We start from the raw sequence: 57,671 nt of genomic DNA on the forward strand, positions 1-57,671 counted from the left end.
TTTGGAAAGTTCAGTTGCCAATTTTACCCGCTGTGCTTCTCCTCCTGATAAAGTAGTGGCATGCTGTCCAAGAGTGATATATCCGAGCCCTACTTCATTTAGGGTTTTTATTTTGCGAAGTATTTTTGGCTGAAACTCAAAGAAATCCACTGCTTGCTCCACAGTCATATCCAAGACATCGGATATTGATTTGCCTTTGAATCGCACTTCAAGTGTCTCTCGATTATATCTTTTTCCTTTGCATGTTTCGCAAGGTATGTGCACATCTGGTAAAAAGTCCATCTCTATAAGCTTCATCCCTGCTCCCTCACAGTCTTCACATCTTCCTCCTTTCACATTGAAGCTGAATCTTCCAGGCTTATATCCTCTGATTTTTGCCTCGGGCAATTCAGTAAACAAAGCTCGAATATCAGTGAAAACGCCCGTATATGTAGCTGGATTGGATCTAGGTGTTCTTCCGATTGGAGACTGGTCTACTTCGATCACTTTATCCAACAAATCCAAACCAACAATTTCTTTGTGCTCTAATGGCTCTTTTTTGGAATTGTAGAAATGTCTGTTGAGTAATGGAAACAATGTCTCGTGTATCAATGAACTTTTGCCGGATCCTGACACTCCAGTCACGCAAATCATACTTCCTAAAGGAAGCTTTAGGTCTATATTTTTTAGATTGTTTCCTTTTGCTCCCTTGAGCACCAAAAATTCACCGTTTCCTTTTCTTCTTTTTTCGGGAATTTCTATTTTCAGACTACCAGAAAGGTATTTGGCAGTGATACTATTTTGCTTCAGAAATTCTTTTGGAGAACCTGAAGCTACCACTTGTCCACCATGTCTGCCAGCACCTGGGCCGATATCCACAACAAAATCCGCATCAAGCATCATGTCTTTGTCATGCTCGACTACAATGACAGAGTTGCCAAGATCTCTTAGTTCTTGAAGTGCCTTGATCAGTTTTACATTGTCTCTTTGATGGAGTCCTATACTTGGCTCATCTAAAATATACAATACACCTACCAATTGAGTGCCTATCTGTGTAGCCAGACGAATTCTTTGGGCTTCACCTCCAGAGAGCGTCCGAAGAGGTCTATTGAGAGAAAGGTAATCTAATCCTATATCCAAAAGAAAACCAATTCGTTTTCTTATTTCTTTGAGTACCTCTTTGCCAATCAGGTTTTGTCGGTCTGTCATTCTGGATTCTACATCTTCAAACCAATTGCCTAGCGATGTGATGTCCATCATAGCCAATTCACCGATGTGCTTTTCGGCAATCTTAAAATGAAGGGCTTCTTTTTTCAGTCTGTAGCCTTCACAATCTGGACAAATCTTCGTGGTCGTAAACTCACTTACCCATTGCTGGATTTTATCTGAACTTCCTTCTTGTTGCTTGGTCAGGAAATTTACGATTCCTTCAAATGTCGTCGTCCATGTAGTTCCTGGATATTTTACAGAACTTACCTCGACTTCCATCTTGTCTCCGTGTAGAAGAATGTCTATAACCTCTTCCGGGAGTTTTCCAATTGGTGTTGTGATAGAGCATTTATATTGCTTAAGGATTGCTTCTATTTTCTTAAAAATCCAAATATCCCTAAATTCACCCAACGGCGCTATTCCTCCTCTGCTTATACTTAGTTTGGGATCAGGAATAATGTTTTCTTTGGTGATTTCCTCTATTATTCCCAAGCCGTTGCAGGAAGGGCATGCGCCATAAGGACTATTGAAGGAAAAAGTATTCGGAGCTGGTTCATCGTAAGAAAGTCCAGTCGTCGGATCCATAAGATATTTGGAAAAATGATGGATATTGCCATCTTCTTCCCTAAGCATTATGATCCCTTTTCCGTGTTGTAATGCTGTCTTTAGCGATTGGCTGATTCGGAATCTATCTTCTTCTTCGGCTATGATCCTATCTACGACGATTTCGATATCATGGATTTTGTATCTGTCCACCTGCATTTTGGGCACAACTTCCATGACCACCCCATCGATTCTTACCTTTGAAAAACCCATTTTTCGGATTTGCTCAAAAAGCTCTCTGTAGTGTCCTTTTCGACCTTTCACCACTGGTGCCAAAATATACAATTTCTTGCCAGAGAAACTCTCAAAAAGCTGTTCAACGATTTGATCTTCTGTCTGGCGGATCATTTTTTTTCCTGACAAATAGGAATAAGCCTCTCCTGCTCTTGCAAAAAGTAATCGCATAAAGTCATAGATCTCAGTGACTGTTCCCACAGTTGATCTAGGGTTTTTTGAAGTCGTTTTTTGTTCTATGGAAATTACTGGGGACAAGCCGTTGATTTTATCAACATCTGGTCTTTCCATTCCACCCAAAAATGACCTTGCGTATGCGGAGAAACTTTCCATATAGCGTCTTTGGCCTTCTGCATAGATGGTATCAAATGCCAAGGAACTTTTTCCACTCCCACTTAGTCCAGTTATGACAACTAGGCTGTTTCGGGGAATATCAATATCTATGTTTTTAAGATTGTGCTCTCTGGCACCGTAGATCTCAATGTATTCTTTTTTGTCAGTGTTGGGGTCTGTCATGTAGGGCTAAACCTTTATAATTCAAGCTTGCAAAAATAGGGATTTTAATTGGGGCTTCCCAAAGTGATTACAGATTCATAAACCCAAATTGAGGCCAGATAGTTTTGATTTTTCTGGATAGTTTAATGCTAATTCGAACTTCTATTCTTCATTTGCTTTTTTCTTCAATTCTTCTAAATCATCTCCTGTCACAGTTGATTTTAATCCCGATAACAATAGTTGCCACCAATAATTGAATTCCGATTTGTGCTTTAGCCTTTGGGCATAGACAACCCCTTTTTGTAAGTCTCCGTTTTTTCTCGGATTTTGCGATTTTATGATCACTTTATTGGCCAAAAAAGCGCCAATTCTGCGGAATAAATTTTTGTCTTTTTCGAAGTCTTTATTCAGGATCTCTATTTCTAAATTATCATATCTTACGATTACTTCTCCACTACCGTCGAAATCAAATGCGTGAATATTGAAGTCCAACCTATTGATCATTCCTGATTTCAAACTGATTTTGGCTTCAGGTTCCACCATGTCATTGATTTCCGTTAAGTCAAATTTTCCCAAATTCCCTTTAAGTTGAAAAGCACCTCTTGTATCTGCTAAATCATACATGACATTGAGGTTTATTTTGCCTTTGCCCATAAGCAACGCTTCTGCTTTTATATTCAACTCGTTTTTATCTTCGTTCACCTTATCCATGTTGCTAATAGCCCCGATTTCTGCATTGAGTTCGGAAAAGAATAATGATCCATAATTTGGAGCACCATTATCTGGCTGTTCTTCTATGAGAATATGGCCATTTTTTATGATTGTGTTTTTGATATTGAGGGGAAAATTCAAAATTCCAAAGGCTTCATGAGCCATCGGGGGTCTTTTTTCATAATCATCAGGAATAAGCTTGTTCGTGAAGGATTCCAGTCTGATGTCCTTTACCAAAAGGGAGTCGATTTCTACGATTCCTTTTCTAAAGTAATCTTGGAAGTTCATCCCATTTATTTCCAATGCGCCATTTTTCAGCTGAATCCAACCTTTTCGTTTCTTGAATGATTCGGTGTAGGCATATTTTCCAAGTTTATTCAAAATAGAAAAGTCTTCAATTTTCATGTTTTTGTCTTCGGTGTCAAAGGCTAAATTTTTGACTTCAGCTTTTTGTCGAAATTCGTCAAAGTGGATTTCAACATGTTCTATTTCTCCATGGATAAATGCTACAGAAAATAGTGCGTCTTCACTTTGAATATCTTCTTTTGTCAAGACAAACCCTCTAGCATCTACAGAGAGATTTTTCAGACTCATTCTTGTTGAATCCGTATTACTATCTTTATTTTCGAGATTTAGATTTTGAAGAGATACACTGCCTACTCCTATTTTGTCATAATCCTTGGTATCATTTTTCTTTTTGCTTTGATTTTCTTCTTTGTCAATATTCAATGAATCTATAGGCGGTGTGACGCTCATTATCGTGAGGTTTTCCAATCTTGCGGAATCTACCTGAATAGAATTGTCCAATAAGAAGCTTTTCCATTTGAAGCCTGTAATTTTTGCTTGCTCCAAATGCAGATTGACCTTGACTTGGCCTGCAAGGATATTTTCTGTTGGTTGGATTCTGATATCTTCTATCGAGAGAAAAGTGCCAAAATAATTGTAATCAAGTTTGATATTCCCAAAAGTAACGTCGTGGTTCCCAAAGCCACTGGTTCGCGTTATCATATTACTGACTATTTTATCAGCGTTGTTGTTGAGATAGATATTGACAAAAAAAGGTATTCCTCTCAAAACTAAAACTAAGACCAAAACCAGTCCTAATAAGGCAATAATGATCTTTTTCATGAAAATGAAGGAAAATGTGGATAATTGGATGTTAAGATATCAAAATTCGTGTAAAGTGCAATGCCTTACACCCATTATTCTAAGGACGGTAGATTGATTGTATATGCTTTGCCTTTGGGAATCTTAAGCTTATTTGTTCTTAGCCAAGGGTTATGGATTTTTAAGGTTTTGTAAGAGCTGTTGTGTTTTATAGCCCAAGTAGCCAAGTCATTCACATCTTGCTTCACAATCAATTCCCTAAATGTGGGTAAAGTATAATAGTCTTCATCTTTGAGTTTGAAGCCGTATTTATCTGGGTTTTCGAAGATCTCCTTAAAAGCCAATAGTCGAAAGATATAACGACTTGTCTCATCATTGAGCAAGAGTTCATAATAATTGACCTGCTTTTGCTCGGATTTTCTTTTGGAAAGTCCACTGATTCCCATATTGTAACTTGCCGCTACGGAAGTCCAACTGCCGAACTTGGCATATGCTGATTTTAGATACTTGCATGCAGCAACTGTGGATTTTTCCAAGTGATACCGCTCGTCCACATCATTGCTTACCTCTAGGTTGTACTCTTTGGCTGTGGCGGGCATAAACTGCCAAAAGCCCCTCGCACCTGCTGGAGAGACCACATTAAGCAATCCTGATTCTGCCATTGCCAAGTATTTGAAATCATCTGGGATGTTTTGCTCTTTGAGGATTTTTTCTATAATTGGAATGTATTTTCCTGATCGCTTCATCAGCAAAATCATGTTTGATTGCCAATATGCATTGACATAAATCTCTCTTTCAAACCGTTCCTTTACATCTTCTATTTCAAGGGGAACTTCCTCGCCAGCAAAGCTAATTGCTTTTGGTGTCTCAAATAGCTTTGCCCTAGTATCTGGAATTTTTATGTTTATCTCTTCCCCGTCTGGTTGGTTGATTGTGATTTCCTCAAAGGGCAAATCAGTTTGGTTTTTCTCTTGTGAATAAAGAAAAACCAAACCAAAAAGGATTGTGATTAAAGCGTATATTATTATTAGATGGTATTTTTTCAACTTTAGAAGTTTGGTGACAATAAATATTTACTGTAAAAATCATCGATGACTTTTACTGCTTCTGACGGATCGTCTACCACAGAGAAAAGGTCTAAGTCTTCGACATTGATATACCTATTTTCTAGCATGGTGTTTTTGAGCCAATCTACCAATCCTGACCAATATGATCTGCCTACCAATACAATGGGAAACTTTCCGATCTTATTAGTCTGAATCAAAGTAAGGGCTTCAAACAGCTCGTCTAGGGTTCCAAACCCTCCCGGAAGCACGATGAAACCTTGAGCATATTTGGTGAACATTACTTTTCTGACAAAGAAATAATTGAAAGAAATAAGTTTATCCTGATCAATATAAATGTTATTGAATTGCTCAAAGGGAAGTACAATATTCAAACCAACAGACTTTCCATTCTCAGAGTGTGCTCCTTTGTTTCCTGCTTCCATGATACCTGGACCACCGCCGGTGATCACTCCATATCCATGTCTGACAAGTTTGGCAGCGATCTCTTCTGCCATAAGGTAGTATTTGTGATCTCTAGGTGTTCGAGCAGATCCAAAAATCGATACACATGGACCTATTTTGGATAATTTTTCAAACCCTTCGACAAATTCAGACATTACCTTGAAAATCGCCCAAGAATCAGCACTCTTGATTTCATTCCAATCTCTTTCTTTGAATGCTCTTCTGATCCTCTCTTCTTGTTTCGGATCGATGTTTCCATTTTGTTCACTCATAACTTTATTGATTAATATTAAAAAACAATTTCTATTCCTTATAAGCTATCTAAGCTGACAAAGTTAGATTTTTCTTTTTGGATAGAAAATTACCGTTTATGATAATCGAAATAAGGAAAAATAAGTTTCAAAAAAATAGTTTTTGCTTTAGATCATAACTCGACTTAATTTCGCAGGCTTTTATTTTATAGAATATGAATTTACGGGAAAAGTCTTTGGAAGTCAGGAAAGTATTTACTGATTTGGATATTGAGATTAAGGCTTTTATGGATGGTAGCCAGCTCTCTTGCATCAGCGGATGCGGAGCATGCTGTGCCAATCCGGATGTGCATGCATCTGTTCTGGAATTTTTGCCCTTGGCTTTTGATCTTTACGAAAAGGGAAAGGCAGAGAAAGCGATGCAACTCCTAGATGATGTCGGAAATGACGCAAATTGTATCATATACAAATCCCAAAATGAAGATGTCAAAAAAGGCTACTGCTCAGATTATGCTAATAGAGGGATGATATGCCGGCTTTTTGGAAGTGCCGCAAGAAGGAATAAGGAAGGGAAAAAGGAATTGATAACCTGTAAGATTATCAAGGAACAAAAATCAGACCTTTACCAAAAAACAGCTTTGGAAATCAAAGATGGTGCTTCGGTACCGTCTAGTGGAGACGCTTATTCACAGCTTTACAATATCGATTTCCAAATGACACAAGAGCAGTTTCCAATCAACCAAGCAGTACGAAAGGCTTTGGAGTCTGTCATGAATTATATGTTTTATGTAGAAAATGATAATATTGAATCCAATGATAATTTTTGAAGCCAGGTTTTTGCTGTATATTGTAACTTATTAAATTAATTGTTGGCTTTTTAAAATAATTATTATGCTGAATGTTTCAGAAATAGTACAAACGATCAAGCAACTTATTGAAGTTAGAGTTGATATCGTAAAAAATGAGATAAAGGATCAATTTTCGGATATCTTTTCCCGAATATTTATTTTAGTTCTTATGGGACTATCTTCCCTCATGATTTTACTTTTTGCAAGTATTTCACTGGCATTTTATCTGGGAGAGATTTTGTATTCTCCATATCAGGGATTTTTGTATGTGAGTTTACTTTATTTATTGTTATTTGTGATCCTCTATCTCGTAAGAGAATCAAAGGGGATTTTGGATACTTTCAAACATGTGTTTAGGACTTTCATTTTCAGAATCAAAAAATAGATGGATACGAAAGAAGATTTGAAGAATAAGGCAATAGAACTTGAGCAAACACTTCAGGCTCAGTTGAATTTTCTCAAAACCGATTCTAAAGATTTTGTCAAAATTGGTGCTGGAGTATTGCTCGGTGGTCTTACGGCTTTCGGTATAGTGAAAGCTATAAAAGGTAAAAAAAACAGCAAGAATAAAAGAATCATGGAAGTCCTGGAAAAAGAAGGACTCCTTGATAAAGATACCATTGAGAGATTAAACACAAAAAAAAGTACTGGTTTTAAAGCACGCATGGTCGCAGTACTTTTACCTATGATCATAGCTTATGGAAGAGAAAAATTGATGGGTGGAAATCAAAAAAATGATGAACAAATAGGAGAACCAAGTGAAGGGAACAATTGAGTATAAATTAAAATCTCTTGCTCAGGAAGGAAAAAAAGCAGTCGCTTGGCTTATAGATCCAGACAAAACTGCAACAGATCTATCTTTTTTGGAACATGTAAAAGAGGTATCTCGTTTGGGTATTGACTTTATTTTTATTGGTGGTAGTTTGATCAATTCAAATGAAACTGAAAACATCATTAACATAATCAAAGAAATAGATACTAAAATTCCCCTTATTCTCTTTCCTGGCAGTGTATTACAATTTTCCGATTTAGCAGACGGAATCTTATTTCTCTCTCTTATTTCAGGCAGAAATCCAGACCTTCTGATAGGGCAGCATGTTGCTATAGCCCCATTGCTGGCAAAATCCAACCTTGAAGTATTACCTACAGGTTACATTCTTGTAGACGGCGGACTTTCTACGGCTGTGAATTATATCAGTCAAACCATCCCAATTCCAAATCACAAACCTGAAATAGCCGTTGCGACCGCTTTAGCAGGATCATTTTTGGGGCTACAGTATTTTTATATGGACGCGGGAAGTGGTGCAAAAATCCCCATTCCTCAAGAAATGATCAATAAAGTGAAAAAATCAATCAATGCACCTTTGATCGTAGGAGGAGGATTGAAGGAAGTGTCAAATGTAAAAGAGGCCTTCAAAGCAGGTGCGGATGTGGTAGTCATAGGAAATGGGGCAGAAAAAAACCTCAGTTTTTTGACTGAGGTTTTGGAATATGTGAATGTTCTTAATTTATCACTGAACATTAATTAAAGACTCTCTTCTTCGCATCTTACCAGCTGGCAATCCATACATCATCTTGAATCTTCTACAGAAGTAAGCCGTATCTTTGTACCCTACTTCTTTGCCAATGTCCCTGATGCTTTTCTTGGAAGTTCTCAACAACTCCACTGCTGCTTCCATTCTTTGATATTCAATATAATCCTGTGGATTGATACTGGTCAACATTTTGAAATATTGACCAACGTAGTCTTCTGATACATTGGCAACTTTCGCCAATACTTTGTTGGATAGATCACCTCCGATATTTTTCTTGATATAATTGAACATATCAATCAATCTTGGATCTTTGAAATAAGTACTGTTTGTAGATAATTCTTCTACAAAAAGTCTGTTTTTAAGAATATGTCTTACAATTTCAATTACCAGCAATTCTGTTTGCAATTTTGATACCCTTTCTTTTCCAGGTACGTTTTGCTCAGATTCTTTTACTATATCTTCTATGATCGTAGCGATCTTGTCATTGAATCTAATTACAAACGGAGGAATCCCGAGTGAATTGAAAAAGTTTACGACATCGAATACCTTAGCCTCGAAATTTACTACAGTGATGCAGTCTTCTTCCGCATTTTTGATATCCTTAAAACTGATTGTTTGTAGGTATTTTCTTTTGTTGTCTAAAAATGCCTCATTTGTCAAATCTGACTTTTTGGTAACATTGCCAAATGAAACGTTGCTTCTGCGTCCTGCAGGAATAAATAAAATTTCGCCTTCATTGACACCCTCTCCTTCATCGGAGAATTTTAATGAACCTTGATGAAGTAAAATTACTGTGTTTTCGGTATCGTTGTAATCCGAAACGCTAACAGACTTATCAATTTTATAGTTATTGCCTTTTAAAAAGCGAACTCCTACGGATTCTATGACTTTATTGTAATATTCCATGAAAGAAGTTGTTTTGGTTTTTCTGTAAAACTAGGTTAAATTTCTGCAATATAGTGTACTTATCTAATAAAAATTTCATGTAAAAAAGAAAAAGGTCATAAAAATTGAATTTTATGACCTTTTTCACCATCTTTTTTTGAATTATCTTAAAATACTACGTGATATAACTATTTTTTGAATTTCGCTGGTTCCTTCATAAATCTGTGTGATTTTTGCATCTCGCATCAATCTTTCTACATGGTATTCTTTTACAAATCCGTACCCACCATGTACTTGTACTGCTTCTACTGTCACATCCATCGCCACTTGTGAGGCATATAATTTTGCCATTGCTGAGGCATGTGCATAGTCTTTTCCTTGATCTTTGAGCCAAGCAGATTTGAGTACCAATAGTCTTGCAGCTTCTATGTTTGTAGCCATATCGGCTAATTTGAATTGAATTGCTTGATGCTGGCTAATTGGTTTGCCAAAAGCTTTCCTTTCTTTGGAATATGCCAAGGCTAGTTCATAAGCACCTGAAGCAATTCCCAAAGCTTGAGCCGCTATACCTATCCTGCCACCATTCAATGTTTCCATCGCAAAAGTAAACCCAAACCCTTCTTCTCCTATCCTGTTTTCTACTGGCACTTTCACATCGGTGAACATCAAAGAATGGGTATCAGATCCTCTAATTCCCAATTTATCTTCCTTTTTGCCAATGACGAAACCTTCTGATTCTTTTTCGACTATGAATGCAGAGATTCCTTTGTGACCTTTGGCAGCATCGGTTTGTGCAATCACTAAATATATGCTAGCAGTACTGCCATTGGTAATCCAATTCTTAGTCCCATTTAAGATATAATGATCACCATTCAATTCTGCAGAGGTTTTTTGAGAAGTGGCATCAGATCCAGCTTCAGGTTCTGAAAGACAAAATGCACCTAACAATTCACCTGATGCAAGTGGTTTTAGATATTTTTCTTTTTGTTGTTCATTTCCATATTTTTCCAATCCCCAGCAGACAAGCGAATTGTTCACAGACATCGCTACTGAAGCTGATGCATCGATTTTGGATATTTCCTCCATTGCCAATACATACGATACACTGTCCATGCCGCCACCATCATATTTTGGATCGACCATCATTCCCATGAAGCCCAATTCCCCCATTTTTTTGATTTGTTCGTGAGGAAATCTAGCCTCAGTATCTCTTTCTATAACTCCTTCAAGTAATTCTGCTTGCGCAAATTCGCGCGCTGCGTCCCTTACTGCCAACTGCTCTTCAGTATATTCAAAATTCATATCGATATTTGGGTTATTTGTTTCAAGGGTGGAATATAGATCAAAAAAATAAAAGGGGCAATTTCTTGCCCCTTAAATGTAAACTCAAATTGATGTTTTCAGTTTCTTAGTCTCTATTTCCAAAGAAAATAAAGATGTAATATGCCAAAGTAGCCAATGAAGCCAAAGCTGCAACTACATAAGTCATTGCTGCCCATTTCAATGCGTCTTTAGACATTCCATATTCTGATTTGGTGACAATGTTCCTTTGATTGACCCAGGCAAGTGCTCTGTTGCTTGCATCAAACTCCACTGGTAATGTTACCAATGTAAACAACGTCATAACACTGTATGCTCCAACTACAATAAATCCTATAAGGTCATAATTAAGGCCCAATGCGTAACCTCCTAATAAAGAAGCAATCAGCACAATGTTTAGAATCTTACCACTTGCGTTTTGAACTGGTACCAATGCAGATCTCAATTGTAGCCAAGAATATGCTGTAGCATGCTGTACTGCGTGACCACATTCGTGTGCAGATACTGCGGTTGCGGCTGCATTTCTACCGTAGTACACATCTGGGCTAAGGTTTACAGTTTTGTTTGCTGGATTGTAGTGGTCAGTAAGCTGACCTTCCACGCAATTTACCTTGACATCATAGATGTTATTGTCAGCAAGCATCAGCTCTGCTATTTCCTTTCCAGACAAATTTGCCTGAAGTGGAATTTTTGAATACTTTTTGAATTTGCTCTTAAGCTTATTGCTTACAACAAATCCTAAGATTCCGAATACAACGACGATTAATATTAGAAACATAGCTTTGGTTTTTAACTTTTGTCTTTACGAATTTAGGAAGTTTTAGGTTCTCCTTTTGCAGTGATCCTAAAGAAAATTGCCAGGGCAACTAAACCCAAGACAATCATAATCACCACCTGACTTCCATGGATGATTGCTGCGAAGATTTTTCCCTCCTCCTCTGATAATCCATAACGTATCAAAATAAAGGCCACTAATGCATGAAAGGTTCCAATCCCCCCTTGAACGGGTGCAGTCATGCCAATACTTCCCATTACCATCACCATCAGGACTGCATTGGCTGTCAAACTGGCAGTAGACGGAATTGCCAAAGCTACCGCAAACATGGTAGCATAATAGCAAAGCCAAATCACGGCCGAAGAGGACCAGAATCCTGCTTGGTTTTTCACTTTACGAAGACTAACCACTCCTTTGACAAGATCCCCAGTAAAATTCCTTACTTTTTTGATGAAGCTGTTTTCCTTGTACTTTTTGAAAAGGAAGACGATTAAAATGATAATCAATATAATGGCCCCGATGATAATCGGTAGTGCACCGTTAATTTTAGCTACAATATCATCTACGGATACCAGTTCGGAGAAAAGGCTAATGAAAAGATCTCGTTCTAGAAAGAACGCTAGGGAAATAGCAAAAAGCATGAACAAAAAATCAATGGTTCTTTCCATGATTACTGTTCCGATCAATTTGCCCATTTCGATGTTTTCTGTTTTTTTCAGAACACCACATCTGGCCACTTCACCGGCTCTTGGTACGACTAAGTTAGCTAAGTAGCCGATCATCAAAGCCCAAAAGGCCCTGAAACTCGAAGTATTCTGATCTTCCCCCGCGTCAATCAACAAGGTCCATCTCCAAGCACGAAGCCAAAAACCAAAAATCGAAACCAAAAAGGAAATACCTAACCAAAGAATAGAAGATTCTTCAACGACTTCAGACATATCAGAAAAACTGATGTCTTTATATAAAAACCAAAAGATCCAGATAGCCACCCCTAATGAGAGTATTACCTGGATCCACTGTTTGATAGAAAGTTTCAATACTTATATTACTTTATTGTGATCGTCTGGGAAAATCAAAACTGGCTTATGCAACTTAGCTTCCTCAAAATCCATTGAGGCATATGAAATGATGATTACCACATCACCTACTTGCGCTTTGCGTGCAGCTGGACCATTCAGACAAACCATTCCTGAGCCTCTTTCGCCTTTGATGACATAAGTTTCTAGTCTCTCGCCATTATTTACGTTGACGATCTGCACTTTTTCATTTTCGATGATATTGGCAGCATCTATTAGATCTTCATCTACGGTAATGCTTCCTACATAATGTAGTTCCGCTTGAGTAATCTTTACTCTGTGTATTTTTGATTTTAATACTTGAATATGCATGAATTCAAATTTTTTGCAAAGGTAATTAAACTATACTAAGGTTATCTATCAATCGTATTTCTCCTATGAAAGCAGCAGTACAGATTGAGATGTTAAGTTGGTATTTGATGGTACTTAGTTTCTCTAAAGTATCCGTATTCACCAATTCGAAATATTCCAATCTCGCTTTCGGTTCATCATAGAATCTTTTGGCAACCTTTTCCCTGATCTCAAACCAATCCCCACCTTGTAAAAGTTCAGTTTTGGCAAAAAACATACAGTTGTAGAGAATAGTAGCGGTCAATCTTTCTTCGGGATTGAGTCTTACATTTCGGGATGACATTGCCAATCCGTCTGACTCTCGAATGGTCGGGACTACTACGATTTCCACATCAAAGGAAAGATCATTTACTAGCCGCTTTATGATGGCAACTTGCTGCAAATCCTTCTGTCCGAAGTAAGATTTATCAGGTTTAACAATGTTTAACAATTTAGATACGACCACTCCAACACCATTAAAATGACCCGGTCGGAAGCTTCCTTCCAATGTTTTGTCTAAGTTCCCAAAGTCCATTTTTAGGAGTGATTCGCCAGTGTACATTTCAGTTACACTCGGCAAAAAAATAAAATCTACCCCTTTTTCTTCAAGTAGTTTGAGATCTTCATCTATGGAAATAGGATATTTTTCGTAGTCTTCTTTGTTGTTGAACTGCGTGGGATTTACGAAAATGGAGACTATTACACTGTCAGAAGATAATTTTGCATTTTCAACTAAAGACAAATGACCTTTGTGTAATGCACCCATAGTAGGTACAAAACCTATTGTTTTTTGACTATTTCTAAGAATCTGTAAAGCTGATTTTACAGCTTGTTTTGTCCTGAGGATTGTCACATTGATGGGATTTTGGAAAATGTAAAATAGCCGCAAAGCTATGTTATTCTTGATAAAAACAATGGATTTGAAGGATTTTTTTTGTAAGTTTGTAGTCCCGTATTATCCCTCAACAAAAAAAAACAAGATATGTCTAAACTTCGTATTCTCTACGTAGCCAGCGAAATCAATCCTTTCCTCCAAACTTCTGAAGTTGCCAACTTTGTAAGAGCTCTGCCTCAGGCAATGCAGGAGAAAGGTATGGAAATACGAATTCTTGTTCCTAGATTTGGTCTAATAAACGAAAGAAAGAACAGGTTACACGAGGTAGTGAGACTTTCTGGAATCAACATAGCAGTTGGTGAGGAAGAAAAACCTTTGATTATTAAAGTAGCATCTATACCCAATGCAAAGCTTCAAGTTTATTTTATAGACAATGAAGACTATTTCCAAAGGAAGAGCGTTTTCCACGATAAGCAGGAAAAGTTCTATGAAGACAATGACGAAAGAGCCATTTTCTTCTGTAAAGGTGTGATTGAAACAGTAAAAAAACTAGGTTGGGCTCCTGACGTAGTGCATTGTAACGACTGGATGACCAGCTTGATACCAATGTATTTGAAGACCACCTACAAAAACGAACCGTTATTTAAGGATACAAAATCCGTATTTGCTATTTATAATACAGGATTTAGCCATAAATTTGGCGACGATTTGTTTGAGAAAGTGAAAATGGTAGATATTGATGATGCCATTTTAGCTCCTTTGAAATCTAAAGACTATGAAGGTTTCCTTAAAATAGGAATGGAATATGCCGACGTAGTCATCAAGAACGAAGACATCTCAGATAAATTAACACAATTAATTGAGGAGTGCTCTAAAGACAAGAAGTGTGAGATTAACAGCGACGAAGAAGAACAACTTTTTGAAAGTTATTACAACATCTATAATGACCTCGCCAGCTAAGCTGGTTGGAGGTCTATTGATCACATTATCCATTGCGAGTTCTTGCAGCGATCCATCTACTCTAGGGTTAGATTTGGATCCCAACAATAATCAGATAGGGGTTTTCTACACAGAAATACCCCTTTCTGCTTCTATGGTTTTGCTTGACTCTTTTGAAACTACCAATAGTTTTTCCATGGTAGTCGGGGGTATGACAGATGATTTCTTTGGCAAGACTGAAGGAATCGGCTTTAGCAGACTTGCAATTAGTCCTACTGCCACCAGACCCTCACAAAACGCAGTGTTAGACTCTGTAAAATTCAATTTCCTGATAGAATCTGTCATTGGAGATGATTTGAGCAGTCCAAAATCGCTTTCTGTTCATCTATTGAATGAGCCTATCATGGATACCATTTACTTCAATACTGACAGATTAGATTTTGACCCGAATCCCATCGCCCAAGGTAGTTTTGATTTCTCTGCAAGGCAAGACACTGCTGTTTCCATAGCTATGGAGTCAGGATTTTCTGATTTTATATTTGAAGAATTGAAAAAGGGAGATAATTTCAGAGATATCTTCACTTTTAGAAACTTTATTCCCGGAATTGCTTTTCAAGGTGATACAGAGGAAAATGCTTCTACATCTATAAGAATCGGAAACAACACTGGAATCGTTGTTTATTTCAAGAATCAAGGAGATACTGTTTCCAGGGGATATGCTATCACTACTGCACAATCTAGACATTTCAATTATGTTAACAGTGATAGATCTGGTACACCAACGGAAATTATCACGGAAGCTGGAAATGCTTATGAGGTGGGTAACAGAGTTGGTTTAAAATCCAACTTAGGGCTTACAATCAAATTAGACACAAGTCCTATCGATGCATTTTTAGATACACTTACAAACGTTACCTTCAACGAAGTGATTTTGGAACTTGGTCCTCTTGCCAGCGAATCAGTTACAAATAGACCTCCGCCAAGTATGTTTTTGAACTTCACAGATGATTCAAATAGGCTTTTGGAAAGAAATGGAAGCCGATTAATTGTACAAACTGAAAACCAACCTCAATTTATTACAGGAGAAAATGGCAATATTATCCCAGCAGTTGGAAACCCTGGCCGGTTGGGTTTTTCGTCGACCAGCAATCTTTATCGACAGGGATTGACTTCATATCTAAATGCTATTTACAGGCAAGGACTTCAAAGAAATGATATGTTGCTTTATCCTGCTCCGACAACCCAAGATGGTGCAGATGCATTTAGAAAGTCTTTTAGGGGATTTACTGTAGATCAAAACAATATTAAATTAAAAATATATTATTCTAAGATTAGGGCTTTCTAGTAATTCCTATCTCGAAAATGAATTAAGTAACCCAAGCTTAAATTTGCCTTCAATTAAAGCCGATTGCAGAATTTAAGTTTGGGTTTTTGCAATCTTAGCCTGAAAAGAATTACCTTTAAGCTTTAAAATTTTTACTTATGTGTGGAATAGTAGCTTATGTAGGGCAGCAAGAGGCACTGCCAATAATCATCAAAGGACTCAAAAGGCTTGAATATCGAGGATACGATAGTGCAGGAGTAGCTTTGATAGATGGAAATGGACTCAATGTCTATAAGAAAAAGGGCAAAGTCTCCGAGTTGGAAAATCACCTGACCAGCCAAGGTGATTTAGTCTCAAAAATAGGTATCGGCCATACCCGATGGGCCACCCACGGTGAGCCAAATGATGTAAATGCCCACCCGCATTACTCATCAAATGAAGAGTTTGCAATGATCCACAATGGTATCATTGAAAACTATGATGTTCTCAAAACAGATCTCATGAATAGAGGGTATCAATTTCACAGTGATACAGACTCAGAAGTGTTCATGAAGTTTATAGAAGACATTCATAAGAACAATGATTGTAGTCTTGAAGAAGCTGTAAGATTGGCCCTGCACAAAGTAGTGGGTGCTTATGCTATCGTGATCATGAATATTGCTGAACCAGATACGCTTATTGCTGCCAGAAAAGGTTCCCCACTGGTGATTGGAGTTGGCGTGGGTGAATATTTCCTGGCTTCCGATGCCACACCGATTATAGAATATACCAACCAGGTAATCTATTTGGATGATTATGAAATAGCAGTAATCCGAAATAACAACCTTCAGATCAAGACGATTGAAAATGTGGAAACCAATCCATATATCAATAAGTTGGAAATGGAACTCGAAGCCATCGAAAAAGGTGGATATGAGCATTTCATGTTGAAAGAAATCAATGAGCAGCCAAGGTCGATTGCAGACTGTATGCGTGGTAGGCTGGATGCCAAGAATGGCAGGTTGATACTTGGTGGTCTTAGGGATTATATGAACAAGTTTCAAAATGCAGATAGAATTATCATCACCGCTTGTGGAACATCATGGCATGCAGGTTTGGTGGCGGAATACCTTTTTGAGGAATTTGCGAGAATTCCTGTAGAAGTAGAATATGCTTCTGAGTTTAGGTATAGGAATCCAGTGATCAGCGAGAAAGATTTTGTCATTGCGATATCCCAATCAGGAGAGACAGCGGATACACTTGCAGCAATAGAATTGGCAAAGTCAAAAGGAGCCACGATTTTTGGGGTTTGTAATGTAGTGGGTTCGTCCATTGCAAGAGCGACACACGCTGGCTGCTATACCCATGCGGGTCCTGAGATAGGTGTAGCATCGACAAAGGCATTTACAGCTCAGATTTCTGTACTGACGATGATGGCTTTGATGCTTGGGTATCAAAGAGGCACTTTGACTGAGAGCAAGTATGTTCAGCTATTGAATGAACTAGAAGGCATACCAGGGAAAGTAGAGAAAGCATTGAAAATGAACAGCAATGTTGAAAAGATAGCTGAGATTTATAAAGATTCTAGAAACTTCCTTTATTTGGGTAGAGGTTATAACTTCCCTGTAGCACTTGAAGGCGCACTGAAGCTTAAGGAGATTTCCTATATCCATGCAGAGGGATATCCTGCGGCGGAAATGAAACATGGCCCTATTGCATTGATTGATGAAGAAATGCCTGTTGTATTCATCGCCACAAAAGATACTTCTTATGAAAAGGTAGTTTCCAACATTCAAGAAGTAAAAGCCAGAAAAGGAAAAATTATCGCTGTAGTCACCGAAGGAGACACTGTAGTGAGAGGAATGGCAGATCACGTTCTGGAGATTCCAGACACAGCAGAGGCTTTTGTTCCATTGCTTTCTGTGATTCCATTGCAGCAATTATCCTATCACATTGCTGTGATGAGGGGATGCAACGTGGATCAACCGCGAAACCTTGCCAAGTCAGTGACAGTAGAATAAAAACAAGAGAGGCTCCAAATTTGGAGCCTCTCTTGTTTTTAGACAAATCCTATAACCTCATCTTTATTTATATTGAAGTATCTTATTTTTAGGCGATTTTTAATTTCAACTCACCTTTTCTCTTGACAATTTTCAGATCGAAAAAATGATTGATAAATGCCTTGCATTGGTTTTCGGACCATTCGGCTCTCGAATCTGTATCGAATAAAACGGTCATTCTTAGCATTGTTTTCACATATTGCTCGTGCTGACCTAGTTCTCTCACCCACTCAGTCAATTGGTCTGTCCAGTCTTCCTGAAATTTTTCGAAATGGGTCCTTCCATCAAAAAGTAATTCTAGTTGATTTGACCCATATTTGTACCTATAGATGCCTGAAAGCTGATAATATATGATTTTCAACCTGTCTTTTGGAAAATCATAAGTGTCCAAAATCTGATTGAAAGTTTTATCCATCAGCATCAATGGATTGAAAAGTGCAGTGTATGATCTTTTTAGTTCAAAAACAAGTAATTCCAACATCCTATCTTCCATAGCTGTCTGAGCCTGGCGTAAAATATAATTTTTATCTAGAGGAAATAGTTTTTGAATCATTGTACAGTCAAATATTTTGCAAAATACGTCATTCCTATATATTATAATAATTATTGACTCAAATATTGAGTTTTAAGTGTCTGTTTATTAAAAAAAGCTAAATACTTAAAAACAAATTTATAATTTATAACTAAATTCTTTGAACACTTTTCTTAATAACTGCGTAGTTTATATTATTGCTTTTAATTTATCATATAATTTAATCTAAAATTCCTGTTTTATGAAATTCAAATTCTTATTGCCTGCCTTTTTACTCTTATGCTCAGTTTCCCAAGCCCAAGAACTAAAAATAGATGCTGGTCTCGGTGTGGGTACATTTATCGATGATTGGTCTTTTGGGCCTGGAAAAGTTCTAGCAACCACAGCATTTAACTACAGGACAGATACTAGATTTGATTTTAGTGCAGACTTTTTAATTACTGGTCAAATGGGTTTTTCTGATCGTACTCCATTCTTATCTTCTCAAAATGCTGATTTCTATGATAACAGCTTAGCCAATTTGACGAATGTCATGCTTTTGGGTCGATACAAATTTGCTATCAAAGATCCACGCCGGTACTTTTTCCTTGGGGCAGGACCTGGATTGAGCCATGTTTCCCAAAGAGTAGATACAAATGATACACGCCGGGTTTCAAAAAACAATTTTATTGTAGGTATAGAAAGTGGGATAGTTCGGAATAACGTTACTTTAGGGATTCGCTGGACAAGTAATATTACAACCCCTGGCTTCCAAGAGGTTAATCAGGTAGATGGTCGTGAGGTGGTTTATAGCGAAGTTACTTTTATGCCCATCATGTTTTATGCTAAGTATGATATTGTAAGGATTTGGGGGAATAGATAATTAACTTATCGGTGAATGGTGATTAGTTGATTGGGTTATCGGTGGAATGTGTTTTCTAAATCATTTCTTCTAAACCTCTAACCCCCTAACCATTAATCAAGAGATAGTTATCGATGAATGGGGATTAGTTGATTGGGTTATCGGTGGAACGGTTTTTCCAACGCTAATCCCCTAACCATTATCTAATCGAGAGATAGTTATTGAGGGAAATGGGGTTCGTTGATAGGTAATCGGTGTAAAGGTGTTTTCTAACTCCTTTATTATAAATTTATAATCTTCAATCAGTTGTGGTCTGATGACTGCCTACTGTTATCAATTATTCGCATGATTATAAGTGATATATTCACCTACTAGTATCATTGTAGATAATCATATTTTTTAAATTTACAATCGCTTAATTCTAACTTTTAAACCTTTAAATCGATTAAGTCTATAACCCTTTAAAGATATTTTTTCATTTACTGGATTTTATTCCTTATTTTTCGAACTAGTTTGAACCACCAAAAAACCATTTGTCGTCGATTTTGATTCCTCGATAAGTACCACCCACTATGAAAGTTTCTGCTGAGCAACCATTTGAGATTATCTATTCTCTATTTAGTCACGAATATCTGGGATTACTTTTTGAGTCCTTTGTAATTCAATTGGACGAAAAAGGAAGGCTATCCCTTGCTCATCAAAATATTTCCCATGTCAATGCCAAAGAATTTGCAGATGGACTGGATGAAATAGACTATCAGCTTATCAAAATGATGGATGAAATGCAGCAGGATGCAATCACCAAAAAATTGAATACCAAAAAGCTGAAGCCAAAGGAGTATTTGCGTAAGATTTACGATGAAAAAACAGGCAACAAAGTTTCTCAAGAAATGATTGAAATCAAGTTGGAAGGACTAAGGTCAAGAATACTTGAAAAAATGAAGGGAAAGAGGCTTTTTGAAATGGCCAATGATGGAAATCCGATTTGGAGGGAGATTTTTATTATGGAGGAACCCGCCTCTGTGCTTTTTCATTTTAGGCGAAACGAGGAAAACACCCATTATTTTCCAACAATCAAATACCAGGGAGAAAGATTGGAATGGCAATATAGAAACGCTTATTTGATATGTAATGAGCCAGCTTGGTTGGTGGTTGACAATCATCTTTATCATTTTGCAAAAGGTGAAGACGGTAAAAAGCTGATGCCGTTTCTCAACAAAAAATTTATCGTAATACCCAAAAAAGTAGAGCAACAATATTATCAAAAATTTGTCACCCAACTCGTAGCTTCTTTTGACGTGTATGCAAAAGGATTTGACATCAAAGTAGAACGAAGTCAGCCCGAACCTGTACTTAGTTTGAGCGACTTGCCGGGATCAGCGAAGACCGACCTATTTGGCAATAATAATCAAATACAAGAGGAAGAAAAAATCGTTTTTGACCTCAAATTCCAATATGGAAATTATGCCTTCCGCTCTGAAGAAAGCGCTTCAAACAATGTAGAGTTAGAGCAGGAAGGGGATAATTATACATTTCATAAAGTCATAAGAGATGTAGTTAAGGAAAAATCCTACGGAGATTACTTAAAAAACCTTGGTCTGCCAGTCAAATCCTCAAGATTTGCTTTGGAGAAATCAAAGGCTTTTGGCTGGATCAATATCCACAAGGACAGCTTGGAAGAGATGGGTATCAAAATCCAACAATCAGCTACTTTCAAAGGCAAGCAGTATTTCATTGGTCATGCACACATTTCTGTAGAGGTCAATGAAAATATTGACTGGTTTGATGTCAATGCTCTGATCAAATTCGGACCATATAAAATCCCTTTTGCAAAAATCCGAAAATTGCTTCTTCAAGGAAAATCCGAATTTGAACTTCCCAATGGTGAAATTGCTGTAATACCTGATTCTTGGTTTGTGAATTATTCTGAAATTTTCGCATTTCTTGAAGATAATGAAAGTTCTGAAGATCAGACTTTGGTACTCAAGAAGCATCATATAGCACTTGCACAAGAGTTACAAAATAATAACCTGGTTCAATTGACTATGAGCAGGAAGTTGGAAAAGCTTAGGGATTTTGCGCAAATTGAAGATTATGACTTACCAGATACATTCAATGGCACGTTGAGACCTTATCAGAAGGCAGGTTACAACTGGCTTAGGTTTTTGAATGAATATAGATTCGGTGGCTGCCTGGCCGATGATATGGGTTTGGGAAAGACTGTGCAGACACTGGCACTTTTGGCTCACGAAAAGAAACAAACCGAAGGAACCACTTCATTGTTGGTCATGCCAACTTCCCTGATTTATAACTGGGAGCTTGAAGCCAAAAAGTTTACGCCAGGGTTGAAAATATTAACCTACACAGGCACGAACAGAATCAAGGACAGCAGTAGATTTGCCAATTATGATTTGGTATTGACTTCTTATGGAATCATTCGGCTAGATCTTGATGTATTGAAATCATTTTACTTCAACTACATCATCCTAGATGAGTCCCAAGCGATCAAAAATCCAGGAAGTATCATTGCCAAATCCGTAGGAGAGCTCAATTGTAAGCATAAGTTGATCCTCACAGGTACTCCTGTAGAAAATGGAACGATGGATTTGTGGTCTCAAATGAACTTCATCAATACGGGGCTTTTGGGAAATCAAAGTATGTTCAAAAAACAGTTTTTGCAGCCTATCGAGAAGAAAAATGATATGGATAAAGCCTCAAAACTTCATGCCATGATCAAACCCTTTATCATGCGAAGGTTGAAAACACAGGTAGCGACGGATTTGCCAGAGAAAGTCATCAATGTGAAGTACTCTTCCATGACTGATGAACAAGAAAAAGCTTATGAAGAAATCAAGAGCTATTATCGGGATAAGATTGTCAATGAACTTTCTTCACCTGGTGCGAAAAACAAACAGTTTACTTTGCTTAGAGGTCTAACACAACTGCGACAAATTGCGAATCATCCGAGATTGACCAATAAGGATTATTTAGGAGATTCAGGTAAACTTGACGATGTGATCCATATGCTTCATTCTACAGCAAGTGAGGGTCACAAAGTATTGGTATTTAGTCAGTTTGTGAGACATTTGTCAATAGTCAGGGAATATTTGGACGAAAATCAAATCAAATATGCCTATCTCGATGGATCTACCAAGGACAGGCAAGCACAAGTAACGACATTTCAAGAAGATGATAGCGTGAAGATATTCTTGATATCTCTTAAGGCTGGTGGTGTAGGCTTGAACTTGACCAAAGCTGAATATGTCTTTTTGCTTGACCCATGGTGGAATCCAGCTGTAGAAGCACAGGCAATAGATAGGGCCCATAGGATTGGACAGGAGAACAAAGTGATTATTTATAAATTTATCACCAGGAACACCGTGGAGGAAAAAATCATGGCACTCCAAGAGCGAAAGATGGCGCTTGCAGGTGAATTGATTAGTACTGAAGAGAGCTTTATGAAGAGTCTGAGCAAAGATGATATAGAGGCCTTGTTGGATTGATTGTAGATACGTGACGTGAGATGTGAGAAATGAAACTTGAGACAAAGACTTGAGACAGAGTGTCTACGACTACGTCACCTCTCTCCCGAAAGCATTCGGGAGAAGCTTGTCCCGCAGAATTCCAATTAACCAATAGCTTCAGGTTATAGGTTTAATTTTAGATTTTAAGGTTCAGATTTTAGATTGATTGTGAGGAAAATGCGGCCTAAAATACTAATCCACTAATTTTCTAATCCGTAATAACTTAATCCACCAATTGCCTTATCAACTCTATGTAAAGATTTCCTCCTTCTATCAAGTGTTTCATTTTAAGAAAACCCCATATATTTGCCTTTGGAATTAAACGAGTTTTTAATTATTTGAACTTTAAATCACAAAGTTATTTTACCATGGACAAAGCGATTTTAATCATTCAGTGCAAAGATCAAAAAGGAATTGTATCCGCTGTATCGGCATTTTTGTACGCACATCAAGGGAATATTCTTGAAATCGATCAGCATGTAGATCAAGAGTTGGGCATGTTTTTTATGCGTGCATCGTGGGAATTGGAAAGCTTTGGCTTGGCAAAAGATGAAATAAAGACGGTATTTGAACAGCAAGTTGGAAACCAATTTCAAATGCAATTCCAATTGTACTTCAATGACAGAAAGCCAAAAATGGCACTTTTTGTATCCAAACAGTCTCATTGCCTTTTTGATATTTTGAGTCGATACTACTCGGGGCAATTTGATGTAGAGATACCTTTGGTAATTTCCAATCATAAAGATTTGAAACGCGTGGTGGAGGCATTCAGAATTCCATTTCATTATGTACCGATGGATAAGGAAAATAAAGCTGATACAGAACAACAACAAATTGCACTTTTGGAAAGCCATGATGTGGACTTTGTAGTTTTGGCGAGATACATGCAGATATTGAGTGGTGATTTTATAAGAAAATATCCTAACAAAATCATTAACATTCACCATTCTTTCCTTCCGGCTTTTGTGGGGGCCAAGCCTTATCACGCGGCCTATGAAAGAGGTGTCAAAATCATAGGGGCTACAGCACATTATGTGACCGAAGAACTTGATGCAGGTCCAATCATCGAGCAGGATGTTGCCCGGGTTCGGCACCACAACACTGTTTCTGATTTAGTTCAGATGGGTCAGGATATAGAGAAAGTAGTTCTTTCAAAAGCCATTAAATATCACTTGGAAAATAAAGTTTATCCATTTGGAAATAAGACAGTTATTTTTTATTGATAAAAAGAATAGGCAATAATAAATTAGTTATTCCTTTTACACCATATTTGAAATAAATTGTCTTTATAAATGGAGAGACTATTCAAACAAACATATAAACCGATGATACGACATTTCAAAATAATCCTCTTGATTTTGACTTTAGCCTTTCCTGCTTTGTCAGAAGCACAGAAAATCAATCAAGAACAACTTATTTCAGACATCAAATACCTTTCTTCAGATGAACTTGAAGGCAGAAAACCTATGTCAGAAGGGCATCTGAAAGCACAAGAATTCATCAAAGAAAGGTTTGAAAAATTAGGTTTGAGTAGTCAGTATGACGATTTTACTCAAACTTTTTCGTTTACAAATCGACGAGATGGAAAGACCTATGACAAAGCTGCGAACATAGTGGGCTTTGTACCTGGAAGTGATTCTGATAAAATCATCGTGGTCATGGGACATTATGATCACATTGGAAAAAATGGTGACGACATATTCAATGGAGCTGATGACAATGCTTCCGGAACGGTAGCTATGCTCGCTTTGGCGGAATATTTTGCCAAAAATAGACCAAAGCACTCGATGATGTTTGTAGCACTTGATGCAGAAGAAATGGGCATGCATGGAGCTAGGGCTTTGGTGAATGATTTTCCATTTGAGATGGAACAGGTAAAGCTCAATATCAATATGGATATGGTGAGTAGAAATGACAACAATGAATTGTATGCTGTTGGAACTTATCATTACCCTTTTCTAAAACCTATTTTGGAAAAAGCATCAACAGGAAAGTCACCGAAGTTGATGTTTGGACATGATGAGCCCGGTTCGGGAAGGGATGATTGGACCAATGCATCAGATCATGCACAGTTCCATCAGAAAAAAGTCCCGTTTATTTACTTTGGAGTAGAAGATCATGCAGACTATCACACGCCAAGAGATACTTTTGAAAACATCCAACCAGAATTTTTCAAAGGAGCAGTAGAATTGATTCTTGATTGTATAATTGCTTTAGATACTGACTTGCTGAATTGATTTCGGCAAGTCTTCTTTTTTGAAGTATATATAACTTGTACCTTTATGCCCTAAATTAAATTTGTGCTTTGGCAAAGACTGACATCATCACCCGTTTTTTGATCTGGAGAATCAGACACCTAAGTACCAAAAACTTTGTTTTGATATTGAGTGGCTTGATTGGGATATTAGCTGGATTGGCTGCTGTCATTTTGAAAACTGCCGTTCATGCCATCCAAAAATTCCTGACCGGAGACTTCAACGAAGCTTACGCAAACTTTTTCTATATCATCTACCCTCTTATTGGGATAATATTGGCATTCTTGATTGGCACATATATCTTGAAAGATCAAGGAGGTCATGGAATCCCTGATTTACTTTACAATATTTCCAAAAAAAGTAGTCTGATCGCCAAAGTAAAAATGTACAGTCGAGTGATTACTTCGGCAATTACCGTTGGCTTTGGTGGTTCTGTTGGTTTGGAAGCTCCCATAGTGGTCACTGGATCTGCTATAGGATCGAATTTTGGTAGTTTGATGCATTTGAATGCCAAAAAAAGGACACTTTTGATAGGATGTGGAGCCGCTGGAGCAATCTCAGCAATTTTCGGCGCCCCGATTGGTGCAGTGATATTTGCGATAGAAGTTATTTTGCTAGAAGTCAGTGTTGGGAGTTTCATTCCCTTATTGATCGCATCAGTAACAGGGTCTATTACTTCCATGATACTTTTGGGAGAGGATGTCATGTTTACATTCAACCTCTCAGATAGTTTTTTGGCAGCACACATGCCCTATTATTTCTTATTGGCGATATTTACAGGAATCATTTCATTATACTTCAGCAGGGTTGTATTGAAGACAGAGTCACTTTTGGGAATGATGGAAGATCCATGGATGAAAGTTCTATATGGAGGAGCATTCTTGGGTTTGATCGTGTTCTTTTTCCCTCCTATTTATGGTGAAGGTTATGAAACATTAAACGCTCTGATTGATGGGGATCCTCAGAGATTACTGGCAAATAGTCCATTCTTTGGGGAAATTGACAATCCATATTTTATCATTTTGTTCTTGATGTTGATCATTTTCATCAAACCAATCGCATCCGCGATAACTATCGGGGCTGGTGGAAGCGGAGGTATTTTTGCCCCCTCGCTTTTCGTTGGAGGAATTACAGGTTTCGTGTTTGCTTATACGGCGAATATATTTGGATTGCCCATTGCCTTGCCGATAGCACATTTTACACTAGTCGCTATGTGTGGGGTGATGAGTGGGGTGCAACATGCACCACTTTCTGCGATATTCTTGATTGCTGAGATCACTGGTGGTTATGAGTTATTTCTGCCATTGATGTTTGTTTCTGCCATTTCTTTTGTGACAACAACCTACTTTGACAAGGACTCTCTTTATGTTAAGCAACTCAAAGACACCGGTCGATACCTCACCGAATCAAAAGATGAGGAGGTTTTGGATAATATCGATATCAGAAAAGTGATGGAAAGAGATCTATTGCCAATTGCTCCTGAAGCGAGACTAGGAGATCTTTGCAGGCTCGTACAGCTTTCCAAAAGGAATATATTCCCTGTGGTCAATGAAAATGGAGAACTTGCTGGAATCATTACTTTGGATGACATTCGCGACATCATGTTCAATGAAGAAAAGCAAAAGGATATCAAAATCCAGCAGCTGATGCATAGTCCTCCAGAAGTAATCTATCCAGATGAAAACATGCAAAAAGTAATGGAAAAATTCGAAAAGTCCGGTGCTTGGAATTTGCCTGTTGTTGAAGATGGTATTTATTTGGGATTTATATCCAAATCCAGAATTTTTAATGCCTACAGAAAACGCCTGATTAGGCAGAATTTGGAGTAGAAGTTTGAAGTTAGGGATTTAGTCAGTAATAAGAAGTCAGGACTACACCCCTCTGGGATTATTGAATATCTGTATATCCAAATGGTGATCTTAGTAAAAACCTACTGTTGTTGAAAAGAGAGTGAATTCTAAATTGTACTCAAAAAAAATTACAAAAATGATAAAAAAAGTTTATTATTTTCCGAATCACAAATCCACATAAAATTTAGTTTAAAATGGGGGGGGTATAACCAAATTTTTAAAATATATTTCCGAAATCTTTGAAAAATTCACTATAAAAATAGTACAATTCATATACTCAACTGGTAATCAGAACATAGTAAATTTAGTTTAATATCAATGTTTCTTTAGTTTCAAAAACATTTTAATTATTATTTCACTAATAAATTTTAAAAATCATGGAAACTTTAGACATGGAAAAAATGGAAAATCTGGTCGGTGGATCGGATTATTGTGACACAGCTTGGTTATTACTAAGTGGTGGTGGATTTCAGGGTAGTGATGAACTATATTGGATACTAGCTGATTCTTATGATCAACATTGTCAAGGTCACAATCCATATTAAAAAAGTATCGGATCTTAATATTAAAATATTTGGATAAAGTGTTCTTTCCTAAAACAAATTATTCTAAATATATAGAATAATTTACAATAATATCAGTTTGCCTGATTTTATGTTTTCTGCAGAACAATTTACTACATATGGCCATATTTAAGATCCGATTTTTCAATTAACTTATAAATTAAATAACCATGAAAATTTTGGCAATATTTATCCTTTTAGTTTCATTTCCTGTTTTTGAAAATTCGGAGGAAGAAATTTTGGGGTATTGGAAAGTACACTCATTCCAAGCCTTTGATAATATTATTTCTTCAAATAATTTCAAAAATGCGCCCCCTGAAGTTCAGGAACAAATGTTGGAAACTTTTAACAAAGTTATTGAAGGTTCATATTTTAATTTCCTTCAAGACACAGTCTTTTTTTCAGATTATAAAGAAAGTGAGATCCACGAAAAATCCGGAATGTGGTATTTTAATGGGGACACCATCATTATCAATGACTTGAAAAAAATCAAAACATATCGCTTCTACAAAGAAAGTTTAACAAAAGATGAATTAAAATTGAAGCTCGTGTATCCAAACGGTGACCTTAGCAAAAACTTACTTTTGTTGAAAAGAGAGTAAATTCAAAATTGATTTTAGCAGTAAGTTACAAAGAAAACACCAAGAAAATTCATGCTTTTTTTTTCAAGAAATTAAATTAGGCATGAAAGTGATATTCTGTATTAGTTAATTTTAATTGAAAACAAGGAAAAAAGCATGAAGTATTTTTTGGTTCTAATTCTGATAGGAATAGTTTTAGGAGTATTTATAGACGTTTTTTTGCTTTCTGATGAAGTTTTTTATTTCCACTTGACAGAAAAATATTCCAACACTAGAATTGAGAAAATGCTGGACTTCCGAGGGAAATGGCTTTGGGTCACCTACTTTATTTCCCCAGCCGTTACCTTCTTTAAAATTTTGCTCCTTGCCAGTCTGATTTACCTGGGGCTTTATCTTTCCAACTTAAAATATTCCTTTTCTGATGTCTTTAAGGCTTGTGTAATCGCAGAGTTTGTGCTGTTGTTACCCATCTTGATCAAGATCATTTGGTTTGAATGGATAGATCCAAGCTTCACTTTGGAAGATTTTAAGTCTTTCTATCCCCTATCCATGTTTAGCCTTTTTGATCCTGAATTGTTGGAAAAATGGTTTCATTACCCATTTAAGGCGCTGAATGTTTTTGAAATAGGATATTGGTTTGCACTTGCAGGAAGTCTTTCAGTTGTGTTGCATTTGGGTTTCAAAGAAATGCTAAAGGTAGTAGTATGCCAATCTTGATCGTCACTCATAAAATTTCACCTGCTTTGAGATCTGATTATATTTACATCATAGAGAATGGGAAAATCACACATGCAGGGAGTCCTAAACTCCTACTAAAATCAGGAAATTTATTGTCAAAATCATTTGAAGAGATTTCCCACTGGTTCAAAAAAAATGAAATTTGAACAATAGAAATACCTAAACCTTAATACTTATTCCTTCTCTTTATACTTCCCCCAGTAATATATAGGAAAGACCAACGCCTTGAGTTTCCAGTGGTTCTTTTCTTTGATGGATAAAGTCGTGTCTTCGTGGACTGTTCTGTACATTTTTCCAGCCATCAAGGCATGTGCGATCAACAGTAAAAATATTATTGCATAAATGATTAATTCTGTCATAATTTCTCAAAAATCAATGCTGCCCAATTATCCTTGTCTTTTTGGCTCAATAATTTGAAACCTACGGAATCTGCCTTTTCCTGAATATCAACAATGTCATGGGTATAAAAACCACTCAACAATAAATTCCCTCTGCTTTTTACCAAACTTGCATAAATCTCCAATTCATCGAGCAGCACATTTTTATTGATATTTGCCAAGACGATATCGAAAGTTCCCTGTGGTGCAACTTCACGGACAGTCCCCAAACCCATCCTAACATCCTTCATGCCGTTGAGATCGAAGTTTTCGTTGCCATTGTCCACACACCAATCGTCGATATCAAAGGCTTCTACTTGTGTCGCTCCAAGCTTGTGTGCCATGATGGCCAAAATTCCCGTTCCCGCTCCGATATCAATCACTCTTTTGCCTTGATGGTCGATCGTCAACTGATGGGATAGCATCAGGAATGTCGTCGCATGATGCCCTGTCCCGAAAGACATTTTAGGATTGATCAAAATTTCGTGCTTGATTTCTGGTTTTGGAGCGTGAAATGAAGCTCTTACATATACTTCTTCTCCCACTTGGATCGGATCATAATGCTTTTCCCACTCCTCATTCCAATTGACCTTTGCCATCACACCTTCCACAATCTCCAATTCTGCTGAATCTTGGTAGCGGTTGATTACTTCTTGGTAAGTCTCCCGATTAAAAGAATTTTCTTCGATATAGGCATCAAGACCTGTGTCCGTTTCCAAAAAAGAATCAAAACCCACCTCCGCCAATTCAGCGATGAGGATTTCACGAAAATCTTCTTTACAATTAATCTTAAACTCTAAATACTGCATAAATTGTAGGAAAGTGATAAAAAACGGGAAGAAAGACAACTGTCAACAGACGACAGACGACTGAGGTCCGTTGACAGTTGACTATCAATTTTAAAATGATTTAATAATATCTACAAAGTCACGTGACTTCAAAGAAGCTCCACCGATCAATCCTCCATCCACATCCGCTTTGGAGAAAATATCTTTGGCGTTGCCTGGGTTACAGCTACCTCCGTAGAGGATCGATGTATTGTCAGCAGCTTCTTGCCCATATTTGGAAGCCAAATGGTCTCGAAGAGCCTTATGCATTTCCTGAGCTTGGTCTGAAGAAGCGGTTTTTCCTGTACCGATAGCCCAAATTGGTTCATAAGCAATCACGATTTTTGCAAAATCCTCATCACTCAAGCCAAAAAGGCTTTCTGTCAATTGGTTTTTTACATAATCTTCGTGCGTACCAGCTTCCCTGATTTCCAATGGTTCACCACAGCAGAATATAGGTGTCAAGTCATTTTCCAATGCTTGTTTTACTTTAGCAGTAAGCAACTCATTGCTTTCTTTGAAATATTCTCTTCTTTCGCTGTGGCCAATGATCACGTATTCAGCTCCAAAAGATTTCAGCATAGTCGCTGAAGTCTCCCCAGTAAAAGCTCCAGAAGTTTTGTCAGAGCAATTTTGCCCACCTAAAAATAGGTTTGGAGTATTTCCTACTAATTTTTTGACAGGAAAAAGGTGAACAAAAGGAGGGTTCAACACGACGGTTACATCCTTGATATTTTCATCCTTGTACATATTGACAATCTCGGTAGTCAGTTTTTGACCTTCGTCAAAATTGAGATTCATTTTCCAGTTTCCTGCTACGATTTTCTTACGCATGGTATTAATGGTTTGGTTAATAGATTTGAAAAAAATAACATAAGCCGTTACTTTGTCACAAAATTACACAAAATGTCCTACCCACGAAACGAATATGGAAATGAACAGCCCAAAAAGTACTGGAGCCTTCAAGAGGCCAAGGTGAAAATCGCTGCTTATTGTGCCTATCAGGACCGCTGCCAAAAGGAGGTCAGGACCAAGCTCCATGAAAAAGGAATCTATGGTGAGCAGGCGGAGGAGTTGATTTCCGAGATGATCAGTGAGAATTTTCTGAACGAAGAGCGCTTTGCACAGTCCTTTACCAGGGGGAGGTTTCGCTTGAAAAAGTGGGGGAGAAATAAAATTTTGCAGGAGTTGAAATTCAAGGGAATCAGCCCGAATTGTATCAAATCAGGAATGAAAGAGATCGATCCCGAGGAATATTTCAAAATACTAAGTCATGTCGCTGAAAAAAAATGGGCGTTGACCAAAGAAACAGACCCCTTCAAAAAGAAATACAAAGTCCAGCAGTATTTGATGTCAAGGGGATTTGAGATGGATTTGATATTGGAGGTGATGGAGGGGAGTGATTTTCGGTAAATTACAACTAAAGACTCTAACTCAACTTAGTGAAAATCCTTGTGTACATTGTGCAACCTTAGTGCTCATTGTGGTTAAAAGTGTTCTAGAGGTTAACTACAGAAAACGAGAGGCTAAGAAGTTCGAGATTTGGATAATAGTATTTATTTTTTTAGTTTCAAACATGTTTTATTATAAAAACAGAGAATCATGAAGGTTTTAAGTATAGTTCTTTTACTACTTTTATCATTGGGTATCAGAAAGAATCAAGAAGAAAAATTGCAAGACACACAATGACTATCAGGGTTGAAAATTGAAAACAATAATGACAAATTCTTTAATCCATCGCAAAATGATGATAATATTGTAATATATATTTACTTAACACCCATTTCAACACTCGATCTAATTGAACGAACCTGAATGCAACTGTAAGGAGTTCATCCAAATAAACTATCAATCAATAGTTGACTGTTTAATCGAACCTGAACTAAAATCTTTCATTGAAAACTCATTGTTTACCTACAGAAAAGCATTCGGATATACCTATTCAATGCCGTTTAGATAAGACCTGCCAGGTTTTCTATTAAATTAGTACAGGTCTCTTATTTGGCTGGGAAGACCAATAAAAGATTTAAATCTGGCAGGTTTGATTTCTTAACGAAACGACATTGTATCCATATTTTAAATTGTCATTGGGACAATATCTATTAATAACTAATATGATCAATTACCATAACAAGAAATTCAGGGCAATCAGCAATTCTCCCAATGGGGAAGTTTCATCGCAGATGATATTCCATTACCAGCAGCATGGAAATGTGCTTACCTGTGCATATTCAGGTGGCGAAATCATCAAAGGCCACTTGATAGGCTTGGTGGATGACAAGGGAAATATCGACATGAGATATCATCAGGTCAATGCAAAGGGAAACTTGATGACAGGAACCTGCAAGTCTACACCTGAACTCCTCGAAAATGGCAAAATACGCCTTCATGAAAAATGGGCTTGGACTTCAGGGGATTGCTCCCATGGTGAATCAGTGCTGGAGGAGGTTGGTTAGTTTTGTTAAATTGATTTGGGTTGAAATCAATTTTGGCTGTAAATTGATCTGAATTCAAATCAATTTGGTCTAATTCTGATCAAAGAATGAAAAACATAATTTTTATCTGTGATCATCCGCCCAACCCGTGTCATCTGCTTTCTATGGCACACAGAGGACGCTAATTTGCACTGATTTTAGTATACTAGTAAAATGTAGCTTTGATATTTTTATTCTATTAAATTTGTCTCTCACTTCTCTCCTTCAATTCACCAAAACACCTGCCACGATCAATAGGGACAAGTGCTTTGGAAAATATTGATTTTACAATTCCCTTAAAACCCCAGCTGCTTTCTCGGCTGTCAGGTCTCTTTGGGGATTGGCGAGCATTTCGTAGCCTACCATAAATTTCTTTACGCTGGCAGACCTCAAAAGCGGTGGATAGAATACCATGTGTAAATCCCACTCAGGATGATCTTTGCCATCAGTAGGCGCTTGGTGGATTCCTGCAGAATAGGGAAATGATACATCAAATAGTCTGTCATATTTGATCGTCAAAGTCCTGTACGCATCTGCCAAGTCAGCCATTTGGGTATCTGACATTTTTGCCAAACTCTCAATATGGGACTTCGATGCAATCATGGTTTCAAATGGCCATACAGCCCAAAAAGGTACTAACACGACAAAGCTGTCATTTTCATAAATGATCCGTTCCTTTTTCACAAGCTCTGCCTGAACGTATTCCGTGACCATGTTTTTCCCTTTGCTTTGATAGTACTTAAGGAATCTTTGTTGCTTTTTCAATGGCTCGTCAGGAATGCTTTCCTGTGCCCAAATCTGTCCATGAGGGTGTGGATTCGAGCAGCCCATGACTTCCCCTTTGTTTTCAAAAATCTGTACATAATTGATAAAATCCAGCTCTGAAAGTTCCATGTATTCCTTTCTCCAGGTTTTCACCACATCGAAAACCTGATCTTGGTTCAGTTGAGGAATTGTCTTGGAGTGGTCGGGGGAAAAGCAGATTACTTTGCACATACCTCGCTCACTTTTGGCTTTGAAAAAATCACCATCTTCATAGCTTCCACTTGGGATATCCTGCGTCAATGCCCCAAAGTCATTTGTAAAAACAAAAGTTGATGTATAATCTGGATTGATTTCACCACCAACCCTAGTGTTACCGGGACAAAGGAAACATTCTGGATCATAGGTTACAGGATCTGATTTGACGATTTTTTCCTGCTGTCCTTGCCAAGGTCTTTTGGATCGATGAGGAGATACCTGCACATAGGAACCTGTAAATGGGTTGAATCTTCTATGGCTGTGTTCTTCAAAGGAGAATTTCATGGTTTGGATTTAGGTTTTAAAGTTATAATGTTAAAAGGTTGTAATGTTTGAGCTATTTGATTGCTTTATATTGAATATGGAGATTCTATTATTCTATTTATTTTGGCTTGAAGATTGATGTTTTAAAGTTGAAAGTTAGAGTTCGAATTAATGTTTTACACCCTGCAATATCCAAAAACCTGAAATGATTTAGCACCACAAATCCATCAAAATTTAGGACATTGAGTGCAAAATGTGGTTATTTTCTTAAATAAGCGTGATTTTAACCACAAGGGACACAAAGGTGGCTCAACGTACACAAAGAAATTCTTCTTCTATATTTCCACTTTGTGACCCTTATGAAAACCTTGGTGCACTCTGTGGTAAATCCTGATAAAAGCTTCCAAATAAACCAATCACTCATGACCTCTAGCAATAATGAGGCTATTATATTGGGGGCGTTAGCCCTCTTATCTTCGTAGAAAACCATCATCCAGCAACCCAAAAGGGGCGTAGCCCTGATTTCTTCCTTTTCTGATCTAAATATCATGCCTATCAAGATTCCAGGGCTACGCCCCTAAAATTCCGCTGGTTCCAAATCATTCTACGAAGATATATGGGCTACGCCCCTGACCGAAATAGAGAAACAAGTTTTTAGGTTAATTGTGCCTTGTCTTGAATCGATTTAACCACAAGGGACACAAAGGTGGCACTACGTACACAAAGGAATCCTTCTTTTATATTTTCACTTTGTGACCCTTGTGAAAACCTTTGTGCACTCTTTGGTAAATCCTGATAAAAGCTTCCAAATAAACCAATCACTCATGACCTCTAGCAATAATGAGACTATTATATTGGGGGCGTTAGCCCTCTTATCTTCGTAGAAAACCATCATCCAGCAACCAAAGAGGGGCGTAGCCCTGATTTCTTCCTTTTCTGATCTAAATATCATGCCTATCAAGATTCCAGGGCTACGCCCCTAAAATTCCGCTGGTTGCAAATCATTCTACGAAGATATATGGGCTACGCCCCTGTCCGAAATAGAGAAACAAGTTTTTAGGTTAATTGTGCCTTGTCTTGAATCGATTTAACCATAAGGAACACAAAGGTGGCACTACGTACACAAAGGAATCCTTCTTCTATATTTCCACTTTGTGTCCTTAGTGAAAACCTTAGTGCACTCTGTGGTAAATCCTGAAGAAAGCTTCCAAACAAACCAATCACTCATGACCTCTAGCAATAATGAGACTATTATATTGGGGGCGTTAGCCCTCTTATCTTCGTAGAAAACCATCATCCAGCAACCAAAGAGGGGCGTAGCCCTGATTTCTTACTTTTTTGGATATATCATGCCTATCAAGATTCCAGGGCTACGCCCCTGACCGAAATAGAGAAACAAGTTTTTAGGTTAATTGTGCCTTGTCTTGAATCGATTTAATCATAACATACACAAAGTAGGCACAACGTACACAAACAAATTCTTCTTCTATATTTCCACTTTGTGACCCTTGTGAAAACCTTTGTGCACTCTGAGGTAAATCCTGATAAAAGCTTCCAAATAAACCAATCACTCATGACCTCTAGCAATAATGAGACTATTATATTGGGGGCGTTAGCCCTCTTATCTTCGTAGAAAGCCATCATCCAGCAACCAAAGAGGGGCGTAGCCCTGATTTCTCACTTTTTTGGTCTATTATCATGACTATCAAGATTGCAGGACTACGCCCCTAAAATTCCGCTGATTCCAAATCATTCTACGAAGATATATGGGCTACGCCCCTGACCGAAATAGAGAAACAAGTTTTTAGGTTAATTGTGCCTTGTCTTGAATCGATTTAACCACAAGGGACACAAAGGTGGCACTACGTACACAAAGGAATCCTTCTTCTATATTTTCACTTTGTGACCCTTGTGAAAACCTTAGTGCACTCTGTGGTAAATCCTGATAAAAGCTTCCCAATAAACCAATCCGCTGATTACTAAAACAACTAACATTGAGATTTCTCACTAACGTTCGAAATGACCCTTACAATTATTTTCTGTTGACCAATTAGGCTATTTCTTCACCAACGAAATCCTATAACTATATGAATACTTCTTGTCCAACAAAAGGTATTCTCGATGTGGATATCTTCCCCAACTGTCGTCTCCACCAAGTCCACGTTGTTTCCAATCGATGTGTAGGAATACGGTATTTTTCTGCTTGAGGTCAGTAGGGTGTTGCTGTTTTTTGGAAAATCCTGGATCCAAATCTTCCACTGACAAGTTCAGTGCAGAAAATGCTATTTCCTGAACACCTTCAATTTTCAATCCTTTGCCATCTCTGTTGGTTAACTCCAACCATCTCACATCTGATTTATTGCCTGATTCCTGTGGTCTGATATAGTTCCAATTGTACTGATTGGAAACTTTGTCTTGGTAAATGCCGATGTGTGAACCTGATTTTCTATCCTCATAATTTTCCCAAGGACCACGACCATAGTATTCAAGGTTTTCTAGTTGACCCGGCAGCTGCATGCGCATCCCGAAACGTACCAGCTCTGGCAATTCCCTATCTGTGAAATCCATGCTTGCTGTTACTTTGATCTGTCCATCGTGTTGGATCAAATAGTCTACTTGGTAGTCTACCATGATGTTGTTTAGCAAGTATTTGACCTCAATCAGGATTCCATCTTTGTGGTTTTTATTGACAGTAGAGCTCACAACTTTTCTATCCAAATGGGCTGTTTTCCAAACCCCAAGTCTGGTTGGCATGTGATTTCCAAAATCATTGTCCGTAGGTGCTCTCCAAAAATAAGGCTCAGGGAAGTTTCTGATGATCCCCTGATCAGAATCTTTCAAAGCATATTTTTTGAAACTTACATTTTTGAGATCAAACTCACCTATGATAGAAGCTGTTTGGAAATGTAAGACCCCATCTTTTTCCTCGTGATTCAGGGAGTTGGATACAGATTTATCGATGTCAAAGTATGACGTTTTTCCAATCGCTAACTGCTCAGAAGCAATAACATGATTTGCAGGCAATGCTGCTGTGGCACCTTTGGTTTTTGCATACACATTCAATAAATATTCTGCATCATCACCAATTACAGGAAGTTTCAAACTCACATTCTTTTCACCATGGGCAGGAAGTTTTACCTCGAAAGTTTCAGACTGTACTACTTCCCCATTTTTCAGCAATTCCCAAAAAAAGGCAAACTGATCCAAATCGGTGAAATCGAAATAATTTTTAACCCAAAGCGAGTTGTTTTCATTGAGTTTGAAATGAACATTTTGATATACTTTTTTCACTTCATACAAAGATGGGTGGGGTGTTCTGTCTGCTGCCACTAGTCCATTGGCATTGAAGTTTTCGTCATTTTGGAAATGAAAACCTCCCAAATCGCCACCATATGCCCAGTATTCCCTTCCATTTTCGTCATGTGTCAACAAGCCCTGGTCTACCCAGTCCCAGATAAATCCTCCCTGCATGTGCTTACTTCCCAAGATAATGTCCCAATATTTCTGGAAATTTCCGACACTGTTTCCCATTGCATGTGCATATTCACACATGATAAATGGTCTCTCTTTGGATTGATCATCGGCGTATCGTTGCATGTGTTCGATAGATGGGTACATCGGTGCTACGATATCGGTATTTCTATTTTCACCTGCCTGCTCGAATTGGACAGGACGTGTTTTGTCATTTGCTTTCAACCAATCATAGGCATCATAGAAAACAGGGCCGTTTCCGGATTCATTTCCCATTGACCAGATGATGACTGAGGTACTGTTTTTGTCCCGCTCAAACATCCGCTGAACCCTGTCCATGTGGGCTGCTTTCCATTCCTCTCTGTAGGCAGGATGTCTCTCTTTGTTAAACCAGCCTTGTAATTCAGCTCCCATTCCATGTGTTTCGATGTTTGCTTCGTTGACTACGTAAAGCCCATATTCGTCACATAGCTCATACCATTCCTGATCGTGTGGATAATGACTCATTCTCACAGAATTCATGTTGAATTGCTTCATCAGCTGAATATCCTTGATCATGATATCCCTGTCTGGCACATGGCCTTTGACCTCGTGATGCTCGTGTCTGTTGACTCCCTTTACCAAGACAGCTACGCCATTGACCATCAGTTGGGCATTTTTGATTTCAATGGATCTGAAACCTGTCTTTTTACTCACTGCAGAGAGCACATTTCCATTGTCATCTTCCAGTTTGATCAAGTAGGTGTATAGGTAGGGAGATTCTGCTGACCATTTGTTGACTGCATTTATTTTTCCTTCGAATATAATTGGGGAGTTAAAGTTTGATGTAGATTTCTTTTGCGAATAGACTTTTTTTCCATTGGCATCCATTAGCTCAAAAGTCACATTTGCTGAATTCAACTTATTACCCTCAGCATTCTTTAATTTAATATTGGTTGCTAGTTTTCCATTTTTATATCCTGCATCTAGATCAGACTGAATTGTGAAATCAGCAATTGAAAGTTTCGGGGTGGCCTGTAAAAACACATCCCGCTCAATCCCACTCAATCTCCAGAAATCCTGATCTTCCAAATAACTTCCGTCATGCCATCTGAACACTTGGACTGCCAAGAGATTTTCTCCTTTTTGGACATGATTTGTGATGTCAAACTCAGCAGGGGTTTTGGAGGCTTTGGTCATTCCTATTTCCTTACCATTCAAGAAGACCCTTGCATAACCCGAGATAGACCCAAAATGCAAGACAATTTGCTTATCTGACCAATCTGCCGGAATAGAAAATGACTTCCTATAGCTCCCTACTGGGTTATAATTGTTATCCACGAAAGGAGGTCTAGCAGGAAAAGGATACGCTACATTGGTGTAGATAGGTATATCATGTCCTTCCATTTCCCAATTGGAAGGTACAGGAATCATATCCCAATCTTTGTCATTGAAGTTGCTCTCATGGAAATTTTGAGGTCTTTGGTGGGGTGTTCTTACCAAGTTAAACCTCCAACTACCATTCAGGCTTTTGTAGTAGTGGTTGAATTGAAGGTCTTTTTTGAGTGCTTTTTCTTCCGAATCATATTGGATAAAAAAAGCGCGACCAGCCTCTTTTCCCCTATCTAGAATTGTGGGATTTTCCCATTCGTTTTTTTCATTTTGGGAAAAAACAAAGGTGCTCAAAAGCATAAGGGGAATAGCAAATAAATACTTCATGATTATTTTAGGTTATTTCAAGTTAATGGGAGCTACCACCTCACTTGTTGTTAAGTGTTTTTTGACTTCAAAATTTGATCACTAAGTTACAGTCAACACAGTTTTTGAAGGGTGACATATTGGTTTTATATGGTGGTCAAATAGTTCTATTTTGTCCATAATCATAAAAAGAGGAGATTATGTAAACATAAATCAATCGAACATAGACAAATCCCAAGAATCTCTCCATTGGACGATAGGTTCACCAGAATCGAACTCCAGTGGAAGCCATATGTATGGACTATTTCTCAAATCCTGAGGCTTCCACCTATCTGCGATAAAGATATAAGCATCCTTTTTGCCTAGAACAGGCAAGATATATGTCGATTGCCCATCAAATGTGATATTGGCATGAGGGCCTCTTAAAGGGCTTGGTTTTCTTTTCCAATTTCCAAAAAGAGATTCAGAAACATGAATAGATGCATCATTTGGTTTCCATCCTGTGCATCCACTTGTGATCAAATAGTAAAGACCTTCATGTTTGATAATAGCTGGTGCTTCTCTATGCTCACCAAACATAAGGCTGTCCTGTGCTGTGTGGTGTAGGTAGTCATCGGAAAGTTTGGCAATCCTCAAATCATAATTGTCTCTTGAGGAGTAAATATGATAGGCAGAGCCATCATCGTCCACAAACACTGTCATGTCTCTAGACATATTTCCATTTGGCCTGTAACTTGTTACAAAATTGTATGGACCGACGACCTGGTCAGCTACTGCAACCGCTACCCTTGCAGCATTGTAACCCTGCCCCTTCATTTCCAAATGAAACCACATGACATATTTCCCGGTTTTTTCATTAAAAATGACTTTTGGCCTTTCCATGACACAACCTCGCGCTATATCGTGTTCATCATCTCCATCCACTGGATTCAATGCCAGTCCTTCATTTTTCCAATTGTACAAATCTTTGGAAGAATACACTGCCACGCCAAGTGAAGACCTCTCTGCCCTACTTTCTCCAAACCAATAATATGTCCCATTTTCAAATAAGAAACCTGCTCCATGAGCATTGATTACTTGTCCTTCTGTATCGAGCCATTCTTTTCCTGGCGTAAATTCTTTTCTTCCCTTTTGTGCATGAACAGCAACTGAAAGCAGAAATAAAATTGTGAACAATTTAATAATGCCAAATTCACTTTTCATAACAATCACTATTATTTGAATTAATTTATGATAATCCCATCAAGTGTGGGCTCTATTTTTAGGATATATCCATTTTCGTCAAATTCCATTTTGTCAATACAGACTTCTCTATGAAATCCGGCTGATTGTCCCATTCTGATTCCTTCAGGTCGCTTGAAGCGGTGATAGACGATCATCCAGTCATCGGTATCCTTGACATTGATCACTGAATTGTGACCCGTTCCATAGATCCCCAATTTTGGGTTTTTGCTTAAAATCAGGTTGTTTTCAGGGATTTCCAAAGGCCCTACTGGACTATCTGAGACAGCATATCTCACTCGATAGTTTTCAGATCTGGTATCATCTTCTGACCACAGGAAGTAGTATTTTCCATTTCTGAAAAACACCTCAACACCTTCTCTAAAAGTCTGGTCAGGGGTCATTACTGTGATTTTTTTCTTATCAAAACTCTTCAAATCGTCATTCAAGGGAACTGCCGCCAAATAGCCATTGCCCCAATAGAGGTAGGTAATATCTGACTGCGGATCTTTGAAAATATCAGGATCGATTTCTTGTCCACCAGACACGCCATCAGGCTTGGAATCCACCAAAGGCTTACCTGAATCTGTAAAAGGACCAGATGGGCTATCCGAAGTTGCAACGCCGATTTTTTGACTGGCTGTGAAATAGTAGAAATATTCATAACCATCCTCTTTTTTGACTTCAATCATGGTCGGTGCCCAAGCATTCCTGTCACTCCAAGACACATCCTTCTTCAGATCCAATATCACTGCTTCTTCTTTCCAATCCCGAAGGTTTACTGAAGAAAATGTCTTGAAATAGGTTCCAGACCAGCCATCATATCCATCACTTGTTGGGTAAAGGAAGTATTTCTGCTCCTTTTCCGAATAGATGATCTCGGGATCAGCATAGTAACCTTTCAAAACAGGATTGCCTGAAACTACCTCGTCGGCATATCCAAACTCCTTGATCAATCTTTCTTTTTCTTCCAGACTAATAGGAAGCACAGATCCATGTCTAGGGTGGAAATCCATGCTGATCTGCTCATCGATTACAGTGAAATTCTCTAAGTCTGTACTTTCGGTAAACTGATAGGATCCCTTCATATAGACATCATACATGAGAATGAATTTATCTGAATCATTCAGTTTGAAAATTCCTGATCCTTCGACGGCCTCTTTGGTCTGTTGGAGGTATTTGTCTTGCATTTCGTATCCTTCAGTCAACTTATCCGAAACTGCCTTTTTGAGACCATTGCCATGTCCTTCTGTTTTGAAAAACAAATGGTATTTCCCATCCTGAAATATGATATCTCCATCGATACAAGATTTTCCTTCCGGGTGGAAAAAAAGTTGCTGTGGCTCAGTTTCCAAAGCTGTAAAATCACTGTTTGCATAAGCATAATAGATGATATCTGCTTCTCCTTCAAACTGCATAGACCAATAGACCATGTATTTTCCTGCCTTGGAATCATAGATCGTTTGTGGCGCCCATACTCTCCTTACTTCACCGAATTTCTCAGGAAAAACCGTAGGAATGTGGATATTGCTGTGAGTCCAATTGACAAGATCATCAGACTTTAATAAGATCATGCTTTCATTGGTCCAGCCGTCATTTGGTACATAAAGATCTGTCAAGACCATGAAGAAACTCTTGCCATCATCTGACCTTAGGATATGTGGATCTCTGACGCCTCCTTGCTTGCTGATGACATCATTATCGATGATAGGAAGGTAGTTGTTCAAAGCGCGGTAATTGAATCCATCATCACTGATCGCATAATGGACAGCTTCTTGACCAGGTCCATTGCCAATAAAGTAGGCAAATAAATAAGCTTCAGTCTTGACCGGCTCAGAGCAAGAGTTCAAGGTCAATATGCAGGCACAAAGAAAACTGAAAAGAAGGTTCTTGTAGTTTATCATTTTAATTATTTTGATAGGTTTTTATATCTCTTAATTGCTTCCAAGAAGTAATAATCTCCATAAGTCAAAGGTGTGTCCACTTCCGTGTTCTCTGGAATATGTCCTACGCCATGCTTGAGGATAAAACCACCATTTGTCTTTGGTTCTGCCAAATAAGGGGCAGAAGAAAGAGATGACAACATGGTTTCTGCATCGGAAAAGTATTTTGTGGAGGCTTTATTATCTACGAATGTAGATAGCTCAAAAAGTGCTGAAGCTATGATAGCACCTGCGGAAGAATCCCTCAAAGCATCCGGAATATTTGGAGCATCAAAATCCCAATAAGGGATTTTATCTTCGGGGAGATTTGGGTGATCCAAAATCAAGTTGGCAATGTTTATTGCAAGGTCGAGGTATTTCTCATCTTTGGTAAATCTGTACATCACAATATAGCCATAAAGGCCCCATGCTTGACCTCTAGCCCATGCAGAATCATCAGCATATCCTTGTGCTGTGTGCTTTTTGTTTACCTCGCCAGTTTGTGGGTTATAGTTGACTACATGGTAAGTGCTGTAGTCCTCACGGAAATGATTTTTGATCGTATTGTCAGCATGAGTGATGGCAATATCTCTGTAAGATGGATCTCCAGTCTCTTCAGATGCCCAGAAAAGCAATTCAAGATTCATCATATTGTCTATGATCACCAAGTAATCACCTTCCTTCGAGTCCCAAGATTTTATCAAACCTACTTTTTCATCAAATCTTGAACTCAAAGACTTTGCACTTTGAATCAAGATCTCCTTGTAATCATCTTCTGGGGCAATATCCAGTGCATTTCCAAAACTGCAGAACATCATGAACCCTAGATCATGCGTAGTCGTATTATGCTTTTCTTTTTCAAGAACTTTCATGATTCTCTTAGCTTCGGCTAAAAGTTCGGCATCCTTGTTTTGCTCATACATGTAAAGCAAAGATCCAGGGTAAAACCCACTACACCACCAGCCAGAACCTGAAGTCTCAAGTTTGTCATTTTTTGCATGGTAAGTTTTTGGGAATTTGTTTTCAGGCAGGATTTCCATCATCAATTTATATTGATTTGAAGCCTGAAATATGACATCGTCCAATTTAGCACCCAAATCGGACTCTTGCGCAAGTATATTATTACTTTTGACCTGACAATTCGAAAAAACAATCGAAGACAGTAAGATAACTAGAGAATAAAGCTTTTTCATTTTTAAACTTTTATGATTTTATTGATTGTGATTTAATTCTATAATTCGAACAGTGCTTGACTTTCCCTCAGCGATTCCTTCCCCATCGATTTGTTCTACATTTTGCACAAACAAATGTAGCGATTGCATCTTTTTCCAAAGTGAAATATCATAAGTTGGCTCCCATTGGCCGACTGGATCATTTGTCAAATCTCTGATATCCCATTTTGATTTGTTTTGATATACAAGGGTTACCTTGTTGTCTCTTTCTTCATCCCTATAGATGATATAGATCTTTTGCTGATCATCCACAAGCACCTGAGGCCTGGAAATAGGGATTCTTTTGGTTCCTCCACCGCCGAGGTAGAAAGGTTGAGTCCTGTGGTTTGGGCTTGCTTTTTTCCATGATCCATCCTTTAGGTAGATCACTTGGAGCTGAGGAATTTCTTCATCTGCCCAATAAGTGACGATATATGGATTGCCATTATTATCGGCCGTCATACCTGTTTGATTGATTAGGCTACTCTTCTGGGGAATTTTCCAAGCATATTCAGCTGAACTTTCTGTAATTGGGAGCTTGTATTTTTCTCCCGATGATTTTTCCCAAGTCAATCCTTGATCTTTGGATACAGCATAGGCCATGTCATGATTGGTCGATACATCCCAAGACTCTCTCCAAACCCAACTTAAGTGGATATTTCCCAGTTGATCGACGTAAGACTGCCAATAAGCACTTCTTTTGTCTTCCCCATCAATCAAATTGGTATGGATTTGCTGCCAAGATTTTGATTTCAAATCATATTTATTAATCAACAAATTGCCTCTTCCTGAAGATCCTGACCTGTACATGAATATCAAATTCCCATCTGGTAATCTGTGGAATTCGGGATAGGTGACTTTTGATTCCCCTAATCCTGTCATGCTTTCTTTTTCTCCCAACTCAAGACTCAGTGGATCCTTGCTTTTGGCATATCTTAATTCATTGTCATGATGATCCCAGGAGATATGGAGATATCCTTCCCCATCCAAGGCAATGCTGATGGAATTGTGGGCATCGTTAACATTTCCTTTGTATGCTGTTTTGTTTAGCTCCCATGTATCTGATGACAATTCCCTTTTGCCAAGCACGACAAATCCTTCTGGATCGTAGTAGGCAATAAACTGAAGCTTGCCATCAGAATCCAAAGAATTCCTTCTGAAGATAACTGTATTGATAGAATTATTTGCCCAACCTTCTCCAACATTACTTGTGGTGATTTGAGCCTTTTCTAACTTTTGCACTTGACAAGAAGATGCTATAAGCAAAAGCAGCAGAAATGAAATTTTAATTTTGTGGATCATTTCAAAGTGCTTTGTCAATCACTGCCTTTTTTCCACCCCAGATTTTCTGCTGTGTCCATTCTTCTTTAGGCTTTGCCCAAAAATCTGAAGAAGCAGGCAAACCTAGAACCAAGAAGGCTTGCGAACATAAATATAGGCTTCCTGTAGAAATATAAGGCTCTGCCAATTCGGGTTGATTGCCATGAAAACCAAGTTTCAACCAGCCATTTTGATCAAACATTGAATCAGACTGCATGTGTTTGTCCACAATTGCCATCAGGGCTCCACGAACTTGTGAGGGAGCAATTTCCTTGGGCAACTCCTCCCAAAGGGCTATTTGGGAAAGTGCTTGAAATGCGCCAAACCTATAGGCCATGGATCTTCCAATTACAGGATAAGTTCCTTCTGGCGAAATCAATCTTTCTTGGATTGCGGCATATCTTCTAGCTCTTTTGAGGAAAATCTCAAATTCCCCTTTGTTTCCTTTTCCTACTTCCAGCAATGTCTTAGAGATATCCAAAATCATCGGCTGAATCACGAAGCTATTATAATAGTCATAATGAAAATCAGGACCATCACCATAGACGCCATCTCCAAGATACCACTCTTTATGCTTGTTGAGGGCATAGGCTATTCGCACTTGGTCACCTTCACCGTCAAACTTGGTCAAAGCTGCTTCTACCATGGCAGTAAAAAGCAGCCAATTACTGTAATAAGGAGTGATACTTCTAGATGATTTTAAAGCTTCAATTGTGTTCTTTTTGGTTTGGGAATCAAGCCTGTCCCAGAGTTGGGTGGGTGCACGTAATAAGCCTTGGGCTAGAAATGCCGCATCCACCAAAGGCTGACCACCTTCTGTAAAGTTCATAAAATCCTTTGCATTGGGATCTGTGGCATTTTTGAGCGATTGGTGAACCAGAATGATGTATTTTTCTCTCAACTTACCTTCCTCCGTATCATCAGGGCCAAGTTCCAACCAAGGAGCCATCCCAGACACAAGTCTTCCAAAAGCTTCGAGGTAAGTCACTTTATCCCTATCTCCATAAGCATTTGGAGCGGTCTCCACAGGCATATTTTCTTTGAGCTTATCCTGACTTAGGTTTGTCAAAACCGGATCTGCTATTTTGGTAAGGTGGGAAATAAAGGCTTTTCTATCTTCTTGATTATTCGCTTGGGCTGAGCAGATTATCAAAAAAAGAACTACGGTGTATAGTAGGTTTATTTTTTTCATTTTTGAAATTAATTTTTTTTGGAAAAAACCCCCACATAAAATACACTGAAGGGTTTTGGCTAATTTGAAGGAAATTCTTAGAGTATAAAAGAATTCTTTAGTGAAATAAATATGCAACTACCAGACAGAGCCTGGTAGTTGCTATAGTTACAATAAACCCTAATTTTTTACTTTTTTAGACCTTAATAATGATTTTGTAGAAGAAAATAAATTTTACATTTCTTGATTTTGAAATCAATAGCCTTCATTTTGCTTCAATTCTGCATCTTTATTCAGATCAATTTCAGATTGAGGGATTGGCATTTTCATATGGAAATTTTGGAGACCATCAGTCGTTTCAATTTCACCATTTGCCAAAGGACTTGTGCCAGTCAATCTTCTAGCCCTTTCCACAAGCGTTCCTGTCCTCACCAATGTCATCCTTCTGTTTTCTTCTGCCAAGAGCTCTCTGGCTCTTTCATCTAGAATAAAATCCAATGTTATATCAGCAGCTGTTACTAGTGGAGCATTGGCTCTCTGTCTCAACATGTTGATATCAGCAGCAGCACCTGCCAAATCTCCTTTAAGCAATCTTGCTTCTGCTCTTAGAAGATAAGTCTCTCCCAATCTCATTACTATAAAATCCTTCCACATTGCATATCCAAAGGGATCTCTGCTATCAAATTGTCCCCATTTCATTGAGTATGGAGCCATTCTCCAAATGGTATCTGCAGGGAAAATTCTGATTACATTTCCATTTGTAAGTGTAAACTCACTGTTAACCCCATAAGGAACCTCTTGCCCTCTGATGTTATTGTATGCACTTCCAGAATTGTTGAAGTAAAGCTTTCTCTTGATGTTATACTCCGAGTTTCTCATATCACCATCATCATAGAGACCATAGAGAACCCAGTTATTTAATCTCACTCTGGCAATACCTCTACCCCCGAGAGAATCAGCAGGCTCCATCCCAGGAATATCATAATATCCCCCAACCCAAATTCTTCTCTGTTGTGGAGCACCAAATCCCCCATTTGCAACATCAGCAGGGTTTTCCATCTCCACTACCCAAATGCCTTCTGTATTCCCTTGGTTTCTTCTTTGATTTCCTAAAATAAACATGTCCGAAAACGGATCTCCTGGTCCGCTTGCATTTACACCATATCTTTGATTGACCAAGGTATACCTACCACTATTGATGATCGCACTTGCTTGTGCCTCTGCATCTTCTGGTTTGTTAAGCCTAAGATAAACTTCAGCCAATAATTGATGGGCCATCATTTTGTTGATTCTACTTTCATAAGAAGCAGACCCTGCATTTGGGAGAAACTCGGTTGCAAAAATCAAATCTTGCTCTATTACTGCATTCACTTCGTTGATTGGTGTCCGAACGAAGTCGGTTTTTGGAGCTGTCAAAGGTTCTGTCAGTAGGGGTACATCCCCATAAAGCGTTGCCAGCATATTGTAAGAATGTGCCCTAAAAAAACGCGCTTCCGCATTGAATGCGTCCTTTTCTGCATCAGTCATCCCAGCGGGATTGTTGTTTTCTGCATTGTAGATCAAAATATTGGCATTGTTGATCATTCTATAAAGTGCACTCCAGGTTTTTCTGGAAGCCGGATCCAAAGAGTTCATTTGGGAGTAACTGAAATAAGGCCTGGCATCACCATTTGATCTTCCAGAGGGTGCCCACAGTATATCAGTTCCTACATGCCAAATGCCTTGTAAAGTCTGATCTTGATCATTGGTGTACACGGATACAAACTGTCTATGCAAACCAATTGCTGCTGCATCAAAACCCAACTTGTCATTCAATGATTCAGGAGCATATCTATCCAGTACATTTTCGTCCAAGAAAGAGTCACTACATGCTGTATTGGAAAATACCAATACACATAATATTCCTATATAATTTAGTATTTTTTTCATTGTCTTAAGATTTTAAAGTGTCAGGTTGATACCAAGTGAAATAGTGCGAACCAATGGGTAATTATTGGTCCAACCATCAGAACCTCTAGGAGCATAATTCATCTCAGGATCCCATCCTACCCATTTTGTAAAAGTGTGCAAGTTTCTACCTGCCATGTAAACCGTCAAACCCTCAATATGGTATCTAGACAGAAATTCTTTTGGAACGGTATAACTCAATCTCACGTCTTTAATTCTCAAGAAGCTAAAATCCTCGGCAAATTGATATCCTCTATAATTTCTAAATGCTCCAAGCCCAGGCCAGTAATTGTCCTGATTTTCAGGAGTCCAATAGCCAATTTCTTGTGGAATATTTCTCCTTCCAGCTTCATCTGCATAAGACAAGTCCCTATTGATTTTGAGTCCGCCTTTCACTGCCTGAAGGAAGATGCTTAAGTGAAAGTTTTTGTACCTGAAATTATTCGTCAATCCACCAACCCATAGCGGGTCTCTTTGACCAAGCACCATTCTATCCTGATCATTGATAACTCCATCGCCATTCTGGTCTTTAAATTTCAAGTCTCCGGGACGCGCCACAGGGTCATGGCCTGCCACTTCTTCACCTATTTGCCAGATCCCAGTTTTTTCATAATCAAAAATCACCCTAAGGGGCTGTCCTATAAACCAGCCGTTTCCAATATCATCCCTGCCATCTCCATAGAGATCCAAAATTTCATTTCTATATCTGGAATAATTAAAATTGGTTTCCCAAGTGAAGTTCTCATTTTCAATATTCACGGTGTTCACGGTAAATTCAAAACCTAAGTTTTGCATTTTACCTAAATTCACCCATACATTTTGGTAACCCGTAATGTTTGGTAAGTTTCTTTCTAATAAAATGTCGTGTGTTTTTGATTTGTAAACTTCAACCGTACCTCTCACCCTATTTTGGACTACCCCAAAATCCAATGCCAAATTGGTAGAAGTAGTTGTTTCCCAATTTAGGTTTGCATTCCCCAATCTATCATAGATAACTCCAGTAAGAGGCGATCCATTAAATGGAAGAAGGATTGTATTGGCCGTAGTAGCTGTTCGATTGACAGGAATTGCCATATTTCCGGATTGACCATGTGACAACCTAAGCTTCAGCTCTCCAACTGAACTGGCATTGGCCATAAAGCCTTCATTGTGGATATTCCATCCCAAAGCAACAGAAGGAAACAATCCATACTTATTTGTATTTACTCCAAATGCGGAATATCCATCTCTTCGAGCAGTCGCAGTTAACAGGTATTTGCTCTTGTAAGAATAATTCACACGAATCATCTGTGAAAGCATTGTATAACCATTCCCCTCCGAATCTGCCAGTTGGGTAGATCCTGCATTCAAGTCATAAAATGACAGTGCGTCATTGGTAAATATCCTTGATCGACTATCATTTCTGAAATAATCCACTTGTTGTGCACTATATAAACCGGTAAAATTGAGGCTATGCTCTCCTATTTGTTTTGAATATGTCAAAATGTTTTCCAATACCCAATTGGTTGTTTCACTATTCCAAATGTGTGCTGATCCATTCAAATCAAAGGCTCTCCTTCCAACATATTCAGCAAACCTATTGATGTTATAGGTATAGTTCCCATTAAGTCTATAAGTCAATCCCGGAATGAAGCCGGGTGTAATATCCACATAAGCACCGCCTGACAAGGTCTTTCTTCTGTCTTCCCTATCGATAGTAAGTCCCAACATTGGGTTTAGAAACAATTGCTCAGGAGCCATTGGGAAGATATTGTATTCCCCATCGTCATCCGTTGGTCTAGAGTATGGACTCATGGCAGACGCAAGCAACAAGTTGACTCTACCTCCATCTTGATTTCTGTCAGTAAAAAAGGCACTTGTTCCTACCTTGATGAAATCATTGATTTTTGCATCGATATTGGTCCTAAATGAAGCCCTTCCAAATTGGTATCCTTGAACTACCCCTTCTTGATCCACTTTGGATCCTGACACAAAGTACTGGACATTTTCAGTTCCCCCAGAGATGCTTAAGTTGTGTTCTGTAATCCTTCCTTGCTGGGTAGCAACATCCATCCAATCAGTAGTGATTCCATTGTTGTAATTCTCCACTTCAGCTGCATTCGGAAGAATATTCGTCATAGACAGGTTGTTTGCAGTCAAAAAATCCGCATACTTCTGCACATAGGCATCCGGTCCCATGGGAGTCAGCAAGTTGGCGATTCCTTCAAACCCAGTATATGCACTGTAATTTATCCTTGGCTTTCCAGCTGACGTAGAGCCTCTCTTTGTTGTGATCAGGATGACCCCATTAGATCCCCTTGTTCCATAAATTGCCACCGCAGAAGCATCTTTCAGGATTTCTATAGATTCTACATCAGTTGGACTGATATCATTGATACTTCCAAAAAATGGAGATCCATCCACAACCAAAAATGGGCTTGTTCCAGCAGTAATAGAATTTACCCCTCTAATCTGCATCCCTCCCGTACTTCCCGGAACAGAAGAGCCTTGTGTCACCATCAAGCCAGCTGTAGTTCCCTGGATTGCTTGGGTAATATCAGTTACAGGAAGATTTGATAGTCTGTCTTTGGGAACTGATGCCACTGATCCTGTGATATCAGATCGCTTTTGGGTACCATAACCAACTACAACAACTTCATCCAGCTGACTGATGTCTTCTTCGAGCGAAACTTCAATAAAGCTTTTGTTGGTAACGCTTATCTCCTGTGTAGAAAATCCAATAAATGACACTAAGAGAACTGCGTTTGGTGAGCTTACCTTTATATTGAAATTCCCATCAATATCTGTAACTGTTCCATTGGTTGTGTTCTTTTCTACAATAGTAACCCCTGGGATGGGTTCGCCATTTGTGGCTTCTTTTACAACTCCATCGATTGTGATTGTTTGGTTTTGTGCTTCAGTAGAAGGTACTACTGCCAAAAAACAAACGAAAAGGATAATTATCCTTCGTATTAGTTTATTCATAATTAGATTGGGTAAATGTTAATGATTTTTTTAAGTTTTGTTGATACTTATCAACACTTGATTTTAAATTACTTCGTCTCTACTTGCGTTTTTTCATATACATTTGGACTATATTTTTATTTTCTGGTGACTTAACTAAGACTCAAAATTAAATTCCTTCAATTAGTTGTTTGACGATCTTTGATTGATGTAATGTTTGTAATTAAAAATTAAAAATCTAAATTTAACGGACTTTTAACGGTATCTTTAACCGTTAAAACATATCTCAAAATCCTTGTAAGGGCACTTTGGATGTGTTAGACTCAAAACCCAAAACAACTCCCCCACATGGAACAGCCTGAAAAACTACAAGCACTACAGCATGTTCTTGAACATAAACTATTCTCAAGGTCCCCTTCGACAAGCATGTTGCTGAAATATCTTGTCGAAGCTTCGATAGCCAATAAGGATTTGAAAGAGAATACGATCTCAATGGAGCTCTATGGAAAGGATTATGCTGACGAAAAAAGTGCAGCACACATGAGGGTAAATATCTACCATCTTCGCAAAAAACTAGAAAAATATTACAGTTATGATGGTAAAAATGACGAGATCAAACTCGAAATAAAAAAAGGACAATATCAAGTCGAGTTTAATGAGCGCTCAAAAGATCCAGAAATTATCACTCGCACAAGAAGAAAAAAGAGGTATTTTTTTATGGCTGGCGGTATTTTTTTGACAGCTATATTGGCCTATTTCTCTTTTTACAATAAAAATACTCCTCTCTGGCAACCTTTTTTTAGCAATTCTAAGTCCACTACTTTATTTATTGGAGACTTCTTTGGGATCATGGGAAATACCGTGACTGGGAGAAATGGATGGAATAGAGACTATGAAATAAATAACCTCCAAGATTTTTATGAATTTTTGGAGCAAAATCCAGATAAAAAAGAAAATATTTACCCTGCAAACTATCCTTATGTCACTGGAATGGCTGCAAATGGCACCATGAATATCTCTAGACTTTTTCATTCAAACAAAAATGATTTTGACATTCGCTTTACTTCCCAAACATCCATAAAAGATATTTCATCAGTCAATTCGATCTATATCGGTCCTGTGAAAAACAAAAATATATTCCTCGATCTTTTCAATGACAATAATTCAAAATTCAAAATTGATCAATACACAATCACCTATAAAGATGCTGCTGCTGAAAGGGATACGTTGATCAATCTTAGCATTGAAGACGGAACTCGATACGAGCATGTAGTCGTATCGAGAATCAAAGGTCCAAATGGTACTGAACAATTTATGTTTTTCTCCGACCATGACATCGGTGTAAAAGCAACTACCGATAAATTCACTGATATCAATTGGGTAGAAGATGTATTTTACAAAATGATAGGTGAGGAAATCGAGTATTTTACTGCGGTATTCCTGGTAAAAGGCAAAGAAAGAACAAGCTTAGAACTTGAGTTGTTGATTTGGGATAGGTTGTGATCGAGTCGTTTATTGATTCTGTGATTTCAAATATTATGTTTATCCGCAATGACACCAGTAGGAAATTAAAGCAATTCGATCAAGCTGATAATCGTCGACTATTGACAGCAGCTGAATTCTAGGTGTGTACCTAATTAAATGTGGATACTGGTGTGAAAGCGGATAAACATATCAAATATAATTTACTTCAAAATCCTCAATTATATTTTCAGCCTAAATACGTTGACGGATTGTCCTTTTAGGGAAACTTGTATTTTTTTCTTTTGTATGGAAATATCTTTTTCTTCAGGAGCAATCCTTTTTGGCTCTTTTATGCTGTGGGCTGCTGTCAAATCGTCGGATTGCAGTTCTAGCCATTTTCCATTCCCTTTTCCTTTGTAATTTCCGTTTAGCCTTATTGTAAATGCTCTTGTATCGGTATTTGTGTTGACAATTTTGAAAATCAACTCTTTGGTATTTTCATCATAGGTGGAGGAAGCATATATACCTTCTTCACCTGCCAATGTATTCCCGTTCTCTGTTATTTGGATAATTTGGGTTCCTGGATTTGTTGAAAATAATTTTTGCACATAATAATTTGGTGTGGCATAAGAACCCAAATTGTCGAACCAAATCATATCTGGAGCCCACTGCCAGCCATCCACATGCGCCAAAAGTGGTGCATAGGAAGCCAATCTCACAATATCTGCATTTCTTTCCAGCCCAGTCATGAATGCTGCTTCAGACAAAGCTCCCTCCCAATTGTTTCTTTTCAAAGCATCATTTTCGGTAGTCGAATGGGCTGCATATTCTCCTGCGAATACCTTTGGGCCATTTCTATCATAATCATCATACCTGCGGGCATTTTCTCTAAACCATTCAGGGGATTTATAGTAATGCTCGTCAATCAATTCTGCATTTCTCGCTTTGAGTTCCTTCCACAAATAGTCGAATTCATGTCCGTCTGATGAAGGCCCTGATGTAGAGACAATAATTATCTCCGGATAAGCTGCTTTGATTGCTTTTTCGAAGATCTCTGCTCTTTCGATATATTGTGGCCCCCAATTTTCATTTCCTACGCCTATATATTTCAGTTCAAACGACTCAGGGTGTCCCATTTCAGCACGTTTTGCTCCCCAATAAGTATCCGTCGATCCATTTGCAAACTCAATCAGATCTAAGGCATCTTGTACATATTCGTCCAAAGCGGCCAAAGGAACCATTTCCCCTGAATTGTATTGGCAAGCCAGTCCGCAACTCAATATGGGTAGTGGTTCTGCTCCCAAGTCAGCTGCAAGCTGGAAATATTCGAAAAACCCCAATCCAAAAGATTGAAAATAGTCAGGTGCATTTCTGTGGGAAAACTCAATATTCCAGCGGTTGATCATCGTACCACGATCTTTCATTTCACCGATGGTATTTTTCCATTGATAGCGATTCTCAAGGTCAAAACCCTCTACGATACAACCACCTGGAAACCTCAAAAACCCTGGATTCATATCTGCCAACAGCTGCACAAGGTCCTTTCTTAGTCCTCTTTTTCTCCCCATCCATGTATCCTCCGGAAACAATGAAATCATATCAATATCCAACTCACCTTCACCTTCCAATAGTACCTTGAAATTCACACCGTCTGCTGTCTCAGTGGCTTTCAACATTACTTCATAGGATATCCATTCATTTGTCAACTGATTGATCGTCGTTTCTGCCAAGATCTTTTTGCCTTTTGTAATCTGTGCAGTGATGCTCAGATTATCTCCTTTAGCCACTTTAGCAAGGAAAGTCAATCGGTAATTTTCGTTCCCTTTCACTGCCATTCCTCTAAATCCTTCATTGGACATCCCAAAGTTCCCTTGGTCATTCAGTCTTTGCATTTGAAGGTATTTCTTGTTTTTGCTGTCATCTAAATGTGGCTTCGTGTAGTGATAGCCCATGGCTCCATCTTCTTGAATTCTCCTCCAGCCCATAAAAGGTGAAGGAAACTCAAAGGAATAATTCTTGATCATCTCTGCATAGAGTCCTCCATCGGCAGCAAAATTGATGTCTTCAAAAAATAGTCCCCACATATCAGGTGCAATTGTTGCCCCCTTCTTGTTGATATCAATATCCAAATTCTTACTTGGAGCTTGTGCTTGGATTCCTATTGTTGAGAAAAACAGGATTAAAATGGAAAGTAAAGTGAGTTTCATTGTAGTTAGGGTTTATTAATCATCTAATATATGGGCTAAATATAATTAATAAATGTATTTTAAACACTTAAATATTTACTAATATCCGCAATGATTCCATAAAGTCAATTTCCATCAGGTTTTTCACTTGAGATTTTTCTACTCAAAGGCCAATAGAATTCTTCAAATTTTCTGGGTTTGGAAGGATCAAATTTGGGAATGTCAGCCTTTAGGTAATACTTCAAATCAAGCTCAGTATTTACCAATCCCTCTACTACACAAGCTTCCAATTCAAATAAAAAAATAAGGGTGCAAACCTCAATTGCACCCTTATTCTTCTATTTCACCAATAGTTGCAAAGAACTATCGTTGATTTCAAATTCATTTTGCTTTAGTAATCTGATAATTTCAGCTCCAGCAGCTACTACAGGGCCATAGCCATGTGCTGCAAACTTATTGACTGGTCTATGGTAGTAGAATGCTGGGTCAAATGCCATGCCTGTTCCTACACAAGTACCCTCCACTTGTCCTTGCTCATTGACCATGGTGGCTACTGCATTCCAAGCCAAAATAGCCATTGGAGCATGTGCTTTTTCATTGATCCATCCTTCATTGACTGCAGCAGCTATACAATATGCATAGATCGCTGTAGCAGAAGTCTCAAGGTAAGAATCATTTTTGTCCAGCAACTGATGCCAAAATCCCGACCCAGACTGCAAACTGGCCAAACCTCTAACATGCTTTTGCAACAAATCCATGATCATTGCTCTTCCTGGGTGACTTTCTGGAAGCACTTTCAATACTTCGATTTTTGTCAACAAAGCCCAACCGTTTGCTCTAGCCCAATGGAATTCTGGATGTACATCCATATCAGCCACCCATCCATGCATGTAAAGACCTTTTTTCTCGTTGAACATTCTATCTGAGAAAAGTTTAATCTGCTTAACAGCTTCGTCAAAGTACTTTTTCTCGCCTGTTTTCTTTCCCATCTGCGCGATCGCAGGAACGCTCATATACAAATCATCTAACCAAAGCGTATTATCCAATGGCCTATTTCTTGCCAAAGTTCCATCTTCAAATCTAAATTCCTTATTCATAATATAATCCATGAAATTAGAAATCAATGGATCTACATTAGCATCTAAGCCATTGGCTTCGGTCTTGATAAATGAAGCACAAAGTGCTCCACAATCATCCAAAGCTCCCGGAGCGACGATTGAGTGTAGCGCATGTCTTTTGTTCCCCATTTTTTCAAAATGTGGATATAGATCCGCCAAAAACTTCACTCTATTGTTTGTGTAATCTGTGTAAGACTGGTCACCAGTCACTTCTCCTGCCAAAAGCATTGCGGAATAAGTTACTCCCCATTCGTAGCTCAAGAGTCTAAAATCACCTTTTTTCAAAACTGATTTTTCATCAACCTTGCTAAAATCTGTAATTTCAGACCCGCCTTCTTCTGTCAATATGGTCGTGTAAGTAGTATTCTCCAAATATCCTTTTACTCTATCCAAAACAGCTTTCACTTCTGAAACCTCAGGAGCACCATAGGGAGTGGGATAATCTGGTTCCAACAAATGAAGAGGTGTATTGCTGTCATTCATCTCCTTTTCCGCAGGTGGGTTTTCCTGTGTATTGGAATTGTTTTCTGTTTGTGGTTGGCAATTCAAAAGAATAGATGCTGCCAAAAGAAGAATAAGCGGATTGATAATTCTGGTTACAAGGTTGTTCATTGTGCTTTATGTAAAATATATACCTAATATAACCCCAAAAATATGCTTATTAAGCAAAAAACTTTCCTGTAGTGTCTGAAAGTGAGACTTGAGTTTTTTTTAATGTTGAATATTTTCACTAAAATCAAACATCAAATGATATATTTTCAACTGATTATTGTCTTCGTCAGTATGAATTGAACTATAATGAAATTCAAATTCATTTATGAAAGTATCCCGAGAAATCACTTTCGTTGTTTTTATTGAAGTGAATGAAGTAGTTAAAAGAGTATTTATATTCCTCATATTTTCATCAATTTCCAAATCTTCTACTATAAACCCTATCATACCATTCATTCGGTAAAACGATGCATAATATTTGCAAACAAATCTATCTAATCCATTTCTTATGTACTTGGCATTCAAACCACTTGTTCCTGTTGTCTTTACGTTGTCCAATCTTTTACATTCAATAATATAATATTCGTCTTGGTCGTAAAATCGATTAGGATTATGAATTCGAATATCAGTTCGTCCGGAAGTTCCTGTTTCTGGAACTTCTGGAAATATGAAATATTCAAATTCTATCTTTCTTTTTATTGATGAGTTATTAATGTATTGATTGACCAAAACATCTCGAATTTTGTTTTCATCATTTTCAAGAGCTACGTTATCAGTCTTCATTAATCGATAGCAAAAAGTAATCTTTGACAAGATTTTCTCAAACTCATTATCATAAAATGGTATTGAACCACTAAAATTTGATGCGTCTAAACTACCGAACATTGAAAGCTTGTTTTTTGCCCGCATTTAAAATGGCATCAGAAAATTCATTTAAGTCTAGTTGAGCAATGGCTTGATGCCAAAGTCTTTTTTCATTAGGTTTAACAATGTAGAACCCATCCTTTTCAAATCCACGAATGTCTTTTTGAATAAATAAACGATCTGTTATTTTTTCATTTCCAAGAGCAGATAGAGTTTTCAAGACTTTATCATTATTAGTATCAACGAAGTTGATTAGTTCAGTTTGTTCATTTATGGTAGTGAGCTTGAAGAATAAACCAAGCAATTGATTAGTGTGATGTACATATACAACTAGTGTCTGATTAGTCTTTATAAAGATATCATTAAACCTGTCTAAAAATAGATTGATGTAGTTTTGAAGCTCTTGACTTTTAGGATCTAAAGAAGAGAAAATTTTCTCATATCCATCATGCTTCATAATTATTGGAATAACAACTTGATTTGAATAATTAAGTAAATCCATTTCCCGATTAGAAAACTCAAAAGCTCTAAAAACATGACTATCTATACTCTTTATAAGAATATTTAATTCATAGTTAAAAGGACCTATTTGTAAGCTCTCTAATGAGTTTTTCCTTTTCTTAAGATTAATTATTTCATCAACAGTATTTTCAATTTCTTTATCAGAAATAAAAGGAATATTAAATTTTTCAATGTTATGAGCTTGTTCTCTTTCTATACCAGAAGAGCTAAACGTTTGTAGATTTAGGTATGAAAATAGTTCAGAATAAAGAATGCCTGAAATTATTTTAAGGTCTCCTGAGTCGTTCTCTGAG

At 37.9% G+C, this 57,671-nt stretch carries 45 protein-coding genes (2 of these 45 cut by a window edge); 18 read left to right on the forward strand and 27 right to left on the reverse strand.

The window, feature by feature from the left end:
• The 4 genes from uvrA to MM236_RS07210 form a co-directional block, all read right to left on the reverse strand.
• Positions 1-2,541, reverse strand: partial view of an excinuclease ABC subunit UvrA gene (gene uvrA, locus MM236_RS07195; protein ID WP_241274279.1) — the 5' portion only. Its footprint begins 288 nt before the window's first position; 2,541 of the gene's 2,829 nt are visible here — the first part of the coding sequence; the start codon lies at positions 2,539-2,541; its stop codon lies beyond the left edge, outside the window.
• 141 nt (positions 2,542-2,682) lie between these two features.
• Complete coding sequence (locus MM236_RS07200; RefSeq protein ID WP_241274280.1) at positions 2,683-4,359, reverse strand: hypothetical protein; 1,677 nt, start codon at positions 4,357-4,359, stop codon at positions 2,683-2,685.
• A 74-nt stretch (positions 4,360-4,433) separates the two neighbouring features.
• A complete protein-coding gene (locus tag MM236_RS07205) occupies positions 4,434-5,384 on the reverse strand; it encodes a lytic transglycosylase domain-containing protein (RefSeq protein WP_241274281.1) in 951 nt (316 codons plus the stop codon).
• Between the two features lie 2 nt (positions 5,385-5,386).
• Positions 5,387-6,118: an LOG family protein gene (locus MM236_RS07210; RefSeq protein WP_241274282.1), complete on the reverse strand. Its 732-nt coding sequence runs from the start codon at positions 6,116-6,118 to the stop codon at positions 5,387-5,389.
• 194 nt (positions 6,119-6,312) lie between these two features.
• Between MM236_RS07210 and MM236_RS07215 the strand changes: the two genes are divergently transcribed.
• The 4 genes from MM236_RS07215 to MM236_RS07230 all read left to right on the forward strand — a co-directional run bounded on the left by MM236_RS07215 (position 6,313) and on the right by MM236_RS07230 (position 8,474).
• Complete coding sequence (locus MM236_RS07215; RefSeq protein WP_241274283.1) at positions 6,313-6,924, forward strand: YkgJ family cysteine cluster protein; 612 nt, start codon at positions 6,313-6,315, stop codon at positions 6,922-6,924.
• A gap of 64 nt (positions 6,925-6,988) precedes the next feature.
• Entirely contained in the window at positions 6,989-7,330 is a 342-nt protein-coding gene (locus tag MM236_RS07220; protein ID WP_241274284.1) for a phage holin family protein, read from the forward strand.
• Entirely contained in the window at positions 7,331-7,720 is a 390-nt protein-coding gene (locus MM236_RS07225; RefSeq protein ID WP_241274285.1) for a hypothetical protein, read from the forward strand.
• Positions 7,704-8,474, forward strand: a complete 771-nt coding sequence (locus tag MM236_RS07230; RefSeq protein WP_241274286.1) for a phosphoglycerol geranylgeranyltransferase — start codon at positions 7,704-7,706, stop codon at positions 8,472-8,474. The genes MM236_RS07225 and MM236_RS07230 overlap by 17 nt, the downstream gene beginning before the upstream one ends.
• Here MM236_RS07230 and MM236_RS07235 read toward each other — a convergent pair.
• From MM236_RS07235 to panC, 6 genes are all read right to left on the reverse strand, one after another.
• Entirely contained in the window at positions 8,457-9,386 is a 930-nt protein-coding gene (locus MM236_RS07235) for a helix-turn-helix domain-containing protein (RefSeq protein WP_241274287.1), read from the reverse strand. The two genes, MM236_RS07230 and MM236_RS07235, sit on opposite strands and share 18 nt — an antisense overlap.
• Positions 9,387-9,527: 141 nt before the next feature.
• Positions 9,528-10,667, reverse strand: a complete 1,140-nt coding sequence (locus MM236_RS07240; protein WP_241274288.1) for an acyl-CoA dehydrogenase — start codon at positions 10,665-10,667, stop codon at positions 9,528-9,530.
• 106 nt (positions 10,668-10,773) lie between these two features.
• Positions 10,774-11,463, reverse strand: a complete 690-nt coding sequence (locus MM236_RS07245) for a zinc metallopeptidase (RefSeq protein WP_241274289.1) — start codon at positions 11,461-11,463, stop codon at positions 10,774-10,776.
• 32 nt (positions 11,464-11,495) lie between these two features.
• On the reverse strand, positions 11,496-12,497 hold the full coding sequence (locus MM236_RS07250) for a lysylphosphatidylglycerol synthase transmembrane domain-containing protein (RefSeq protein WP_241274290.1): 1,002 nt from the start codon (positions 12,495-12,497) through the stop codon (positions 11,496-11,498).
• Between the two features lie 3 nt (positions 12,498-12,500).
• On the reverse strand, positions 12,501-12,848 hold the full coding sequence (panD, locus tag MM236_RS07255) for an aspartate 1-decarboxylase (protein WP_241274291.1): 348 nt from the start codon (positions 12,846-12,848) through the stop codon (positions 12,501-12,503).
• 25 nt (positions 12,849-12,873) lie between these two features.
• Positions 12,874-13,755 carry a pantoate--beta-alanine ligase gene (gene panC, locus MM236_RS07260; protein WP_241274292.1) on the reverse strand — a complete coding sequence of 294 codons (882 nt, stop codon included), beginning with the start codon at positions 13,753-13,755 and terminating at the stop codon, positions 12,874-12,876.
• Between the two features lie 93 nt (positions 13,756-13,848).
• On the opposite strand from panC, the gene MM236_RS07265 reads away from it, so the two are divergent.
• From MM236_RS07265 to glmS, 3 genes are all read left to right on the forward strand, one after another.
• Entirely contained in the window at positions 13,849-14,661 is an 813-nt protein-coding gene (locus MM236_RS07265) for a glycogen/starch synthase (protein ID WP_241274293.1), read from the forward strand.
• On the forward strand, positions 14,621-15,985 hold the full coding sequence (locus tag MM236_RS07270; RefSeq protein ID WP_241274294.1) for a DUF4270 family protein: 1,365 nt from the start codon (positions 14,621-14,623) through the stop codon (positions 15,983-15,985). The genes MM236_RS07265 and MM236_RS07270 overlap by 41 nt, the downstream gene beginning before the upstream one ends.
• Before the next feature lie 137 nt (positions 15,986-16,122).
• Complete coding sequence (glmS, locus tag MM236_RS07275) at positions 16,123-17,964, forward strand: glutamine--fructose-6-phosphate transaminase (isomerizing) (protein ID WP_241274295.1); 1,842 nt, start codon at positions 16,123-16,125, stop codon at positions 17,962-17,964.
• 88 nt (positions 17,965-18,052) lie between these two features.
• Here glmS and MM236_RS07280 read toward each other — a convergent pair whose 3' ends face one another.
• Positions 18,053-18,556: a hypothetical protein gene (locus MM236_RS07280; protein WP_241274296.1), complete on the reverse strand. Its 504-nt coding sequence runs from the start codon at positions 18,554-18,556 to the stop codon at positions 18,053-18,055.
• A gap of 220 nt (positions 18,557-18,776) precedes the next feature.
• Between MM236_RS07280 and MM236_RS07285 the strand changes: the two genes are divergently transcribed.
• From MM236_RS07285 to MM236_RS07320, 8 genes are all read left to right on the forward strand, one after another.
• Positions 18,777-19,397, forward strand: a complete 621-nt coding sequence (locus MM236_RS07285) for a putative outer membrane beta-barrel protein (protein WP_241274297.1) — start codon at positions 18,777-18,779, stop codon at positions 19,395-19,397.
• A gap of 551 nt (positions 19,398-19,948) precedes the next feature.
• The gene (locus tag MM236_RS07290) at positions 19,949-22,879 is read left to right on the forward strand and encodes a DEAD/DEAH box helicase (RefSeq protein ID WP_241274298.1); all 2,931 of its coding nucleotides are present in this window, start codon (positions 19,949-19,951) and stop codon (positions 22,877-22,879) included.
• Positions 22,880-23,268: 389 nt separating this feature from the next.
• A complete protein-coding gene (gene purU / locus MM236_RS07295) occupies positions 23,269-24,123 on the forward strand; it encodes a formyltetrahydrofolate deformylase (protein ID WP_241274299.1) in 855 nt (284 codons plus the stop codon).
• A 102-nt stretch (positions 24,124-24,225) separates the two neighbouring features.
• Positions 24,226-25,137: a M28 family peptidase gene (locus MM236_RS07300; RefSeq protein ID WP_241274300.1), complete on the forward strand. Its 912-nt coding sequence runs from the start codon at positions 24,226-24,228 to the stop codon at positions 25,135-25,137.
• Between the two features lie 68 nt (positions 25,138-25,205).
• Positions 25,206-26,984 carry a chloride channel protein gene (locus MM236_RS07305; RefSeq protein WP_241274301.1) on the forward strand — a complete coding sequence of 593 codons (1,779 nt, stop codon included), beginning with the start codon at positions 25,206-25,208 and terminating at the stop codon, positions 26,982-26,984.
• Between the two features lie 398 nt (positions 26,985-27,382).
• On the forward strand, positions 27,383-27,550 hold the full coding sequence (locus MM236_RS07310) for a hypothetical protein (protein ID WP_241274302.1): 168 nt from the start codon (positions 27,383-27,385) through the stop codon (positions 27,548-27,550).
• Positions 27,551-27,738: 188 nt separating this feature from the next.
• Positions 27,739-28,170: a lipocalin family protein gene (locus tag MM236_RS07315; protein ID WP_241274303.1), complete on the forward strand. Its 432-nt coding sequence runs from the start codon at positions 27,739-27,741 to the stop codon at positions 28,168-28,170.
• A gap of 135 nt (positions 28,171-28,305) precedes the next feature.
• The gene (locus MM236_RS07320; RefSeq protein ID WP_241274304.1) at positions 28,306-28,866 is read left to right on the forward strand and encodes a hypothetical protein; all 561 of its coding nucleotides are present in this window, start codon (positions 28,306-28,308) and stop codon (positions 28,864-28,866) included.
• A 194-nt stretch (positions 28,867-29,060) separates the two neighbouring features.
• Here the strand turns inward: MM236_RS07320 and MM236_RS07325 are convergent, their stop codons facing one another.
• From MM236_RS07325 to tpiA, 3 genes are all read right to left on the reverse strand, one after another.
• The gene (locus MM236_RS07325) at positions 29,061-29,246 is read right to left on the reverse strand and encodes a hypothetical protein (RefSeq protein ID WP_241274305.1); all 186 of its coding nucleotides are present in this window, start codon (positions 29,244-29,246) and stop codon (positions 29,061-29,063) included.
• Positions 29,243-30,073, reverse strand: a complete 831-nt coding sequence (prmA, locus tag MM236_RS07330; RefSeq protein ID WP_241274306.1) for a 50S ribosomal protein L11 methyltransferase — start codon at positions 30,071-30,073, stop codon at positions 29,243-29,245. The genes MM236_RS07325 and prmA overlap by 4 nt, the downstream gene beginning before the upstream one ends.
• A gap of 90 nt (positions 30,074-30,163) precedes the next feature.
• On the reverse strand, positions 30,164-30,925 hold the full coding sequence (gene tpiA, locus MM236_RS07335) for a triose-phosphate isomerase (protein ID WP_241274307.1): 762 nt from the start codon (positions 30,923-30,925) through the stop codon (positions 30,164-30,166).
• A gap of 72 nt (positions 30,926-30,997) precedes the next feature.
• Between tpiA and MM236_RS07340 the strand changes: the two genes are divergently transcribed.
• Both MM236_RS07340 and MM236_RS07345 read left to right on the forward strand, forming a co-directional pair.
• Positions 30,998-31,504 (forward strand): regulatory protein RecX, encoded by a 507-nt coding sequence (locus MM236_RS07340; protein ID WP_241274308.1) that lies wholly within the window; start codon positions 30,998-31,000, stop codon positions 31,502-31,504.
• Positions 31,505-32,205: 701 nt separating this feature from the next.
• Complete coding sequence (locus tag MM236_RS07345; protein ID WP_241274309.1) at positions 32,206-32,547, forward strand: avidin-fold protein; 342 nt, start codon at positions 32,206-32,208, stop codon at positions 32,545-32,547.
• A gap of 303 nt (positions 32,548-32,850) precedes the next feature.
• On the opposite strand, the gene MM236_RS07350 is transcribed toward MM236_RS07345, so the two are convergent.
• From MM236_RS07350 to MM236_RS07390, 9 genes are all read right to left on the reverse strand, one after another.
• On the reverse strand, positions 32,851-33,870 hold the full coding sequence (locus tag MM236_RS07350; RefSeq protein ID WP_241274310.1) for a UDP-glucose--hexose-1-phosphate uridylyltransferase: 1,020 nt from the start codon (positions 33,868-33,870) through the stop codon (positions 32,851-32,853).
• 2,034 nt (positions 33,871-35,904) lie between these two features.
• On the reverse strand, positions 35,905-39,018 hold the full coding sequence (gene lacZ / locus MM236_RS07355) for a beta-galactosidase, LacZ type (protein WP_241274311.1): 3,114 nt from the start codon (positions 39,016-39,018) through the stop codon (positions 35,905-35,907).
• A 192-nt stretch (positions 39,019-39,210) separates the two neighbouring features.
• Positions 39,211-40,200 carry a glycoside hydrolase family 43 protein gene (locus MM236_RS07360; protein WP_241274312.1) on the reverse strand — a complete coding sequence of 330 codons (990 nt, stop codon included), beginning with the start codon at positions 40,198-40,200 and terminating at the stop codon, positions 39,211-39,213.
• Between the two features lie 20 nt (positions 40,201-40,220).
• On the reverse strand, positions 40,221-42,122 hold the full coding sequence (locus MM236_RS07365) for a glycoside hydrolase family 43 protein (protein ID WP_241274313.1): 1,902 nt from the start codon (positions 42,120-42,122) through the stop codon (positions 40,221-40,223).
• A gap of 5 nt (positions 42,123-42,127) precedes the next feature.
• On the reverse strand, positions 42,128-43,333 hold the full coding sequence (locus MM236_RS07370) for a glycoside hydrolase family 88 protein (protein ID WP_241274314.1): 1,206 nt from the start codon (positions 43,331-43,333) through the stop codon (positions 42,128-42,130).
• Positions 43,334-43,351: 18 nt separating this feature from the next.
• Entirely contained in the window at positions 43,352-44,653 is a 1,302-nt protein-coding gene (locus MM236_RS07375) for a BNR repeat-containing protein (RefSeq protein WP_241274315.1), read from the reverse strand.
• Position 44,654: 1 nt separating this feature from the next.
• Positions 44,655-45,863 (reverse strand): DUF2264 domain-containing protein, encoded by a 1,209-nt coding sequence (locus MM236_RS07380; protein ID WP_241274316.1) that lies wholly within the window; start codon positions 45,861-45,863, stop codon positions 44,655-44,657.
• Between the two features lie 234 nt (positions 45,864-46,097).
• Positions 46,098-47,771: a RagB/SusD family nutrient uptake outer membrane protein gene (locus MM236_RS07385; protein WP_241274317.1), complete on the reverse strand. Its 1,674-nt coding sequence runs from the start codon at positions 47,769-47,771 to the stop codon at positions 46,098-46,100.
• A gap of 12 nt (positions 47,772-47,783) precedes the next feature.
• A complete protein-coding gene (locus tag MM236_RS07390) occupies positions 47,784-50,753 on the reverse strand; it encodes a SusC/RagA family TonB-linked outer membrane protein (RefSeq protein WP_241274318.1) in 2,970 nt (989 codons plus the stop codon).
• A gap of 327 nt (positions 50,754-51,080) precedes the next feature.
• On the opposite strand from MM236_RS07390, the gene MM236_RS07395 reads away from it, so the two are divergent.
• Positions 51,081-52,235, forward strand: a complete 1,155-nt coding sequence (locus MM236_RS07395) for a helix-turn-helix domain-containing protein (RefSeq protein ID WP_241274319.1) — start codon at positions 51,081-51,083, stop codon at positions 52,233-52,235.
• Between the two features lie 200 nt (positions 52,236-52,435).
• Here MM236_RS07395 and MM236_RS07400 read toward each other — a convergent pair whose 3' ends face one another.
• The 4 genes from MM236_RS07400 to MM236_RS07415 form a co-directional block, all read right to left on the reverse strand.
• Positions 52,436-54,403, reverse strand: a complete 1,968-nt coding sequence (locus MM236_RS07400; RefSeq protein ID WP_241274320.1) for an alpha-L-arabinofuranosidase family protein — start codon at positions 54,401-54,403, stop codon at positions 52,436-52,438.
• A gap of 317 nt (positions 54,404-54,720) precedes the next feature.
• A complete protein-coding gene (locus MM236_RS07405) occupies positions 54,721-56,112 on the reverse strand; it encodes a glycoside hydrolase family 88/105 protein (protein WP_439648011.1) in 1,392 nt (463 codons plus the stop codon).
• Positions 56,113-56,211: 99 nt separating this feature from the next.
• Positions 56,212-56,877: a hypothetical protein gene (locus MM236_RS07410; RefSeq protein ID WP_241274321.1), complete on the reverse strand. Its 666-nt coding sequence runs from the start codon at positions 56,875-56,877 to the stop codon at positions 56,212-56,214.
• Positions 56,867-57,671, reverse strand: partial view of an N-6 DNA methylase gene (locus MM236_RS07415; protein WP_241274322.1) — the 3' portion only. The gene runs 2,219 nt beyond the window's last position; the window shows 805 of its 3,024 coding nt (coding positions 2,220-3,024); the start codon falls outside the window, past its right edge — the gene reads right to left on this strand; it ends in the stop codon at positions 56,867-56,869. Before MM236_RS07415 ends, MM236_RS07410 begins: the two co-directional genes overlap by 11 nt.

Origin of the sequence: Belliella calami (genome assembly GCF_022549695.1) — a bacterium.
Taxonomy (GTDB): Bacteria; Bacteroidota; Bacteroidia; order Cytophagales; family Cyclobacteriaceae; genus Belliella; species Belliella calami.

Excerpts from the sequence above, each read along its gene's own strand:
- MM236_RS07380 (WP_241274316.1), bottom strand. The coding sequence starts at position 45,863 with ATGAAAAAAATAAACCTACTATACACCGTAGTTCTTTTTTTGATAATC.
- MM236_RS07225 (WP_241274285.1), top strand. The coding sequence starts at position 7,331 with ATGGATACGAAAGAAGATTTGAAGAATAAGGCAATAGAACTTGAGCAA.
- MM236_RS07360 (WP_241274312.1), bottom strand. The coding sequence starts at position 40,200 with ATGAAAAGTGAATTTGGCATTATTAAATTGTTCACAATTTTATTTCTG.
- MM236_RS07210 (WP_241274282.1), bottom strand. The coding sequence starts at position 6,118 with ATGAGTGAACAAAATGGAAACATCGATCCGAAACAAGAAGAGAGGATC.
- MM236_RS07285 (WP_241274297.1), top strand. The coding sequence starts at position 18,777 with ATGAAATTCAAATTCTTATTGCCTGCCTTTTTACTCTTATGCTCAGTT.
- MM236_RS07240 (WP_241274288.1), bottom strand. The coding sequence starts at position 10,667 with ATGAATTTTGAATATACTGAAGAGCAGTTGGCAGTAAGGGACGCAGCG.
- MM236_RS07315 (WP_241274303.1), top strand. The coding sequence starts at position 27,739 with ATGAAAATTTTGGCAATATTTATCCTTTTAGTTTCATTTCCTGTTTTT.
- MM236_RS07290 (WP_241274298.1), top strand. The coding sequence starts at position 19,949 with ATGAAAGTTTCTGCTGAGCAACCATTTGAGATTATCTATTCTCTATTT.
- MM236_RS07345 (WP_241274309.1), top strand. The coding sequence starts at position 32,206 with ATGATCAATTACCATAACAAGAAATTCAGGGCAATCAGCAATTCTCCC.
- purU (WP_241274299.1), top strand. The coding sequence starts at position 23,269 with ATGGACAAAGCGATTTTAATCATTCAGTGCAAAGATCAAAAAGGAATT.
- MM236_RS07235 (WP_241274287.1), bottom strand. The coding sequence starts at position 9,386 with ATGGAATATTACAATAAAGTCATAGAATCCGTAGGAGTTCGCTTTTTA.
- lacZ (WP_241274311.1), bottom strand. The coding sequence starts at position 39,018 with ATGAAGTATTTATTTGCTATTCCCCTTATGCTTTTGAGCACCTTTGTT.
- MM236_RS07310 (WP_241274302.1), top strand. The coding sequence starts at position 27,383 with ATGGAAACTTTAGACATGGAAAAAATGGAAAATCTGGTCGGTGGATCG.
- MM236_RS07300 (WP_241274300.1), top strand. The coding sequence starts at position 24,226 with ATGATACGACATTTCAAAATAATCCTCTTGATTTTGACTTTAGCCTTT.
- MM236_RS07370 (WP_241274314.1), bottom strand. The coding sequence starts at position 43,333 with ATGAAAAAGCTTTATTCTCTAGTTATCTTACTGTCTTCGATTGTTTTT.
- MM236_RS07390 (WP_241274318.1), bottom strand. The coding sequence starts at position 50,753 with ATGAATAAACTAATACGAAGGATAATTATCCTTTTCGTTTGTTTTTTG.
- MM236_RS07395 (WP_241274319.1), top strand. The coding sequence starts at position 51,081 with ATGGAACAGCCTGAAAAACTACAAGCACTACAGCATGTTCTTGAACAT.
- MM236_RS07400 (WP_241274320.1), bottom strand. The coding sequence starts at position 54,403 with ATGAAACTCACTTTACTTTCCATTTTAATCCTGTTTTTCTCAACAATA.
- tpiA (WP_241274307.1), bottom strand. The coding sequence starts at position 30,925 with ATGCGTAAGAAAATCGTAGCAGGAAACTGGAAAATGAATCTCAATTTT.
- MM236_RS07375 (WP_241274315.1), bottom strand. The coding sequence starts at position 44,653 with ATGATCCACAAAATTAAAATTTCATTTCTGCTGCTTTTGCTTATAGCA.
- MM236_RS07200 (WP_241274280.1), bottom strand. The coding sequence starts at position 4,359 with ATGAAAAAGATCATTATTGCCTTATTAGGACTGGTTTTGGTCTTAGTT.
- MM236_RS07245 (WP_241274289.1), bottom strand. The coding sequence starts at position 11,463 with ATGTTTCTAATATTAATCGTCGTTGTATTCGGAATCTTAGGATTTGTT.
- MM236_RS07215 (WP_241274283.1), top strand. The coding sequence starts at position 6,313 with ATGAATTTACGGGAAAAGTCTTTGGAAGTCAGGAAAGTATTTACTGAT.
- MM236_RS07320 (WP_241274304.1), top strand. The coding sequence starts at position 28,306 with ATGAAGTATTTTTTGGTTCTAATTCTGATAGGAATAGTTTTAGGAGTA.
- MM236_RS07325 (WP_241274305.1), bottom strand. The coding sequence starts at position 29,246 with ATGACAGAATTAATCATTTATGCAATAATATTTTTACTGTTGATCGCA.
- MM236_RS07265 (WP_241274293.1), top strand. The coding sequence starts at position 13,849 with ATGTCTAAACTTCGTATTCTCTACGTAGCCAGCGAAATCAATCCTTTC.
- MM236_RS07410 (WP_241274321.1), bottom strand. The coding sequence starts at position 56,877 with ATGTTCGGTAGTTTAGACGCATCAAATTTTAGTGGTTCAATACCATTT.
- MM236_RS07340 (WP_241274308.1), top strand. The coding sequence starts at position 30,998 with ATGTCCTACCCACGAAACGAATATGGAAATGAACAGCCCAAAAAGTAC.
- MM236_RS07220 (WP_241274284.1), top strand. The coding sequence starts at position 6,989 with ATGCTGAATGTTTCAGAAATAGTACAAACGATCAAGCAACTTATTGAA.
- MM236_RS07405 (WP_439648011.1), bottom strand. The coding sequence starts at position 56,112 with ATGAACAACCTTGTAACCAGAATTATCAATCCGCTTATTCTTCTTTTG.
- MM236_RS07385 (WP_241274317.1), bottom strand. The coding sequence starts at position 47,771 with ATGAAAAAAATACTAAATTATATAGGAATATTATGTGTATTGGTATTT.
- MM236_RS07350 (WP_241274310.1), bottom strand. The coding sequence starts at position 33,870 with ATGAAATTCTCCTTTGAAGAACACAGCCATAGAAGATTCAACCCATTT.
- MM236_RS07365 (WP_241274313.1), bottom strand. The coding sequence starts at position 42,122 with ATGATAAACTACAAGAACCTTCTTTTCAGTTTTCTTTGTGCCTGCATA.
- glmS (WP_241274295.1), top strand. The coding sequence starts at position 16,123 with ATGTGTGGAATAGTAGCTTATGTAGGGCAGCAAGAGGCACTGCCAATA.
- prmA (WP_241274306.1), bottom strand. The coding sequence starts at position 30,073 with ATGCAGTATTTAGAGTTTAAGATTAATTGTAAAGAAGATTTTCGTGAA.
- MM236_RS07280 (WP_241274296.1), bottom strand. The coding sequence starts at position 18,556 with ATGATTCAAAAACTATTTCCTCTAGATAAAAATTATATTTTACGCCAG.
- panD (WP_241274291.1), bottom strand. The coding sequence starts at position 12,848 with ATGCATATTCAAGTATTAAAATCAAAAATACACAGAGTAAAGATTACT.